The organism is Micromonospora sp. NPDC023814 (genome assembly GCF_040639595.1).
Taxonomy (GTDB): domain Bacteria; phylum Actinomycetota; class Actinomycetes; order Mycobacteriales; family Micromonosporaceae; genus Micromonospora.
On the sequence record NZ_JBFAAF010000057.1, the window covers coordinates 1 to 49,927 of the forward strand.

The 49,927-nt window shown below is 73.4% G+C and carries 46 protein-coding genes and 1 pseudogene; 17 read left to right on the forward strand and 30 right to left on the reverse strand.

The window, feature by feature from the left end; genetic code table 11:
- Window positions 1–114: 114 nt before the first annotated feature.
- Genes AB0G14_RS25560 through AB0G14_RS25580 form a run of 5 tightly spaced genes read right to left on the reverse strand, consistent with a single transcriptional unit; the run spans window position 115 to window position 4,762 of the window.
- A complete protein-coding gene (locus AB0G14_RS25560; RefSeq protein ID WP_357701463.1) occupies window positions 115–1,131 on the reverse strand; it encodes a branched-chain amino acid ABC transporter permease in 1,017 nt (338 codons plus the stop codon).
- Entirely contained in the window at window positions 1,128–2,009 is an 882-nt protein-coding gene (locus AB0G14_RS25565; protein WP_357701465.1) for a branched-chain amino acid ABC transporter permease, read from the reverse strand. The genes AB0G14_RS25560 and AB0G14_RS25565 overlap by 4 nt, the downstream gene beginning before the upstream one ends.
- Window positions 2,010–2,016: 7 nt before the next feature.
- Complete coding sequence (locus AB0G14_RS25570; protein WP_357701467.1) at window positions 2,017–3,276, reverse strand: ABC transporter substrate-binding protein; 1,260 nt, start codon at window positions 3,274–3,276, stop codon at window positions 2,017–2,019.
- Window positions 3,277–3,321: 45 nt separating this feature from the next.
- Window positions 3,322–4,014: an ABC transporter ATP-binding protein gene (locus AB0G14_RS25575; RefSeq protein ID WP_357701469.1), complete on the reverse strand. Its 693-nt coding sequence runs from the start codon at window positions 4,012–4,014 to the stop codon at window positions 3,322–3,324.
- The gene (locus tag AB0G14_RS25580; RefSeq protein WP_350685486.1) at window positions 4,001–4,762 is read right to left on the reverse strand and encodes an ABC transporter ATP-binding protein; all 762 of its coding nucleotides are present in this window, start codon (window positions 4,760–4,762) and stop codon (window positions 4,001–4,003) included. The genes AB0G14_RS25575 and AB0G14_RS25580 overlap by 14 nt, the downstream gene beginning before the upstream one ends.
- A 310-nt stretch (window positions 4,763–5,072) precedes the next feature.
- Between AB0G14_RS25580 and AB0G14_RS25585 the strand changes: the two genes are divergently transcribed.
- Window positions 5,073–5,933 (forward strand): SPFH domain-containing protein, encoded by an 861-nt coding sequence (locus AB0G14_RS25585; protein ID WP_357701471.1) that lies wholly within the window; start codon window positions 5,073–5,075, stop codon window positions 5,931–5,933.
- Between the two features lie 43 nt (window positions 5,934–5,976).
- Here AB0G14_RS25585 and AB0G14_RS25590 read toward each other — a convergent pair whose 3' ends face one another.
- Window positions 5,977–7,014 carry an aminotransferase class V-fold PLP-dependent enzyme gene (locus AB0G14_RS25590; protein WP_357701473.1) on the reverse strand — a complete coding sequence of 346 codons (1,038 nt, stop codon included), beginning with the start codon at window positions 7,012–7,014 and terminating at the stop codon, window positions 5,977–5,979.
- A gap of 80 nt (window positions 7,015–7,094) precedes the next feature.
- Window positions 7,095–10,625 (reverse strand): DNA polymerase III subunit alpha, encoded by a 3,531-nt coding sequence (dnaE, locus tag AB0G14_RS25595; RefSeq protein ID WP_357701475.1) that lies wholly within the window; start codon window positions 10,623–10,625, stop codon window positions 7,095–7,097.
- A gap of 237 nt (window positions 10,626–10,862) precedes the next feature.
- Between dnaE and AB0G14_RS25600 the strand changes: the two genes are divergently transcribed.
- The 3 genes from AB0G14_RS25600 to AB0G14_RS25610 all read left to right on the forward strand — a co-directional run bounded on the left by AB0G14_RS25600 (window position 10,863) and on the right by AB0G14_RS25610 (window position 13,046).
- Window positions 10,863–11,426 (forward strand): RNA polymerase sigma factor, encoded by a 564-nt coding sequence (locus tag AB0G14_RS25600; RefSeq protein ID WP_357701477.1) that lies wholly within the window; start codon window positions 10,863–10,865, stop codon window positions 11,424–11,426.
- Window positions 11,423–12,046, forward strand: coding sequence for a hypothetical protein (locus AB0G14_RS25605; protein WP_357701479.1), 624 nt, complete (start codon window positions 11,423–11,425; stop codon window positions 12,044–12,046). Before AB0G14_RS25600 ends, AB0G14_RS25605 begins: the two co-directional genes overlap by 4 nt.
- Window positions 12,047–12,149: 103 nt before the next feature.
- Window positions 12,150–13,046 carry an NmrA/HSCARG family protein gene (locus tag AB0G14_RS25610; RefSeq protein WP_357701481.1) on the forward strand — a complete coding sequence of 299 codons (897 nt, stop codon included), beginning with the start codon at window positions 12,150–12,152 and terminating at the stop codon, window positions 13,044–13,046.
- Here the strand turns inward: AB0G14_RS25610 and AB0G14_RS25615 are convergent.
- Window positions 13,043–14,479, reverse strand: coding sequence for a serine/threonine-protein kinase (locus AB0G14_RS25615; RefSeq protein ID WP_357701483.1), 1,437 nt, complete (start codon window positions 14,477–14,479; stop codon window positions 13,043–13,045). The two genes, AB0G14_RS25610 and AB0G14_RS25615, sit on opposite strands and share 4 nt — an antisense overlap.
- 206 nt (window positions 14,480–14,685) lie before the next feature.
- On the opposite strand from AB0G14_RS25615, the gene AB0G14_RS25620 reads away from it, so the two are divergent.
- The 3 genes from AB0G14_RS25620 to AB0G14_RS25630 all read left to right on the forward strand — a co-directional run bounded on the left by AB0G14_RS25620 (window position 14,686) and on the right by AB0G14_RS25630 (window position 16,750).
- Complete coding sequence (locus tag AB0G14_RS25620) at window positions 14,686–15,333, forward strand: hypothetical protein (RefSeq protein ID WP_357701485.1); 648 nt, start codon at window positions 14,686–14,688, stop codon at window positions 15,331–15,333.
- Between the two features lie 128 nt (window positions 15,334–15,461).
- Entirely contained in the window at window positions 15,462–15,803 is a 342-nt protein-coding gene (locus AB0G14_RS25625) for a PadR family transcriptional regulator (protein ID WP_357701487.1), read from the forward strand.
- Window positions 15,800–16,750 (forward strand): permease prefix domain 1-containing protein, encoded by a 951-nt coding sequence (locus tag AB0G14_RS25630; protein WP_357701489.1) that lies wholly within the window; start codon window positions 15,800–15,802, stop codon window positions 16,748–16,750. Before AB0G14_RS25625 ends, AB0G14_RS25630 begins: the two co-directional genes overlap by 4 nt.
- Window positions 16,751–16,795: 45 nt before the next feature.
- Here AB0G14_RS25630 and AB0G14_RS25635 read toward each other — a convergent pair whose 3' ends face one another.
- Together AB0G14_RS25635 and AB0G14_RS25640 are read right to left on the reverse strand one after the other, a co-directional pair.
- Window positions 16,796–17,008 (reverse strand): DUF397 domain-containing protein, encoded by a 213-nt coding sequence (locus tag AB0G14_RS25635; RefSeq protein WP_357701491.1) that lies wholly within the window; start codon window positions 17,006–17,008, stop codon window positions 16,796–16,798.
- An 87-nt stretch (window positions 17,009–17,095) separates the two neighbouring features.
- Window positions 17,096–17,805: pseudogene (locus AB0G14_RS25640) on the reverse strand (helix-turn-helix transcriptional regulator).
- Between the two features lie 256 nt (window positions 17,806–18,061).
- On the opposite strand from AB0G14_RS25640, the gene AB0G14_RS25645 reads away from it, so the two are divergent.
- From AB0G14_RS25645 to AB0G14_RS25660, 4 genes are all read left to right on the forward strand, one after another.
- Entirely contained in the window at window positions 18,062–19,339 is a 1,278-nt protein-coding gene (locus AB0G14_RS25645; protein ID WP_357701493.1) for a sensor histidine kinase, read from the forward strand.
- 41 nt (window positions 19,340–19,380) lie between these two features.
- Window positions 19,381–20,082: a response regulator transcription factor gene (locus AB0G14_RS25650; RefSeq protein WP_357701547.1), complete on the forward strand. Its 702-nt coding sequence runs from the start codon at window positions 19,381–19,383 to the stop codon at window positions 20,080–20,082.
- 81 nt (window positions 20,083–20,163) lie between these two features.
- A complete protein-coding gene (locus AB0G14_RS25655) occupies window positions 20,164–21,057 on the forward strand; it encodes an ATP-binding cassette domain-containing protein (RefSeq protein ID WP_357701495.1) in 894 nt (297 codons plus the stop codon).
- Window positions 21,054–22,115, forward strand: a complete 1,062-nt coding sequence (locus AB0G14_RS25660) for an ABC transporter permease (RefSeq protein ID WP_357701497.1) — start codon at window positions 21,054–21,056, stop codon at window positions 22,113–22,115. The genes AB0G14_RS25655 and AB0G14_RS25660 overlap by 4 nt, the downstream gene beginning before the upstream one ends.
- Before the next feature lie 214 nt (window positions 22,116–22,329).
- Here AB0G14_RS25660 and AB0G14_RS25665 read toward each other — a convergent pair whose 3' ends face one another.
- Window positions 22,330–23,133, reverse strand: a complete 804-nt coding sequence (locus tag AB0G14_RS25665) for an SGNH/GDSL hydrolase family protein (RefSeq protein WP_357701499.1) — start codon at window positions 23,131–23,133, stop codon at window positions 22,330–22,332.
- Window positions 23,134–23,472: 339 nt separating this feature from the next.
- Between AB0G14_RS25665 and AB0G14_RS25670 the strand changes: the two genes are divergently transcribed.
- A complete protein-coding gene (locus tag AB0G14_RS25670; protein WP_357701501.1) occupies window positions 23,473–24,264 on the forward strand; it encodes a shikimate dehydrogenase in 792 nt (263 codons plus the stop codon).
- Window positions 24,265–24,375: 111 nt separating this feature from the next.
- On the opposite strand, the gene AB0G14_RS25675 is transcribed toward AB0G14_RS25670, so the two are convergent.
- Window positions 24,376–25,362, reverse strand: coding sequence for an ornithine cyclodeaminase family protein (locus tag AB0G14_RS25675; protein ID WP_357701503.1), 987 nt, complete (start codon window positions 25,360–25,362; stop codon window positions 24,376–24,378).
- A 110-nt stretch (window positions 25,363–25,472) separates the two neighbouring features.
- Between AB0G14_RS25675 and AB0G14_RS25680 the strand changes: the two genes are divergently transcribed.
- The gene (locus AB0G14_RS25680; RefSeq protein WP_357701505.1) at window positions 25,473–26,918 is read left to right on the forward strand and encodes a nitroreductase family protein; all 1,446 of its coding nucleotides are present in this window, start codon (window positions 25,473–25,475) and stop codon (window positions 26,916–26,918) included.
- 54 nt (window positions 26,919–26,972) lie between these two features.
- Here AB0G14_RS25680 and AB0G14_RS25685 read toward each other — a convergent pair whose 3' ends face one another.
- From AB0G14_RS25685 to pgsA, 11 genes are all read right to left on the reverse strand, one after another.
- Window positions 26,973–27,635 (reverse strand): DUF402 domain-containing protein, encoded by a 663-nt coding sequence (locus AB0G14_RS25685; RefSeq protein WP_357701507.1) that lies wholly within the window; start codon window positions 27,633–27,635, stop codon window positions 26,973–26,975.
- A 107-nt stretch (window positions 27,636–27,742) separates the two neighbouring features.
- Window positions 27,743–28,993 (reverse strand): hypothetical protein, encoded by a 1,251-nt coding sequence (locus tag AB0G14_RS25690; protein WP_357701509.1) that lies wholly within the window; start codon window positions 28,991–28,993, stop codon window positions 27,743–27,745.
- Between the two features lie 216 nt (window positions 28,994–29,209).
- Window positions 29,210–29,605 (reverse strand): PIN domain-containing protein, encoded by a 396-nt coding sequence (locus tag AB0G14_RS25695; protein WP_357701511.1) that lies wholly within the window; start codon window positions 29,603–29,605, stop codon window positions 29,210–29,212.
- Complete coding sequence (locus AB0G14_RS25700) at window positions 29,602–29,814, reverse strand: type II toxin-antitoxin system VapB family antitoxin (RefSeq protein WP_357701513.1); 213 nt, start codon at window positions 29,812–29,814, stop codon at window positions 29,602–29,604. The genes AB0G14_RS25695 and AB0G14_RS25700 overlap by 4 nt, the downstream gene beginning before the upstream one ends.
- A 55-nt stretch (window positions 29,815–29,869) precedes the next feature.
- Complete coding sequence (locus tag AB0G14_RS25705; protein ID WP_357701515.1) at window positions 29,870–30,619, reverse strand: YebC/PmpR family DNA-binding transcriptional regulator; 750 nt, start codon at window positions 30,617–30,619, stop codon at window positions 29,870–29,872.
- Window positions 30,620–30,862: 243 nt separating this feature from the next.
- Window positions 30,863–31,471, reverse strand: coding sequence for a pyridoxal 5'-phosphate synthase glutaminase subunit PdxT (gene pdxT, locus AB0G14_RS25710; protein ID WP_357701517.1), 609 nt, complete (start codon window positions 31,469–31,471; stop codon window positions 30,863–30,865).
- Window positions 31,472–31,547: 76 nt separating this feature from the next.
- On the reverse strand, window positions 31,548–32,465 hold the full coding sequence (pdxS, locus tag AB0G14_RS25715; RefSeq protein ID WP_357701519.1) for a pyridoxal 5'-phosphate synthase lyase subunit PdxS: 918 nt from the start codon (window positions 32,463–32,465) through the stop codon (window positions 31,548–31,550).
- 190 nt (window positions 32,466–32,655) lie between these two features.
- Window positions 32,656–33,159: a hypothetical protein gene (locus tag AB0G14_RS25720; RefSeq protein WP_357701549.1), complete on the reverse strand. Its 504-nt coding sequence runs from the start codon at window positions 33,157–33,159 to the stop codon at window positions 32,656–32,658.
- A gap of 2 nt (window positions 33,160–33,161) precedes the next feature.
- Window positions 33,162–34,322, reverse strand: coding sequence for a glycosyltransferase family 4 protein (locus AB0G14_RS25725; RefSeq protein WP_357701521.1), 1,161 nt, complete (start codon window positions 34,320–34,322; stop codon window positions 33,162–33,164).
- Between the two features lie 15 nt (window positions 34,323–34,337).
- Complete coding sequence (locus AB0G14_RS25730) at window positions 34,338–35,270, reverse strand: phosphatidylinositol mannoside acyltransferase (protein WP_357701523.1); 933 nt, start codon at window positions 35,268–35,270, stop codon at window positions 34,338–34,340.
- A 43-nt stretch (window positions 35,271–35,313) separates the two neighbouring features.
- On the reverse strand, window positions 35,314–35,946 hold the full coding sequence (gene pgsA, locus AB0G14_RS25735) for a phosphatidylinositol phosphate synthase (RefSeq protein ID WP_357701525.1): 633 nt from the start codon (window positions 35,944–35,946) through the stop codon (window positions 35,314–35,316).
- Window positions 35,947–36,198: 252 nt separating this feature from the next.
- Here pgsA and AB0G14_RS25740 point away from each other — a divergent pair, with 252 nt between their 5' ends.
- The gene (locus AB0G14_RS25740) at window positions 36,199–38,361 is read left to right on the forward strand and encodes an elongation factor G-like protein EF-G2 (RefSeq protein ID WP_357701527.1); all 2,163 of its coding nucleotides are present in this window, start codon (window positions 36,199–36,201) and stop codon (window positions 38,359–38,361) included.
- A gap of 137 nt (window positions 38,362–38,498) precedes the next feature.
- On the opposite strand, the gene AB0G14_RS25745 is transcribed toward AB0G14_RS25740, so the two are convergent.
- The gene (locus AB0G14_RS25745; protein WP_357701529.1) at window positions 38,499–39,557 is read right to left on the reverse strand and encodes an aldo/keto reductase; all 1,059 of its coding nucleotides are present in this window, start codon (window positions 39,555–39,557) and stop codon (window positions 38,499–38,501) included.
- A gap of 113 nt (window positions 39,558–39,670) precedes the next feature.
- Window positions 39,671–40,180: an HIT domain-containing protein gene (locus tag AB0G14_RS25750; RefSeq protein WP_357701551.1), complete on the reverse strand. Its 510-nt coding sequence runs from the start codon at window positions 40,178–40,180 to the stop codon at window positions 39,671–39,673.
- A 159-nt stretch (window positions 40,181–40,339) separates the two neighbouring features.
- Here AB0G14_RS25750 and AB0G14_RS25755 point away from each other — a divergent pair, with 159 nt between their 5' ends.
- Window positions 40,340–41,086, forward strand: a complete 747-nt coding sequence (locus AB0G14_RS25755) for a D-Ala-D-Ala carboxypeptidase family metallohydrolase (protein ID WP_357701531.1) — start codon at window positions 40,340–40,342, stop codon at window positions 41,084–41,086.
- Window positions 41,087–41,163: 77 nt separating this feature from the next.
- Here the strand turns inward: AB0G14_RS25755 and thrS are convergent, their stop codons facing one another.
- Window positions 41,164–43,164, reverse strand: coding sequence for a threonine--tRNA ligase (thrS, locus tag AB0G14_RS25760; protein ID WP_357701533.1), 2,001 nt, complete (start codon window positions 43,162–43,164; stop codon window positions 41,164–41,166).
- A gap of 150 nt (window positions 43,165–43,314) precedes the next feature.
- A complete protein-coding gene (locus tag AB0G14_RS25765) occupies window positions 43,315–44,235 on the reverse strand; it encodes an ADP-ribosylglycohydrolase family protein (protein WP_357701535.1) in 921 nt (306 codons plus the stop codon).
- Between the two features lie 73 nt (window positions 44,236–44,308).
- On the opposite strand from AB0G14_RS25765, the gene AB0G14_RS25770 reads away from it, so the two are divergent.
- Window positions 44,309–44,998 (forward strand): response regulator transcription factor, encoded by a 690-nt coding sequence (locus AB0G14_RS25770; protein ID WP_357701537.1) that lies wholly within the window; start codon window positions 44,309–44,311, stop codon window positions 44,996–44,998.
- Between the two features lie 29 nt (window positions 44,999–45,027).
- Window positions 45,028–46,398: a HAMP domain-containing sensor histidine kinase gene (locus tag AB0G14_RS25775; RefSeq protein WP_357701539.1), complete on the forward strand. Its 1,371-nt coding sequence runs from the start codon at window positions 45,028–45,030 to the stop codon at window positions 46,396–46,398.
- A gap of 229 nt (window positions 46,399–46,627) precedes the next feature.
- Here AB0G14_RS25775 and AB0G14_RS25780 read toward each other — a convergent pair whose 3' ends face one another.
- From AB0G14_RS25780 to AB0G14_RS25790, 3 genes are all read right to left on the reverse strand, one after another.
- The gene (locus AB0G14_RS25780) at window positions 46,628–47,653 is read right to left on the reverse strand and encodes an adenosine deaminase (protein ID WP_357701541.1); all 1,026 of its coding nucleotides are present in this window, start codon (window positions 47,651–47,653) and stop codon (window positions 46,628–46,630) included.
- The gene (locus AB0G14_RS25785; protein ID WP_357701543.1) at window positions 47,650–48,444 is read right to left on the reverse strand and encodes a trans-aconitate 2-methyltransferase; all 795 of its coding nucleotides are present in this window, start codon (window positions 48,442–48,444) and stop codon (window positions 47,650–47,652) included. Before AB0G14_RS25785 ends, AB0G14_RS25780 begins: the two co-directional genes overlap by 4 nt.
- 29 nt (window positions 48,445–48,473) lie before the next feature.
- Window positions 48,474–49,927 (reverse strand): zinc ribbon domain-containing protein (locus AB0G14_RS25790; RefSeq protein ID WP_357701545.1); only part of this gene is annotated, 1,454 nt, incomplete at its 5' end.

Genomic DNA, 49,927 nt, shown 5'->3' on the forward strand with positions numbered 1-49,927 from the left:
CGCCGAACACTGGAACAGCTGACACACAGACATTCACCACAAGGGGGATCGCTGGCCGGCACCCGACACGGGCGCCGGCCAGCGGCACATCTCCATCTCCACCACCGCGCGGGACTACCGGCGGCGGGCTGCCAGCCAGCGCGTGGCCAGGGCGGCGGCGCTGCCCCAGATGCCGCGCCGGAACACCAGCACGACGAGGACGAAGATGCCGCCGGTGACCAGGCCAATCGCCTCGAACCCGGAGAACGACAGCCAGTCCTCCAGACGGACCAGGATGGCCGCGCCGAGCACCCCGCCCCAGAGCGTGCCGATCCCGCCGAGCACCACCACGATGACGGCCTTGCCGGAGGTGGTCCAGTGCAGCACGTCGAGGGAGACGAAGCGGTGGCCGACGGCGAACAGCCCGCCGCCGAGCCCGGCGATGAAGCCCGACAGCACGAACGCGGTCAGCTTGTAGCGGTGTACGGGGTAGCCGAGCGCGCGGGCGCGGGCGGGGTTGTCGCGGATGCCGACCAGCACCCGGCCGAAGGGCGAGTGCACGATCCGCCAGGCGCCGGCCAGCCCGAGCAGCACGATCGGCAGGATCGCGTAGTAGAAGTAGTAGTCGTCGGTGAGGTCCAACCCGAACAGTTCGCGGGGCACGCCCTGCAGGCCGTTCTCGCCCCGGGTGACCGAGCGCCACTCGTTGGCCACGTAGTAGACCATCTGCGCGAACGCCAGGGTGACCATGGCGAAGTAGATGCCGGTCCGCTTCACGGCCAGGTAGCCGATCGGCACCGCGAGCACGGCCGCGGCGAGCGCCCCGGCCAGCACCGCCACCGGGAACGGCAGGCCGGCGTGGATGGCCACCAACCCGGTGACGTACGCGGAGGCGCCCCAGAAGGCCGCGTGCCCGAAGGACATCAGCCCGGTGAAGCCGAGCAGCAGGTCCACGGCGACGGCGAACAGCGCCCAGCAGAGGATGTCCACCGCCACCGCCGGGTAGAGCCCGTTGGGCAGCCAGAACGCCACCAGCAGCCCGACGGCGAGCAGCGCGTACCGGACCCAGCCGGGCGCCCGGGTCACGGCGACCAGCCCCGATCTCGGCGCCGGGCGGCCGGCGTCGGTCGCGGTGTCGACGGTGCTCGTCATGCCGGTGCCTCCTCACGGCCGAACAGCCCGGCCGGACGCCAGAGCAGCACGGCGGCCATCACGATGAAGACGATCGTCTGCGACACGATCGGGAAGTCGGACAGGTACGCCTCGCCCCACGCCTGGACCAGGCCGATGCCGAAGCCGGCGGCCACGGACCCGAAGATCGAGCCGAGCCCGCCGATCACCACCACCGCGAAGACCACGATGATCAGGTCGACGCCCATCAGCGGGTTCACAGCCCGCATCGGCGCGGCCAGCACCCCGGCGAGCGCGGCCAGACCGATGCCGAAGCCGAAGACCGGGGTGACCCAGCGGCCGACGTTGATGCCGAACGCCTGGGTCAGCTCGGCCCGCTCGGTCGACGCCCGCACCACCATGCCGATCCGGGTGCGGGTCAGCACCCACCAGACGCCGACGCAGACGGCGACCGCGAAGCCCAGGATGAAGACCCGGTAGGTGGGGAAGTCGAAGAGCCCGAAGTCGACCGACCCGCTCAGCGCGGACGGGGTCTCGTACGGGCTGGACTGCACGCCGTAGCGAAGCTTCACCAGGTCCTGCAGGATCAGCGTGAGGCCGAAGGTGAGCAGGAAGTTGTAGAGCGGGTCGAGCCGGGTGAGCCGGTGGATGAAGGCCCGTTCCAGTGCCATGCCGAGCAGGCCCAACCCCACCGGCATGATCACCAACGCCGCCCAGAACGGCACGCCCGCCTCGCTGAGCAGGACGTACGCGCCGAACGCGCCGAGCATGTAGAACGCCCCGTGGGCGAAGTTGACCACCCGCAGCATCCCGAAGATGACCGCGAGCCCGAGGGCGAGCAGGGCGTAGAACGCCCCGCTCACCAACCCGTTGAACGTGTTCTGCAAGAAGCCGGTCATGCCCTGGTCACATCTTGCAGTCCGCCGACGGGGCGCGGAACGCCTCGGCGGCGGGGATGGTCTTGAGGACCTTGACGTAGTCCCACGGCTCACTCACCTCGGACTGCGGCTTCACCTGGGCGAGGTAGGCGTCGTGGATGACCCGGTGGTCCTCGGCGCGGATCTTGCCGTTGCGCAGGAAGACGTCCTCGACGGTCTTGCCCTCCAACTCCTTGACCACGGCGTCGGCGTCGTCCGTGCCGGCGGCCTGCGCGGCCTCCAGGTACTGGGTGGCGGCGGAGTAGTTGGCCGCGTGCGCGAAGGACGGCCGGGTGCCCGTCTCCTTCTGGAACCGGTCGGCGAACTCCCGGTTCTTGGCGTCGAAGTTCCAGTACCAGGCGTCGGTGTACGTGGTGCCGGCGAGCGCGGCCGGGGTCAGCGAGTGGATGTCGGTGATGAACATCAGGCCCACGGCGAGCCCGACGCCCTTCTCCCGGAGCTTGAACTCGTTGTACTGCTTGACCACGTTGACCAGCTCGGCGCCGGCCTGCATGGTGCCGAGCACCTGCGGCTTCGGGTTCAGCGTCGGTGCCTTGAGCAGGAACGTCGAGTAGTCGCCGCTGGTGTTCGGGAACGGCGCGCCGTCCTTGCCGACGACGGTCCCGCCGGCCGCCGTGATCGCGCTCGAGAAGCTCTTCTCCATGTCCTGACCGAAGGCGTAGTTCGGGTAGAGGATGTACCAGTTCTTGCCCACCTGCTCGGTGGTGGTCTTGCCGGTGCCGTTGGCCAGCATGTAGGTGTCGTACGCGTAGTGGAAGGTGTACTTGTTGCAGCTCTTGCCGGTCAGGTCGGTGGTCGCGGCGCCGATGTTGAAGTAGAGCTTCTTCTTCTCCTTCGCCACGTCGGCCACCTTCAGCGCCGCCGACGAGGTCGGCACGTCGAGGATGAGGTCGACGCCCTTGCGGTCGAACATCTCGGCGGCCTTGCTGTTGGCGATGTCGGGCTTGTTCTGGTGGTCGGCGGTCTCCACGGTGATGTCGCCGGTCACCGCCTTGTCGCCGTGCTTCGCCTTGAAGTCGGCGATGGCCATCTCGACGGCCTTGACCGAGTTCTTGCCGGACAGCTCGGAGTACGCACCCGACTGGTCGTTCAGCACGCCCAGCACGATCTTGCCCCCGGTCAGCTTCTGGTCCCCGCCCGACTGGGGACCACCGCCGCCGCATCCGGCGACCAGCACCATCGCCGCCGCCGACGCGGCGGCCACACCCACCGTCCTACGCATGCTCATCCCTCCACCCCCACGCGGCGCGCGGGTCGTCGAAATCGAAAAAAATCAGATGCCGAGGTACGACAGCAGCTCGCGTTCCCGCGACTGCACCTCGGAGTTCTCCATCGCCTCCGCGATGCGTCCCTCGGCCAGCAGGTAGTGCCGGTCGGCGACGCCGGTGGCGAAGTGCAGGTTCTGCTCGACCAGCAGCACGGTCACCCCGTGCCGCTTGGCCTCGCGCAGGAGGTCGCCGACCTGCTGCACGAGCAGTGGCGAGAGCCCCTCGGTCGGTTCGTCGCAGAGCAGCAGCCGGGCGCCCATCCGCAGCACGCGGGCGAGGGCGAGCATCTGCTGTTCGCCGCCGGAGAGCATGGTGGCGGCCGAGTCCCGTCGCTCGTAGAGGGCGGGGAACGCCTCGTACACCCGCTCCAGCGGCCACGGATCGGGGCCGACCGTCGGCGGCAGGGTGAGGTTCTCCGTGACGCTCAGCGTGGCGTAGCTGCCTCGGTCGTCGGGGACCCAGCCGAGCCCCAGCCGCGCCCGCCGGTACGCGGGCAGCTTCCCGACGTCCCGGCCGTCCAGCGCCACGGTGCCACGCTGGCCGGCGTGCAGGCCCATCACGCAGCGCAGCAGGGTGGACTTGCCGGCCCCGTTGCGCCCGACGAGGGTCACCACCTCGCCGGCGGAGACGTCGAGGCTGACCTCCCGCAGCACCTGCGCCTCGCCGTACCAGGCGGACAGGTTCTCAATGCGCAGCATCAGCGGCTCCCAGGTATGCGGTGATCACGCGCTCGTCGGCGCGGACCTGCTCGTACGGGCCCTCGACGAGGACCTTGCCGGCCTGCAGGACGGTGACGGTGTCGGCGAGCCGCCCGACCACGCTCATGTTGTGCTCGACCATCACCACGGTCCGGCCCTGCCGGACGCGCGCGATCAGGTCGACGGTGCGGTCGACGTCCTCCAGGCCCATGCCCGCGGTCGGCTCGTCGAGCAGCAGCACCTTCGGGTCCAGCGCGAGGGCGATGGCCAGCTCCAGCGCCCGCTTGCGCCCGTACGCCAGCGCCTCGGCGGGGGCCTCGGACAGCTCGGCCAGCCCGACCATGTCGAGCAGTTCGCCGGCCCGGTCGGTGTAGCGGCGCATCAGCTTCGCCGAGCGCCAGAACCGCCAGCCCAGCCCGCTCGGGCTCTGCAACGCCAGCTCGACGTGCTCCCGCGCGGACAGCTGCGGGAAGAGGCTGGTGATCTGGAACGACCGGGCCACGCCGAGCCGAGCGACCTGCTCGGGCGGCAGCCCGGTGACGTCGCGGCCGGCCAGCTCGATCCGGCCGCCGCTGGGCTGCAGGAACCCGGTCAGCAGGTTGAAGAGGGTGGTCTTCCCGGCGCCGTTCGGGCCGACGAGCGCGTGCACGCTGTCTGCCGCGATGTCGAGGTCGACGCCGTCGACCGCCCGGAAGCCCCGGAAGTCGCGGGTCAGCCCGCGAGCCGACAGGAGCGCTTGCCCGGCCATCGCCTACTCCTTCGTAGGTGTCGCGACGGTCGGGTCGGTGACCGCGGTCACATGGCCGTCGCGTCCTGGAAACCTACGGCCGCGCCGAATGTCGAACTATGTCGATGGACACCACATTCCGGGGCGCCCGGACGTGTGGGAACGCCACTCGCCGCCCGGCCACCCCGGCAGACGACATCGACGAATCTGACTGTCAGGACCGTTCCGTACCACGCCCATGTGGGCGCCCCACGGCCGCGCCCCCGGCTGCGCCCCGCCTTGACCCGTGTCCCTAGGGTGATGGACCCCTCCCGCGAAAGGTGCCGAGCGCATGCCCTTCGGCTTCACTGTTGCGATCATCTTCGCCGCCGGTCTGGCGATCTCCGGCGCGCTCGCGCTCGGCGCGCGCGCCAGTTCGACGAAGCGGACCGCCACCCTGGCGGTGCTCGGCTGCCTCGTCGGCGTGGTGGTGTTCGTCGTCGGCTCCAGTGCCCACTCCGTGCCGATCCGCTCGGTCGGGATCGTCACCAGCTTCGGCAAGCCGACGGGCAAGGTCACCGGCTCCGGCCTGAAGTGGGTCGCCCCGTGGCAGAAGGTCGGCGAGTGGGACGCCGGCCGGCAGAAGTACGACCACATCGGCGGCGAGAACTGCGTCCGGGTCCGCACCGGCACGCTCGCCGACGCCTGCGTCGAGGTGCTCGTCGAGTGGCAGGTCAGACCGGAAAACGCGCCGAAGCAGTTCATGGACTACAAGGGCGACTTCGACAGCTTCCGGGGTCAGCGGGTGGGCGTCCAGCTCGACAGCGCCGTCAACGACGCCTTCGCCACGTACAACCCGCTGGAGAAGATCGACGCGAACACCGGCAACCTGAACGTGGACCTGAAGCCCTTCGCCGAGAGCATCAAGACCAGCGCGGAGACGCGGCTCTCCAGCGACGTCGACATCCTGTCGGTCACGATCACCCGGGTCAACCACGACGACAAGACCGAGGGCAACATCAAGGCCTTCCAGGACAAGCTCGCCCAGACCCGGAACCTGGAGCAGGACCGGAAGAACGCCGCCATCCAGAAGCAGATCACCGAGACGAACGCGAAGGTCGACAAGGTGTCGCGGTGCCTGGAGATCGCCGAGCGCAACGGCAGCAACCCCGGGCTCTGCATCAACCCCGGAATCATCACCGGCGCCAAGTGACGGCTCACCGGCGCTGACGCTCGCCCTGGGCGCGCGCCCCGGCTCAGCCGGTGAGCGCGTCCAGGGCGAGGTCGACGTCGTCCACGGTGGAGTAGACGTGGAAGGACGCCCGGACCCGGCCGGCGCGGACCGCCGCCCGGACCCCGGCCCGCTCCAGCCGCTCCGCCGCGCCGGGCACCTCCACGGTGACGATCGCGCTGTCGCCCGTCGGCCGGCCCAGACCGGCGAGGAACCGGTTGGCCAACGCGACGTCGTGCGCGTGCACGGCGGGCACGCCGATCTCGGCGAGCAGTTCCAGTGCGGGGGCCGTGCCGACCCAGCTGAACCAGGCCGGCGAGATGTCGAATCGGCGGGCGTCGTCGGCCAGGCGCAGCGGCGGGCCGTAGTAGGAGGCGTGCGGGTCGCTGCCCGCGTACCAGCCGGCGGCGTCGGGGCGCAGCCGCTCGCGCAGCGCCGGGGCGAGGTAGGCGAAGGCGGAGCCGCGCGGCGCCATCAGCCACTTGTACGCGCCGACCGCGACCACGTCGGCTCGGCTCGCGTCGAACGGCAGCCAGCCGCACGCCTGGGTGGCGTCCACCGCGACGAGCGCGCCGTGCGCACGGGCCGCCGCGACGATCTCGTCGTACGCGGCGATCGTGCCGTCGGCGGACTGCACCAGGCTGAACGCGACCAGGTCGGTGCCGGCGTCGATCGCGTCGGCCAGCCCGGCCGGCGGCACGGTGCGCACCTGGACGCCCCGCTCGGCCTGCACCAGCCAGGGGAAGAGGTTGGAGGTGAACTCGACCTCCGGCACCACCACGGTCGCGCCGGCGGGCAGCGCGGCGGCGACCGGGGCCAGCAACTGGGAGACGGTGCTGCCGACCGTGACGTCGGCGGCCGGCACCCCGACCAGGCCGGCGAAGGCGGCCCGGGACCGTTCGGTCGCCTCGCCCCAGCCCTCCCAGGAGGTACGCCCGGTCCGCCAGTCGGCCAGCGCCCCCTGCACCGCGTCCCACACCGGGTCGGGTGGCAGCCCGTAGCTGGCGGTGTTCAGCCAACCCGGCTGCGGCTGCCACAGCTTCTGCGCCTGTGCGATCTCCACACCGCCGACGCTAGTCACCCGCGGCGCGTACCGGGACGGCCAATCCCGCACTCGCGGCCCCGGCGCCGGCCCTGGCGGCGTCAGCTCACGTTGGCGGGGCCGAGGACGCTCTTCAGGTCGCCCATCAGCGCGGTGGTGGCCGCCACCCGGAACGGGCCGAGCCGCAGCGTGGTGACCTTGCTGCCGTTGAGCAGCTTGACGTGCACCTCGGTGTCGCCGGGGTGCAGCACCAGGGTCTCCTTGAGCCGCTCGACCAGCGGGGGCGTGCACCGGGTCACCGGGATGGTCAGGGTGATCGGCTTGCTCGCCGGGTTGCTGCTGATGTCGGGCATGGACATGTCCATCGCCATGATGCGCGGGGTGTCGTCGCGCCGGTCCACCCGCCCCTTGACCACCACGATGGCGTCCTCGGCGATGTACTGCCCGATCACCTCGTAGGTGTTGGGGAAGAACAGCGCCTCCACGCCGCCGGCCAGGTCCTCCAGGGTGGCCGAGGCCCAGGCCCGGCCCTGCTTGGTGACCCGGCGCTGCACGCCGGAGAGGATGCCGGCGAGGGTGACCACCGCCCCGTCCGGGACGGTGCCCTCCTCCGACAGCGCGGCGATCGTGCAGTCGGCCGCCGCGCCGAGGACGTGCTCCAGGCCGAAGAGCGGGTGGTCGGAGACGTAGAGGCCGAGCATCTCGCGTTCGAAGGCGAGCTTGTCGCGCTTGTCCCACTCCCCCTCGCCGATCACCGGCATCACGGTGGTGCTGCTGGTGTCCGCGTCGCCGAAGCCGGCGCCGAAGAGGTCGTACTGGCCGACGGCCTCCTTGCGCTTGACGTCGGCGTACGCGTCGATGGCCTCCGCGTGCACCGCGAGCAGCGCCTTGCGGGAGTGCTTGAGCGAGTCGAACGCCCCGGCCTTGATCAGCGATTCGATGGTCTTCTTGTTGCAGACCACCGCGTCGACCTTCGACAGGAAGTCGTAGAAGTCGGCGTAGTCGCCCTTCTCCTCCCGGCAGCGCATGATCGCGGCGACCACGTTCGCCCCGACGTTGCGTACCGCGCCGAGACCGAACCGGATCTCCTTGCCGACCGGGGTGAACGGCCCGGCGGAGGTGTTCACGTCCGGGGGCAGCACCTGGATGCGCATCCGGCGGCACTCCGAGAGGTAGAGCGCCATCTTGTCCTTGTCGTCGCCGACGGAGGTGAGCAGCGCCGCCATGTACTCGGCCGGGTAGTGCGCCTTCAGGTACGCGGTCCAGTACGACACCAGGCCGTACGCCGCCGAGTGCGCCTTGTTGAAGGCATAGCCGGCGAACGGGACCAGCACGTCCCAGACCTTCTGGATCGCCTCGTCCGAGTAGCCCCGTTCCCGGCAGCCGTCCCGGAACGGGATGAACTCCTTGTCGAGGATCTCCTTCTTCTTCTTGCCCATCGCCCGCCGCAGCAGGTCGGCCTGGCCGAGGGTGTAGCCGGCGAGGATCTGCGCGGCGCGCTGCACCTGCTCCTGGTAGACGATCAGGCCGTAGGTGGGCGCGAGGATCTCCCGCAGCGGCTCCTCCAGCTCCGGGTGGATCGGGGTGATCTCCTGGAGGCCGTTCTTGCGCAGCGCGTAGTTGGTGTGCGAGTCCACGCCCATCGGGCCTGGTCGGTACAGGGCGAGGACGGCGGAGATGTCCTCGAAGTTGTCCGGCTTCATCATCCGCAACAGGGAGCGCATCGGCCCGCCGTCGAGCTGGAACACGCCCAGGGTGTCGCCCCGGGCCAGCAGCTCGTACGCGGCCCGGTCGTCCAGCGGCAACCCGAGCAGGTCCAGCTCCTTGCCGTGGTTGAGCTGGATGTTCTTCACCGCGTCGTCGATGATGGTCAGGTTGCGCAGGCCGAGGAAGTCCATCTTCAACAGCCCGAGCGACTCGCACGTCGGGTAGTCGAACTGGGTGATGATGACCCCGTCGGAGTCCCGGCGCATCAGCGGGATGTGGTCGATGATCGGCTCGGCGGACATGATGACGCCGGCGGCGTGCACGCCGGTCTGCCGGATCAGCCCCTCGATGCCCCGGGCGGTGTCGATGACCTTCTTGACGTCCGGCTCGGCCTCGTACATGCCCCGGATCTCGCCGGCCTCGGCGTACCGGGGGTGCTTGGGGTCGAAGATGCCCTCCAGGGGGATGTCCTTGCCCATCACCGCCGGGGGCATCGCCTTGGTGATCCGGTCGCCGACCGCGTACGGGTAGCCGAGCACCCGGGCCGAGTCCTTGATCGCGGCCTTCGCCTTGATGGTGCCGAAGGTGGCGATCTGGGCGACCTTGTCCTCACCCCACTTGTCGGTGACGTACTTGATGACCTCGCCGCGCCGGCGCTCGTCGAAGTCGATGTCGACGTCCGGCATCGAGACGCGCTCGGGGTTGAGGAAGCGCTCGAAGATCAGGCCGTGCGGGATCGGGTCGAGGTCGGTGATGCCCAGCGCGTACGCCACCAGCGAGCCGGCGGCCGAACCGCGGCCGGGGCCCACGGCGATGCCCTGGTTCTTGGCCCACTGGATGAAGTCGGCGACCACGAGGAAGTACGACGGGAAGCCCATCTGGATGATGACGCCCAGCTCGTACTCGGCCTGTTTGACGTGGCCCTCGGGTATGCCGCCGGGGTAGCGCCGGGCCAGCCCGGCGAAGGTCTCCTTGCGGAACCAGGACTCCTCGGTCTCCCCCTCCGGGACCGGGAAGCGCGGCATCAGGTTGTGGAACTCGAACATCCCGGCGGGGTCGACCTTCTCCGCCACCAGCAGGGTGTTGCGGCAGCCCTCCAGCCAGAGGTCGGAGCTGTCGACGGCGCGCATCTCGTCGGCGGACTTGATGTAGTAGCCGCTGCCGTCGAACCGGAACCGGTTGGGATCGGCGACGTTCGCCGCCGTCTGCACGCAGAGCAGCACGTCGTGCGCCTCGGCCTGGGCCTCGTGCGTGTAGTGCGAGTCGTTGGTCACCACCGGCGGGATGTCCAGCTTGCGGGAGATGTCGTGCAGCTCTTGGCGGACCCGGCGTTCGATGCTGATGCCGTGGTCCATGACTTCCAGGAAGTAGTTCTCCTTGCCGAAGATCTCCTGGTACCTCGCGGCGGCCTTGAGCGCCTCGTCGTACTGGCCCAGGCGCAGCCGGGTCTGCACCTCCCCCGAGGGGCAGCCGGTGGTCGCCATCAACCCGTCGGCGTTCTCGGCGAGCAGTTCCGCGTCCATCCGCGGCCACTTGACGAAGAACCCCTCCGTGTACGACCGGCTGGTCAGCTTGAAGAGGTTGTGCAGGCCGGTCTTGTTCCGCGCCCAGATGGTCATGTGGGTGTAGCCGCCACTGCCGGAGACGTCGTCGCTCTTCTGCTCCGGCCGGCCCCAGCGCACCCGCTGCTTGTGGAAGCGTGATTCCGGCGCCACGTACGCCTCGATGCCGAGGATCGGCTTGACCCCGGCGGCCATCGCCTGCTTGTAGAAGTCGTTCGCGCCGTGCATGTTGCCGTGGTCGGTCATCGCCACCGCCGGCATGCCCTGCCGCTTGACCTCGGCGAAGAGGTCCTTCAGCCGGGCCGCCCCGTCGAGCATCGAGTACTCCGTGTGCACGTGCAGATGCGCGAACGAATCGCCCATGCGTGGCGCCCCCCGGGTCGGATCATGGGATGGTCGAGGTCGGTCGGCCTACCCTATCGCCGCCGGAAGAGGCCGCTCCAGACGCCGCGCGGGGCGGAGCGGGCCGGGGTGGTGTGGATCTCCCCGGCCGCCGCCCGGGACGGCCCCGACAGTCGGTTGCCGGACTCGTCCGGGCACGCCGGACGGTGGTGGCCGTAGCCTGGTCGGACGGCATACCGGCGAGCATTGGACGACCTGATGCCCCTCGCGGACGGTATCGAGGACCTGGCCGTGTCGGCCCCGCACGGCGACCCGGCGGCGCTCGACGCGCTGCTGGCCGCGGTGCGTCCGGAGGTGCTGCGGCTGTGCGCCCGCCTGCTGCCCCACCGGGAGGACGCCGAGGAGGCGTGCCAGGACGCGCTGCTCGCGCTGGCCCGGGGCATCACCCGGTTCGAGGGCCGGTCGTCGTTCCACACCTGGCTCTACCGGCTGACGGCCAACCGGGCCCGCTCCACGTACCGGGCGCTGCGCCGGCGCTGGCTGGTGGAGGCCGGCGGCGCGCCGCTGCCCGAGTTGCCGGACCCCCGGCGGACCAGCGTGGTCGCCGGCACCCGGCTGGACCTGCTCGACGCGCTGGACGCGGTGCGCCCCGAACTGGCCGAGGCGGTGACCCTGCGGGACGTCCTCGGGCTGGGCTACCGGGAGATCGCCGACCTGCTCGACGTGCCGGAGGGGACCGTCAAGTCGCGGATCCACGAGGCCCGCCGGCAGCTCCGGCACCGGCTGTCCGGGGAGCCCGCCACCGGCGAGGGGCGGCGGTGACGACAATCCACCGCCGGGGTGGGGCGGTCGGGTCGCGCGGGTCCGGGGGCTTCCGGTTCGCCGCGCAGCGTCTCGCCACGGTCGCGGTGTTCGCCGTGGCCGTGGCCGTGCCCGTCGCGGGGTGCGGCCGCCAGGGCGCGCCGGTCTCACCGCTGCCCGTGCAGCCGCCGGCCGTGGCGACGAGCCAGTCCGTCGGCCCGGCGTCGGCCTCCCCGTCGTCCGCCTTCCCGCCCGCGCCGAGCGCGCCCGGCCCGTCCGCCGTCGTCCCGCCGACCCGACGGCCCCCGCCGGCCCCGCCCCCGACGACCGCCGCCGGGCGTACGCCGACCGCGACGTCGTCGCCGGGCGGACTGCCCGGCACCTGTCACGGGGCCGTGCGCTACGACCTGGTGCTGGCGGAGACCGAACTGGCGCTGCTCACCTCGCTCTGCTTCGCCACCGGTGGGGTGCTACGGATCATCGGCATCGGCCCCGGCGAGGTGACCGTGGACCGGGAGGACCTCGTCTCCCGCAGCTACGAGGCGGGGGTGGTGGACGTCCGGTTCGTCCGCCCCGGCACCGTGGCCGTGCGCATCCCGCAGGGCGGTACGACGCACACGGTCACGGTGGTGGTGCGGTGACTCCGACGCGAGGGAGGGTGGGGCGACCGCCCGGCGGGCAACCCCGTCGATGCCCGGCCCCTTGACGTCGGGCTGACCAGCCCTTTCCCTAGGCTGGACCGTCATGACGGAGCGGAAGACGATTCTCGTGACCGGCGCGACCGGCAACCAGGGCGGCGCCACCGCACGCCGGTTGCTCCAGGACGGCTGGCAGGTGCGGGCGCTCGTCCGCGATCGGGCCAAGCCGGCGGCGCGGCGCCTCGAGGAGCAGGGCGCCACCCTGGTCGAGGGGGACATGGACGACGCCGATTCGCTCCGCGAGGCGATGCGCGGTGTCCACGGTGTCTTCAGCGTCCAGGCCCTGGCGCACACTCCCGACACCCTCGCGGCCGAGGTCAGGCAGGGAAAGACCGTCGCCGACGTGGCCGAGGAAACCGGTGTCGCACACCTGGTCTACAGCTCGGTGGGCGGTGCGGAACGCCGGACCGGGATCGACCACTTCGAGATTAAGGCCGAGATCGAGCGACACATCCAGGCGTTGGACCTGCCCGCGACCATCCTGCGCCCGGCGTTCTTCATGAACAATCTTCTCCACTACGCCGACGTTCGGGGCGAACGCGTCCTGCGGCTGCAGGTCGTACCCGACCGACCGCTCCAGATGATCGCCTCGGACGACGTCGGCCGCATCGCCGCGCACGCCTTCGCGCACCCCTCCGACCACCTCGGCACGCAGATCGAGATCGCCGGTGACGAACTCACCTTCACCCGGGTCGCCGAGATCTACGAGGCGCTCACCGGCACCCCGACCCGCCTGGAACCGCAACCCATCGACCAGCGCATGTACGCGTGGTTCGCCGAGAGCGGATACCAGGCCGACATCGCCGGCCTGCGGAACCGGTTCCCCCGGCTGCTGACGTTCGAGGAGTTCCTGCGGGACCGCCTCGGCCAGGCGGCGGCGTCCGCACCGCACGGCGACCGGGCCGGAAGGCCGGCGGATCGGGGCGGGCCCCAGGGCGGCTAACCCACCGCCACCCCGGCCAGCAGCGTGTCGACGAAGTCGGCCCGGCTGCCGGCCGGGGGCGTGATCTGCACGTAGACCAGCCCGGCACGGCCGGGCGCGAGCCCGGCGGCTTCGACGACCTCGGGCCGGCCCTGGTCGCAGGTGAACCGGGCCACCACCCAGTCCACGCCCGCCTGCCGGGTACGGCGTACCGGCGCGGCCACGCACGCCGCGTGGGGACGCTCGGCGACGAATCCCGCCGGGCTCGTACGCGCGGCGATGCTGGGCGACAGGCCGACGAAGGCGCCCGGCACGGTCGGGTCGACCGCCCACCGGTGCGGGTCGGGCGACATCACCAGGGCCGGTTCGAGCCGGCCGTCGGGGCCGTACTGGCCGGCCCAGCCGGTGCCGGTGGCCCGCCATCCAGGCAGCAACCGGACCGTCACCGGCCCGCTCGTCCAGGTCCCGGCGGGCCGACCGACGGTCGCGGCGTCGCCCGCCGTGGCCCCGACCGCGACCACCGCCGCGACACCCAGACCCACGGCCCCGAGCCGCCGTCGGCCCGGCCGCCGGTTCCCCACGCGCGTCGGTCCGCCCGCGCAGGACGGCGGGGGCGGACCGGCGGCCCTGCCGGGCGGGACGGGATCCGGCCGGGCGGGCGCGGCGGCGGCGCGCCGCAGGGCGGCACGGAAGACGGTGGCGTCCGGGTACCGGTCCTCGGGCCGGGATGCGGTGGCCCGGCGGAGCACGGCCGTCACCTGCGGCGACACGCCCTCCCGCAGCCGGATCGCCCCACCCGCGGGCAGCTGGCCGCCCGACACGCGCTCCGCGTCCGCGCCGAGGAGCCGCACACCGAGCCGGCCCAGCCCGTACACGTCGGCGCGGGCGTCGACGACGGCGAAGGGGTCGTCCTGCTCCGGTGCCATGTAGCCGGGGGTGCCGGCCCGGACGGTGAGACCGGAGGCGGCGGCGAGCGCCTTGGCGAGCCCGAGATCGGCGATCAGCACCCGCTCGCCGTCCGGACCCGACCGGAACAGGACGTTGCCCGGGGCGAGGTCGCGGTGCACCACGCCGTGGCGGTGCAGGACGGCGACGCCGGCAGCGATCTCGGCCAGCAGGTCCAGGGCGGCCGGCGCGGGCACGGGACCGGCGGCCAGCCGGTCGCGCAGGCTGCCGCCGTCGGCCCAGGCCAGGACCGCGTACGGCCGACCGTCGGCCAGCTCGCCGACCGCGTGGACCCGGACCAGCCGCTCGTCGTCGAGCCGCCGCAGCAGGCGGGCCTCGTCGAGGAACCGCTCCCGCACCCGCAGGTCGTGGTGCCAGTTCTCGGCCAGCACCTTGATCGCGACCCGGGCGTCGAGCACCGGGTCGTGGCCCAACCAGACCGTGGCGAACGACCCCACGCCGAGCAGCCGCTCGATCCGGTAGGGCCCGATCCGCGCCGGACTGGTCACCGCACCACCCCCGCCACCGGCCCCGCCGGTCGCCGCTCCGACTCGACAGTAGACGGCGTGCCGGGCCGGCGGCAGCCCTCCGATCCGCGCGGTGGCGGAGCGCGGGCCGGACGAGGAGCCCGCCGGTCGCAAACCCGACGAACCGATCCGGCCGGCGGGATGACCAACAGGGCAAGGACATTCGGACTCCGGAGGAGGAGATCCCCGTGCACCGTCTCTCGTACACCGTCGTCACCGCCCTGCTGGTCACGGCCGGGCTCATGCCGATCACCGCGGTGGCCCCGGCCGCCGCCGCGCCCCGGCCGGACGCCGCCGCCGGGCCGCCGGCCGACCGCTCCGGCGGAGGCCCCGGCGCGGCGGCGGGCGGCGCCGCCCGGGCCGACGCCCGCCCGGCCGCCGCCGGCCGGGACGAGGTCCGGGTCATCAGCGTGCGGGGCGCGGGCCCGTTCCGGATCGGAACCAGCCTGGCGCGCCTGTCGGCGGCCGGCCTCATCGACTGGGTGGCGCCCGAGTGCGCCGGAGTGGTCCGCGCCGGCGTCACGGGGGCCTGGGCCGGGAAGATCCTGCTGGCCTTCCGGCACGGGCGGCTGGTGGAGGTCGGCACGGCCACCGCGCCGCCCCGCACGCCCGCCGGGGCGGCGGTGGGCATGTCCTTCGGGGAGCTGGAGGAGATCTACGGCCGGCGGGGCTCGTTGATCCGCAACGACGCGGGCGACGCGTCGGCGTACCTGGTGCGCGTCGGCAGCCGCGTGGAGCTGTTCACCAGTCACCCGATCCGGCCCGGTGTCGGCTACCTCCAGGTCGGGCCGGCGGCCTTCGTCGAGCGCGCGTTCCGAGAGGGCCGGTCCTGCTGAGCGACCGGCACCGGCGGCGGCGGACCCCTGGGTCCGCCGCCGTCCGCGTGGCCGGAACACACTGATGGAGGGTCGCACGATGATGTAGCACTGGACGATAGTGTGTGTCACACAGTATGGTGTGACGCATGGTTAGCGACGAGATCCTGCGGACGCACCTCCAGGAGTTACGTCGGGGCACCGTGGTGGTGGCGAGCCTCGTCGCCCTGCGGCGCCCCGACTACGGCTACGCGCTGCTGCAACGCCTTTCCGACCACGGCTTCCCGGTCGACGCCAACACGCTCTATCCGCTGCTGCGGCGGCTGGAGGAGCAGGGGCTGGTGACCAGCGAGTGGAACACCGAGGAGCGCCGGCCGCGCAAGTTCTACCAAACCAGCGAGGAGGGCGAGTCGGTGCTGGGCCGACTCCTCGCCGACCTTGCCGCAGTGCAGACCTCCCTGACCGGGCTGATCGAAGGAGCCGACCGATGACTTCCCTGACCGACCGCTACCTCGCCGCGACCCTGCGCTCGGTGCCGGTCGCGCGCCGCGAGGAGATCGCCACCGAGCTGCGCGCCTCGATCGAGGACATGGTCGAGGGCCGCACGACCGGCGGGCAGGACGGCACCGCCGCCGAACGGGAGGTGCTCACCGAGCTGGGCGACCCGGCGCGGCTCGCCGCCCGCTACTCCGACCGCCGGTTGCAGCTCATCGGGCCGACCTACTATCTGGCCTGGGAGCGGCTGCTGAAGCTGCTGCTCAGCTTCGTGCCGGCGACGGCCGGCGTGATCGTCGGCCTGCTGGCGGCCACCGACGGCGAGAACGCCGGCGGGGCCGTCGGCGAGGGCATCGCCACCGCCCTCACGGTGGCCCTCCAGATCGCCTTCTGGGTCACCCTGGTCTTCGCGGTACTGGAGCGCACCAGGACCCCCCTGCACCTGCCGGACTGGAGCGTCGACCAGCTCCCGGAGGGCCCGGGCGACCGACAGATCACCCTGACCGACACCGCCGCCTCGATCGGCTTCCTGGCGATCTTCATCGCCTACCTGCCGATGCAGCACTTCCGGTCGTTCGTCCCCGCCGACGGTGACGGCAACCTGCCGATCCTCGACCCGGCGCTGTGGAGCTTCTGGCTGCCGTTCCTGATCGCCGTGCTGGTCGCCACCGTGGGCCTGGAGATCGCCAAGTACCGGGCCGGGCGCTGGACCTGGCCGCTGGTCGGGGCGAACGCGGTGCTCGACCTGGCCTTCGCGGTGCCGGTGGTCTGGCTGATGTCGACCGACCGGCTGCTCAACCCCGACCTCGTGGCCCGCTTCGAGTGGCTCGGCGAGGGCGAGAACCTGAACACCGTCGCCACCATCGTGGTCGCCGGCTCGGCGCTGATCGTGCTCTGGGACGTCGTCGAGAGCGTGGTCAAGACGCTGCGCGACCGCCGCTGACCCGACCGCGCCACGCGGCCCGGCACGCCCCGACGTGCCGGGCCGTCAGCCGTGACGAGCGGGCCGGAGGGCGCCGGCGGTGGCCGCGGCGAGGAAGCCGGTCCAGGCCACGGGGCCGAAGGCCAGCACCGGCCCCCCACGATCCTTGCTGTCGCGTACGCCCACCACGTCGACAAGGTTCGTCGCCACCTCGACGCAGGTGGACCCGCCGTTGTCGCTGCGGGTGGACTTCCGCCAGATCGCGCCGGTCAGGTCCACGACTCCGCCACCTCCGCGAGAAGTTCCCGGGACGCCCGGCGGGGCAGCGCCTCGCCCCGCAGGTTCTCCCACCTGCGTTGCAGGCTATCAACGTCGTCCCGAGCGGTCGCTCACGTGCGCGCGCAGCGGGGTGTCCACGTGCGCCACCTCGCCGCCCTCGGGAGTGCGGGCCAGGATGAACGCGCCGGCCAGCCCGGCGTGCATGCCGACGTCGGCGGGCACCACGTGCAGGTCGACGTGCGGCGACCCGGTGACCGCGAGCAGGTGGCGAACTGCTCGGCCATCACCTGCCGGTCGCCGATCTGCCGGCGTAGCACCGCCTCGTCCACGACGAAGACGACCTCCGGCGGGGCCTCCCGGGTCAGCACCGCCTGGCGGGCCAGCCGGGAGGTCACCCGCTGCTCCACCTCGGCCTCGCGGAGCATCCCCCCGCCGGTGAGCACCGCGCGGGCGTACGCCTCGGTCTGGAGCAGGCCGGGGATCAGCGACGGCTCGAACCAGCGGATCAGGGTCGCCTCCGCCTCCACCGAGATCCATTCCCGCAGCCAGGGCGGCGCGGCGTCCGCGCGGACCAGGGTGAGCAGCCGCTCGAAGAAGCCCTCGGACTCCAGCGCCGCGTCGACCCGGCCGACGAAGTCCTGCGACGGGGTGCGGTGCCCGATCTCCACCATCCCGACCAGCGAGGAGGAGTAGTTGATCTGCTTGGCCAGCTCCTCCTGGCTCAGCCCCCGGTCGCGCCGCGCCCGGCGCAGCTCGCCGCCGAGGAATTCCAGCGTGGACAACTGCCCGACTCCCATCACACCTCCACCACAGCCCCGCCGATCACCGCCTGCGCCCGCACCGGCGCCGTGCCCGCCGGCACCACCGGCCGGCGGCCCCGTCGACGCCTTCCGACCGTAGTCGCCGGAGCAGCAGAGAGTGAACAGGCGGGACGGAGAAGGTCGACACGGACAGGGGCGCGGATCGCGTAGCCCCGGCTGCGCGGCGACCGCACGTGGCCGCCCGGCAGGGTGCCTGGCCGACGCCGACCAGCGGGATGGAATCCTGACCAGGGTGAACACCGTGACGGACGACGACTGGCGGCGGCCGGGGCCCTCCCCGGAGCAGCGGCGGCTCGACGTCTACGTCGGGCTGGCCACGGTCGTCCTGGCGCTGGTCAGCCTCACCCTCGCCCGCAGCACCGGGGCTTTCCTGCTGGGGCCGCCGCCCTCCGGGCCGGAGCAGGTCTTCTGGACCGTCGCGGTGACGCTGCCGGTGATCTGGCGACGCCGGTTCCCCGCCGCCACCCTCCTGGTCGTCTCGGTCGCGTTCGTCGCCGCGCAGGCGCGCTCCGCCCCGGAGTCGCAGCTCTCCTCGTGGGCGCTGTTCGCGGCCCTCTACTCGCTCGGCGCCTGGGGGCCGGACCGCCGGCTGGCCCGCCGGCTGCGGATCGGCGTCATCGCCACCATGTTCGCGTGGCTGGGGATCTACTACGCGGTCACCATCGACAGGATCCCCGCCGACGCGTTCGACCGCGCGGTCGGGCCGGTGCCCCCCGTGCTCGCCGCGATTGTGAACGGGGTGCTGGTCAACGGCCTCTTCTTCGGGTTCGCGTACTTCTTCGGGGAGACCGCGTGGCTGGCCGCCCGCCGGCAGCACGAGGTGCAGGCGCGGGCCGAGGAGCTGCGCCGCTCGCAGGCCGAGGTCCGTGAGCACGCGGTGGTGGGCGAGCGGGTCCGCATCGCCCGGGAGCTGCACGACGTGGTCGCCCACCACGTGTCGGTGATGGGCGTGCAGGCGTCCGCCGCCCGCCGGGTGCTCGACAAGGACCCGGCGAAGGCCCGCACGGCGCTGGGCGCGATCGAGGAGACGGCCCGCACGGCGGTGGACGAGCTGCGCCGGATGCTCGGCCTGCTCCGCGCCCGCGACGACCGCCCGGACGAGCCGGGGCCCGCCGCGATCGACCAGGTCACGGCCGTGGTCGACCGGGCCCGCGAGGCCGGCCTGCGGGCCACCCTGGGGGTGTACGGGGACCGGGTGCCGCTGCCGGAGTCGGTCTCCCAGGCCGTGTACCGGGTCGTCCAGGAGGCCGTGACGAACGCGCTCAAGCACGCCGCCGGGGCGACCGCACTCGACGTGCGGATCCGCTACCTGGCGCACGAGGTGGAGGTCGACGTGACCGACGACGGACGGGCCACCCGCCCCGCGAACGCCGACGGGCTGGGCCTCGTCGGGATGCGCGAGCGGGTCGCCACCCACGGCGGGGCGCTGGAGGTCGGCCCACGGGCCGGCGGTGGCTGGCGGGTACGGGCCCGGTTCCCGCTCCCGGTCGCGGCGGGGCGTCCGGCGTGACCGCCGACCCCGAGGTGCCCGGCGTGGGCGCCGACCGCGAGGTGCCCGACGCCGACCGGCCGGTGCGGGTGCTGCTCGCCGACGACCAGCACCTGGTCCGCACCGGCTTCCGGGTCATCCTCGAGGTGGAGGACGACATCGAGGTGGTCGGGGAGGCCGCCGACGGGGAACGCGCCGTCAGCATGACCCGGGCGCTGCGCCCGGACGTGGTGCTGATGGACGTGGAGATGCCCGGGGTCGACGGGCTGGAGGCCACCCGGCGGATCACGGCCGAGCAGGACGAGCCGGGCGGGCCGGCCGTGCTGATCCTCACCACCTTCGACCGGGACGACTACCTGTTCGCCGCGCTGCGCGCCGGGGCCAGCGGCTTCCTGCTCAAGAACGGCACCCCGGAGGAGCTGGTCGAGGCGATCCGGGTGCTCGCCCGGGGCGACGGCCTCCTCGCCCCGGAACTCACCCGGCGGGTGATCGCCACCTTCGCCCGCCCCGGCGCCCCCGCCGGGCGGGGCGGCGCGCGGATGCCTCCCGAGGCGGCGCTGCGCGACCTGACGCCCCGCGAACGGGAGGTCCTCGTCCTGGTCGCCGGGGGTGCCAGCAACGCCGAGATCGCCGCGGAGCTGCACCTGGGCGAGGCGACGGTGAAGACGCACGTCAGCCGGGTGCTGGCCAAGCTCGGCCTGCGCGACCGGGTGCAGGCGGTGGTCTTCGCGTACGAACACGGGGTGGTGCGGCCCGGCGGCTGACCGGCCTCCGCCGCGCGGGGGACCTGCCCGCTCAGCCTCCGGGCGGACGGCAGCGGGCAGTAGACGATCTAGCTTGACCGCGTGACCAGTGTGCTCCGTCTCGACGGTGTCGACCGCAGCTTCGGCGACCGTCGGGTGCTCCAGAACGTGTCCTTCGACGTGGCCGCCGGCCGGATGACCGGCTTCGTCGGCGGCAACGGCGCCGGCAAGACCACCTCCATGCGGATCATCCTGGGGGTGCTCGCCCCGGACGCCGGGGAGGTCAGCTGGCAGGGCGCTCCGCTGACCCGGGAGGCCCGCCGTCGCTTCGGCTACATGCCGGAGGAACGCGGCCTCTATCCGAAGATGAGCGTCCGGGAACAGGTGGCCTACCTGGGCCGGCTGCACGGCATGACGGCCGCCGCGGCGCGGCGCGGCACGGACGCGCTGCTGGAGCGGGTCGGGCTCGCCGAGCGCGGCGACGACCTGCTGGAGACGCTGTCGCTGGGCAACCAGCAGCGCGCGCAGATCGCCGCCGCGCTGGTGCACGACCCCGAGGTGCTGGTGCTCGACGAGCCGTTCTCCGGCCTCGACCCGCTGGCCGTGGACACGGTCGTGGCGGTCCTGCGGGAGCGGGCCGCCACGGGCGTGCCCGTGCTCTTCTCCAGCCACCAGTTGGACGTCGTGGAGCGGCTCTGCGACGACCTGGTGATCATCGCGGGCGGCGTGATCCGCGCCGCCGGCAGCCGGGAGCAGCTGCGCGCGACGTACACGGTGCCCCGGTTCGAGCTGGTGGTGGAGACCGACGCCGGCTGGTTGCGGGACCAGCCCGGGGTGACCCTGGTCGACCTGGACGGCGCCCGCGCCGTGTTCGACCTCGCGCCCGGCGCGGACGAGCAGGCGGTGCTGCACGCGGCGCTGGCCCGTGGCCCGGTGCGCGCGTTCCGCCCGGTCAGCCCGTCCCTCACCGAGATCTTCCGAGAGGTCGCCCGATGAACGCCTGGCAGGCCACCCGGCTGGTCGCCGCCCGGGAGATCCGGGTCAAGCTGCGCGACCGCACCTTCCTGATCAGCACCCTGTTCTTCCTGCTGATCGCCGCCGCCGCGACCATCCTGCCGCCGCTGCTCTCCGGCGGCCCGTCGAGCGTGGCGGTGACCGAGGCGGCGGCCGGCCCGCTGCGCGAGGCAGGGCTGGAGGTGCGGCTGGCGCCCGACGACCGCGCCGCCGAGCAGGCCGTCCGCGACGGCGACGTGGACGCCGCCGTGGTCTCCGGGCCGGCGGTGCTGGCCATGGACGAGGCCCCCGACGACGTGGTCGCGGCGCTGAGCACGCAGCCCCCGGTGCGGCTGCTGGACCCCGACGCGGTGGACCCGGTGGTGGCCTTCCTGGTGCCGTTCGCCTTCGCGTTCGTCTTCTTCGTCACCTCGCAGACCTTCGGCGTGCAGATCGCGCAGAGCATCATCGAGGAGAAGCAGACCCGGATCGTGGAGATCCTGGTGGCCGCGGTGCCGGTCCGGGCGTTGCTGGCCGGCAAGATGGTCGCCGGTACCCTGCTGGCCCTCGGGCAGATCGCCCTGGTCGCCCTGGTCGCGGTGGTGGGTGTGCAGTTCGGCGACAGCGGCGGGCTGCTCTCGCTGCTGGCCCCGGCGATCGGCTGGTTCGTGCCGTTCTTCCTGCTCGGCTTCGTGCTGGTCGCGGCCATGTGGGCGGCGGCCGGGGCGCTGGTCAACCGCCAGGAGGACATCGCCGGCGTGTCGATGCCGGTGCAGCTCGCGGTCATGCTGCCGTTCTTCGCGGTGATCTTCCTGAACGACAACGCGACCGCCATGCGGGTGCTGTCCTACCTGCCGTTCTCCGCGCCCACGGCGATGCCGTTGCGGCTGTTCACCGGGGACGCGGCCGGCTGGGAGCCGCTGCTGTCGCTGGCCCTGCTGCTGGTCGCGGCCGCCGCGCTCGTCGCGGCGGGGGCCCGGGTGTACGAGGGTTCGCTGCTGCGCACCAACGGCCGCACCTCGGTCCGGACGGCGTGGCGGTCGCGCGAGGCGGTGGGCTGAGCGGTGTCGCGGGGCGCCGGCCGGGCGTACCGCGTCCGGGGCTGACGCACGGCGCGGCCCGGCACGCCCACCACGTGCCGGGCCGCCGCGGCCGGTCGGCCCGGTACGTGGTGATCGGGCGAGGACCACCGGGAGCCGGGACGGACGCGCGCCACCGCCGTCGCGGGCGGCTGCCGGATCAGCCGGTACGCGACGGCGGTGGCGCGCGGTCGGGTCAGCCGGCGGCGTTGCGGAAGACCGGGTAGTAGCCGCCGGACTGGCCGGCCGCGGTCGGGTGGTAGGAGACGCCGAGGTTGAGGTAGTTGAGGGCGTGCAGCCACTTCTCGCCGTAGCTGCACAGCTGGTGCCCGACGAAGGCCGAGCGCACGTCGGCGAAGGTGAAGCCGGCCGCGTTGGCCGCGCTGCGGGTGATGTCGTCCACCAGGTTGATGGCCTCGTTGATCTTGGCACGCGAGGTGGCGCTCAGCCCGACGCAGACGGTGCCGAGCTGGTAGAAGACCGGGTACCCGACGACCACGACCCGGGCGTTCGGGGCCCGGGTCTTGATGCCGTTGTAGACGTTGCCCAGCAGGCCGGGGAGCTGGGCGCGGGCCTTGTCCTCGGCGGCCTGCACGGCGGCGACGCACTCGGTGGTGCCCTTGAGCACGCAGGTGGTCATGATGTTGGAGTAGCCGACGTCGTTGCCGCCGACCGTGATGCTGACCAGGCTGGTGGTGGAGCTGAGCGCGGAGAGCTGGGTGTTGATCACGCTGGTCGTGGTGGCGCCGGAGCAGGCGACCGAGCGGTACGACGCGGGCTTGATGTTGGCGGCGTACAGCGCGGGGTAGGCGTTGGTGCTGCGCTGGCAGGAGCCGCTCTCGCTGGTGTAGCTGCCGGCGCCCACGCCCGAGGCGTAGGAGTCGCCGAGGGCGACGTAGCGGTCGGTGGCGGCGGCCTGGGCGGGGGCCGACAGGGACAGGCTGGCGCCGAGAGCCGTGGCGAGGCTCAGGGCGAGAGTCAGGAAGCGGGTTCTCCGCACGTCGCACTCCGGGGGTGAGAGGGATCGGGTGCGAGATTGATATCACTAAATATTCTCCGGCGAAAGATCCTTGCGGCGATCTTAGGGGTGCCGGCAACGGGTTCCGGGTCCGGCACCCCGTACCGCCGCGTCCGCCCGCCCCGCGCCTCCGGGGGTCGGACGCCCCACCGTCCCCTACGGAGCGGCGGCGGCCGGCCGGGCGGAAGGGGACCGGCTCGGCGGACGGGCGCGAACCCGGCGGGGCCCCGCGTCCGGGCCCGCGATAGCGTCGGCGCGGCGCGGCACCCGGCCGGCGGGACGGGCAGCCCTGGGCGTCGGCCATCGACACGGAGGCGCGGCATGACGGAGATCGGCGGCACCACCCGGCTGTACGCGCTGCTCGGCGACCCGATCGCGCAGGTGCGCGCCCCCGGCCTGCTCAATCCGGTGCTGACCCGCCGCGGCACCGACGCGGTGCTCGTCCCGGTCCACGTCGCACCGGCCGACCTCACCCCGGTCGTACGCGGCCTGCAAAGGGTGGGCAACCTGCACGGGATGCTGGTCACCGTGCCGCACAAGGCCGCCGCCCTGGCCCTCGCGGACCGGGCCAGCGACCGCGCCCGCCTGGCCGGCAGCGCCAACGCCCTGCGGCGCGAGCCCGACGGGACCTGGACCGCGGACACCTTCGACGGCGACGGGTTCGTCCGCGGGCTGGCCGCAGCGGGACACCATCCCCGGGGCCGCCGGGTGTGCGTGGTGGGCGCGGGCGGGGCGGGCAGCGCCATCGCCGTCGCCCTGCTCGACGCCGGCGTGGCGGAGCTGCGGCTGGCCGACGCCGACCCGGGTCGGCTGGAGACGCTGCGGCGACGGCTGTCCGCCGCGTACCCGGACCGGGTCACCGGGGCGGCGCGACCGCGACTGGCCGACGCCGACCTCGCGGTCAACGCGACCCCCCTCGGGCTGCGCCCCGACGACCCGCTGCCGTTCCCGGTGGCCGAACTGCCGGCGGACGCCGTGGTCGCCGACATCATCATGACCCCGGCGGAGACGGCCCTGCTGGCCGAGGCCCGCGCGCGCGGGCTGCGGGCGCACCCCGGCGAGCCGATGCTCGCCCACCAGCTCGACTCCTACCTCGCGTTCTTCGGGTTGTGACCGGGGCCCGGCCGCCGCACGGTGACGTGACCGCCGACGTCCGACCGGGGCCGGTCGGACGTCGGCCCACCGATCAGGCGCCGCGCGGACGTCTGCCCGATGGAGCGCCGGCTACCCGGGCCGCCGGGTGAGGTCGTCGCGGTAGACCTCGACGCCGACGACGAGGTCCTGCCACGGCATTCCGGTCCCCTTGAACAACCGTGGTCGACCGGCCGGCACCTGCGTGCGACCGGTCACCACGTCACGGAGCGGACGCAGGTCCTCCTCCCGCAGCACGCCGGCCGCCAGCGGAGCGACGATGTCGCCCGCCTCCCGCAGGGTGCCGGCCAGCGACTCGACGACGACGTGGGAGCGGGCGACGAGGCGGTCGTCGACCTCGCGGGCGTCCGGCGAGTGCGACCCGATCGCGACGACGACGGCGTCGGGCCGGACCAGGGCACCGTCGAACAGCGGCGTCGACGCGCTGGTGCAGCAGCAGATGACGTCCGCCGCCGTCACCGCGTCGGTGACCGAGCCGGGCTCGTACAGCCGCACCGGGACGCCCGCCCGGTCGCACCGCGCGGCGAGCCGGTCGCGCCGTGGGCCGTCCCGTCCCACCAGGAAGACCTCGGCGATCGCGTGCAGCGCCAGCATCGCCTCGACGTGGGCGCGGGCCTGGGGGCCGGTGCCGAACACGGTGAGCCGCAGCGCGTCGTCCGCCGCGCGGGGCAGCAGGTGCCGCACCGCGAGCGCGGACACGGCGGGTGTACGCAGGTTCGTCAGGGCGGTGCCGTCGACGAGCGCCGCCGGGCGTTGCTCCGGGCCCTCGAAGAGGACGAAGGCCCCCTGGATGAGCGGCAGACCGCGACCGGCGTTGTCGGGGGTGCTGGTCAGCAGCTTGCAGCCCGAGTACGCGCCCCGCGTCGCGGGCATGACGAGCAGCTCGCCGCCCCGCGTGGTCACCTTCGAGCGGGGCGTCTCCCGCTCCGGGTCGAGGCCCGCCCGCAGGGCGGCCTCCAGGGCGTCCACCGCGACCCGGACCGGGGTCGCCGCGACGGCCTCCGCGCAGATCAGCCGCATGCCGGCGAACGACGCGGCCGGCGGGATCGGATCGGTCATGGTGGCCTCCGGCGGTGGACGGACGAGGAACGCCCCGAGGCTAGGCCCCGCGCGGGGCGGGGTGGTCGGTGCGGTCGTCACCGCGGTGCGGGGCCGCGCGCCCTGGCAGGATGGCCGCTGTGGACCTCGACTCCGGCGCCGGGCTGCTGCACCGGCTGACGTCGTACGTGCCGGACCGCGACTGGGACGTGCCCGGGGACGACCCGCGGATCCGCCACGACCTCGTGCCGAACGACCCCGAGACCCTGCCGCCGCAGCTCAAGGGCTATCCGGACGGCCTGCCCGTCGTCGCCCTGCCGCGCGACCTGCCCGACCCGGGGATCCCCGCGACGGCGGTGCTCGCGGGCGCCGCTGGCCGGGCGCAGCTCCTCGACGCCGCGCAGCTCGGCCGCGTGCTCTTCCTCGGCGCCGGCGTCGTCCGCACCGCCGAGCGCCACGGGCGGCCGTTCCTCTACCGGGCCGCCGGTTCGGCCGGCGCACGCTTCCCGCTGGAGGTCTACGCGAGCACCCGCGACGTCGCGGGCGTCCCGGACGGCGTGCACTGGTACGACCCGGCGCGGCACGCGCTCGTCCAGGTCGCCCCCGCCGCCACCGGAGCGGCCACCACGCTCGTGGTCACGGGCGTGCCGTGGCGGACGGGGTGGCGGTACGCCGAGCGCGGCTGGCGGCACCTCTACTGGGACGCCGGGACGCTGCTGTCCCAACTGTCGGCGGCGGCCGCGAGCGCCGGACTCGCGCCACGGCTGCGGACGCTGTTCCCGGACGCCACGCTACGCCGCCTCGTCGGCGCGGACGGGGTGCACGAGTATCCGCTCGCCCTGCTGTCCCTCGGCGACGGCGAGCCGGCCATCGGCCCCACCGCGACGGCGGTGCCGGGTGAGCTGCCGCCGGTCGAGCTGCCGCTGTGCACCGCCGCGCAGCGCGCGGGCGAGCGGGACACACTCGGGGTGCCCTGGCCGGAGGCGGCGCCGCTGCCGGAGTTCCCGCCGTCCGACCCGCTCGACGAGGTGGTACGCCGGCGCGGGTCGCAGCGCCGCATGGACCGGTCCCGGACGCTGCCGCGCGCCCTGCTGGAGTGGCCGCTGGCCGCCGCCCTGCGCGGCGTGCCGGTGCCGCACTGGGTGGCCGTGCACGGCGTCGACGGTGTGGCGCCCGGTCTCTACCGCTGGCCCGACCTGACGACGCCGCTGCGGGCCGCGGAGCTGCGCGACGAGCTGCTGCGGGTCTGCCTGGACCAGGCGCTCGCCGGCGACGCGGCGTACGTCGTCGTCGGGGCCACCCCGCTGTCGGCGCTCGACGACCGCGGCTACCGCGACGCCCAGCTCGCCGCCGGGCTCGTCGAGGGCCGGCTGCACCTCGCGGCGTACGCCCTGGGCGCCGGCGCCTCCGGGATGACCTTCCTCGACTCGGAGGTCCCGGGCCTGCTCGGCGAGCCGGACGACCTCGCGGCGCTGCTGTTCACGTGCGTGGGCGTCCCCGAGTACGCGTCGCGCGCCGGTGGCGGGCCCGGGCGCCCGGTCGAGGTCCGTCCGGTCATGCCCCGCCCCGGGTCCTGACGAGCAGGGCCGAGGCACGCTCGGCCCCGGAGCCGGCGGGTCGGAGGGCGGCGGTCAGCGGGTCGGAGGGACGGTGTCCCAGCCGGCCGGCAGGGCCGGCACCGGCCACGCCGGGTCCGGCCGCCACGACGCCCACGCCTCGTCCCACCACCGCTCTCCGGCGTCGAGCAGGGCGGCGATCCGGTCGCCCTCGGCGCGGATCGCGTCGGCCATCCCGGGATAGCGCCCCTCTTCGAGGCGCTGGGCGAACATCTCCACGTCCTTCCAGACGTAGCGGGCGGCGTCGGCCGGCCACCAGAGGTCCAGCTCGTGGTCGAGGGTGTCCACCCCGATCGGGGTACGCCGGACCGGGTCCTGGAGGTTGAAGTACCACCCGGCGAAGGCGCGCTCCGGGCCGGTCCAGAAGACGTCGACGGAGTGCGCCTCGCCCGGGCGGTGCAGCATCAGCTTGCCGTGGCCGCTCCACGCCCGGTGCCCGGCGACCTGCCACGGGTGCCGCCCGCACGGGAACCGCCCGGTCTCGGGGAAGCCGAACTCCGCGCCCGGGGGCAGGTAGAGCACGAGCAGGTCGGGCGAGTCCTCGACGCAGACGGTCGGGCAGCCGAACCACACCTCGCCGTGCAGGACCTCGCGCCGGACGACCAGGTCGCCCGGGGCGAAGCGGTGCACCTTCCCGCCCCGCCCGCCGTCTCGCTCCACCCGACCCGGACGATCCACTCCCCCAACCTACCGAGCGCCGGCGTCACCGTTCGCGTAGCCGCTCTGCGCGTCGTCGCGGTTCGCCAAGACGTCGAAGACCTTGCGCGCGCCGTCCTCGTCGAGGGTCAGCGGGGCCGCGAGACCACCGCGCGGGCGGCGGGTCGGCGCCCCGCGACGGTGGATCCGGCCGTGGTGAAGGGGTTCGGCGTCGCTCCCGTCCAGTGCTGGAGGACGGCGGTGCCGGTCTGCCGCCGCTCACCGTCCACCGTGGTCGTCCCGCTGCTGACCACGTAGAACCGCCCGTCGCCGAGCGCCTCCAGGCCGAAGCTGCCCGGCCCCTCCCAGCCGCGGATCCCGGTGGCCGGATCGGTCAGCCCGGCCGGGGCCAGCGGGACGATCCACCCGGTCGCGCCGTCCGGCTGGCCGGTGATGACACCGGCCTGTGGGGCGACGGTGGCGTCGATCGCGTAGAGCGTCCAGTTCGGAAACTCCGGCTTGCTGCCCCGGTAGACCGCCATCAGCCACCGGCGGGTGTGCCGGTCGTACTCCAGGTTCTGCACGCCGAAGGTGGTGTTCCCGGTCCGGACGAAGACCTTGGAGTACGGCTGCCCTGGCCCGCTCCGGTGCGGTGTGGTCTGGCTGAGCGGACGGGCGAGGAGGCTCCACCGCCGCACGTCGTACGCGAGCAGCACCTGGTGGTCGTTGTCGGTACGCGTCGTGTTCGGGTAGATGCCGTACGCGACCATCAGCACGTTCCGCCCGCCGGCGGTGCCCAGCGCCGGGCCGAACGAGACCCCGTCGATGCCGCTGGCGCCGTACCGGTGGTCGGCGGTCTGCCCGGTGTCGCCGTCGAAGACGCCGTCGCCGTCCAGGTCCGCCGTGAAGTCGTCGACGACCTCCTTCAGGTAGACGGTGGTCATCACGCCGTCCGTCTCGGCGTCCATTCCGATCCGGGTGATCCGGGCGACGTCGAAGATGGCGATGTAGAAGGCCCGCTGCGCCTTGTACTCCAGCGAGCCGTAGACGCGGCCGTCCTCCGGGTTGACGTCCAGGTCGCCGAGGTGGCCGGTCAAGCCGGTCACCGTGCCGACGACCCGACCGTCGAGGTCCGTCTTGACCAGGAGGTTCGTGAAGGACCAGTAGACGTGACCGCGGCTCCAGTCGACCGCCACTCCCTGCACGTGGCCCGAGGGCCACGCGCCCCCGTACACCGTCGCCGGCATGTTCGGGGGCGCCACCGGCGGGCGCGACGTCCCGACGGCCACGCCCCGGCCCGGAGTCGGCAACGGGCCGGCCGTCGCATCCGGCGGGGCGACGGCGCCGGCCAGGACGGGAATCGCCAGGACGGCAGCCGCGGCGGTGAGGGTCCTTCGCATGTCTCTCCGTTGCTCAAAAAGATCAAACAGCGGGAGATCCTATGCGAGCTTTCCGAACGGCGGGTGTCCGGATGATCATCCGGAAATTTCGCCCGTCCGGGCGGCGGCCGCCCCGGAGGCGCGGCGGCTCAGCCGACGCCCTGGGTCAGCCGACGGCGGCCATATCTCGTCGGAGACGTCGGAAGCGGACCGCAACCAGCGCTCCTGCCGCGGCCGTCAGCCGATCCGCTCTTCGCTCAGTTGCGGCACGAGCCTCGCCACCGTCTCGAAGTCGGCGTCCTGATGAAGCACCACGAGCTTCAGGCGGATGGCGGTGGCGATAACCAGGTAGTCGGCCACGGACAACCCCTGATGCGCGCTCTGGCTGGCGAGTTCCGCCCGCACCGCCTGCACGACCTGCCAGGCGTCGTCGGGAACCGGCACCCAGGGGTACAGATCCCGCAGGCCGCGCTCGACCCGGTCATACGCCTTGGCATCGGCGATGGTCAAGGTCTCCACGAGCACGGGGTCGCAGAGGGCGATCAGGCCGCGGGTCGCCAGCTCGGACCACTGCGGATCAACCTGACGGCGCACGATGCGGACCAGCGCGCTCGTATCAACCAGATATCTCACCGGTCGAGCTCGTCGAGTCGGTCGAACTGGAAGCCCCCCTCGTCGGCGACCTCCTGAAGGTCCGCCAGCGCGCGCTGCCGACGCTTCCGACTGGATTCCACCGCCTGCCTAAGGGCCTCCGTCACGGTTTCCTTCTTGGTGGCGGTACCGAGGGCGGCGGTCGCCTCGGCAAGAAGATCCTCGTCGAGATCCAACAGAGTCTTCGCCATGAAACACCTCCCGGACAAATATATATCCGGGAGGTGCGTATATCAGCGCCGCAGGTCAGCCGACGGCGGCCATGATCTCGTCGGAGACGTCGAAGTTCGCGTAGACGTTCTGCACGTCGTCGCAGTCCTCCAGGACGTCGATCAGCTTGAAGATCTTGCGCGCGCCGTCCTCGTCGAGGGGGACGTTGACGCTCGGGATCAGCGCCGACTCGGCCGACTCGTACTCGATGCCGGCGTCCTGGAGCGCGGTGCGCACCGCGACCAGGTCGGTCGGCTCGGAGACCACCTCGAACGCCTCACCCAGGTCGTTGACCTCCTCGGCGCCGGCGTCGAGGACCGCCATCATCACGTCGTCCTCGGTCGTCCCGGCCTTGGGGACGATCACCACGCCCTTGCGGGAGAACATGTACGACACCGAGCCCGCGTCGGCGAACGAGCCGCCGTTGCGGGTCAGCGCGGTGCGCACCTCGGTGGCCGCGCGGTTGCGGTTGTCGGTCAGGCACTCGATGAGCAGCGCCACGCCGTTCGGGCCGTAGCCCTCGTACATGATGGTCTGGTAGTCGGCGCCGCCGGCCTCCAGGCCGGAGCCGCGCTTGACGGCGCGGTCGATGTTGTCGTTCGGGACCGAGTTCTTCTTGGCCTTCTGGATGGCGTCGTAGAGCGTGGGGTTACCGGCGGGATCGCCACCGCCGGTCCGCGCGGCGACCTCGACGTTCTTGATGAGCTTGGCGAACATCTTGCCGCGCTTGGCGTCGATGACCGCCTTCTTGTGCTTGGTCGTCGCCCACTTTGAGTGGCCGGACATCTGTTACCTCCGTTGCTACCCGCCGTCTGCATCGACCGCACCGCGCACGCCCCGCTCCCACCGGCGCACGCGGTGGTGCCGGTCAGCCCTGGTGGAAGCCGTGACGGGCAGATGGCCCTGCCGAATCTCGGCAATCCTACCGACGCCCGGCGGCCCGCTGTCACCGCGCCGCGCCTCGCCGCCACGCCCCGCCCGCCCGGACCAGGACAGACGGGGCGAAAGCAAGGCACGGCTCGCCACCGCTCAGCGCGACGCCCGGACCAGCTCCACGAAGTACACGTGCACGCGCGCGTCGCCGGTCAGTTCGGGATGGAACGAGGTGGCCAGCAGGTTGCCCTGCCGGACCGCCACGATCCGCCCGGCGGCCGGACCCTCGGTCACCGTGCCGAGCACCTCGACGCCGTCGCCGACCCGCTCGACCCACGGCGCCCGGATGAACACCGCGTGGAACGGCCCGCCCTCGACGCCGGTGATCGCCACCGGCGCCTCGAACGAGTCGACCTGCCGCCCGAACGCGTTGCGCCGCACGGTCATCTCGATGCCGGCGAAGCCGCGCTGGTCGGGCCGGCCGTCGAGGACCTCGGTGGCCAGCATGATCATGCCGGCGCACGACCCGTACACCGGCATCCCGCCGGCGATCCGCTTGTCGATCGGCTCGCGCATCTCGAAGATGTCGGCGAGCTTGCTGATCGTGGTGGACTCGCCCCCGGGGATCACCAGCCCGTCCACCGCGTCCAACTCCTGCGCCCGGCGCACCGGGCGGGCGTCCGCGCCCGCCGCGGCGAGGGCGGCGACGTGCTCGCGTACGTCGCCCTGGAGCGCGAGCACACCGATCACGGGTGCGTCGCCCATCTGCCGCTCCTCTCCTCGTTAGGAAGGGCCCCTTCCTCTACCTCAGGCGTTAGGAAGGTGCCCTTCCTAACAACCTTCACCAGCCGCGCTCGGCCAGGCGGTGCGGCTGCGGGATGTCGTCGACGTTGATGCCGACCATCGCCTCGCCCAGGCCCCGGGAGACCTTGGCCAGCACGTCCGGGTCGTCGTGGAACGTGGTGGCCTTGACGATCGCGGCGGCCCGCTGCGCCGGGTTGCCGGACTTGAAGATGCCGGAGCCGACGAACACGCCCTCGGCGCCGAGCTGCATCATCATCGCGGCGTCGGCCGGGGTGGCGATGCCACCGGCGGTGAACAGCACCACGGGCAGCTTGCCGCTCTCGGCGACCTCCTTGACCAGCTCGTACGGCGCCTGGAGCTCCTTGGCGGCCACGTACAGCTCGTCGGTCGGCAGCGAGCCCAGCCGGCGGATCTCCTGGCGGATCCTGCGCATGTGGGTGGTGGCGTTGGAGACGTCACCGGTGCCGGCCTCGCCCTTGGAGCGGATCATGGCCGCGCCCTCGGTGATCCGGCGCAGGGCCTCGCCCAGGTTGGTCGCGCCGCAGACGAAGGGAACGGTGAAGGCCCACTTGTCGATGTGGTTGGCGTAGTCGGCCGGGGTCAGCACCTCGGACTCGTCGACGTAGTCGACGCCGAGCGACTGGAGGATCTGGGCCTCCACGAAGTGGCCGATCCGGGCCTTCGCCATCACGGGGATGGAGACGGCGTCGATGATGCCGTCGATCATGTCGGGGTCGCTCATCCGGGACACCCCGCCCTGGGCGCGGATGTCGGCGGGCACCCGCTCCAGCGCCATCACGGCGACGGCGCCGGCGTCCTCGGCGATCTTGGCCTGCTCGGCGTTGACCACATCCATGATCACGCCGCCCTTGAGCATCTCGGCCATGCCGCGCTTGACGCGGGCGGTGCCGGTGACCGGGCTGGCGCTGGCGTTCTGGGCACTCGTTTCGGGCACGGGTCATCGCTCCTCGACGTGCTCGGGGTGGGGTGGCTGCGAAAATGCTACGGCCGTCCCAACGCCCGTCCGACAGCCAATCAGACCCACGGTGGCCTGCCCTGTGGCAGTCGTCACCGCCCCGCCGCCGCCCGGTCGCCGGATGCGCCCGGCGTCCCGTCCGGGCGTTTCCGTCGGGTCCGTGCCCGCCTCAGCCGGCGGGGACGTCCGCCGGGACGGTGAGGGTGGGGTCGTCGATGTCGAAGTAGCGCGGCCAGGGCCGGCGGCGCCCCATGCGCAACAGCCGCACCACCGGACGGCCGCGCGCCGCGCGGGCGTCGCGAACCAGGTCGGTGTGCACCTGACGGGCCAGGGCGAGCCGTCGGCTGGCGCCGATCACCGCCTCGCAGTCCGGATCGGCCGGGTCCAGCTCCACGGCACGCAACTGGCGGGTGAGGTCGTTCTCGGCGGCCTCCCGCTCGTCCGGCTGCGCGTCCAGCGCGATCCGCGCCGCCGCGTACAGCTCGACGCCGTAGCGCCGCTCGGCCAGGACCGCGGCAGCCGCCGCGCGGCGCAGCAGGTGGGCGTCCAGGGCGCGGGCGGCCAGCTCGGCCCGGCCGTGCAGCCGGTCGACCCGGCCGGCGGTCCAGACCAGGTACGCCGCGACCAGCCCGACGGCCAGGGCCGCGACCACCCCCCACCACATGCCCGACATCGTCAGTCCAGCCCCACCCATTCGGTGTCCATGACCCGCCCGTCGGTCGCCTCGATCGCCGCCGCGTACACCTCGAGGACCCGGCGGGCGACCACCGGCCAGTCGAAGGTGGCCACCACCTGGTCGCCGCAGGCGGTCAGCGCGGCCCGGCCCTCGGGATCGTCGAGCAGGTCGGCCAGGGCGGTACGCAACGCGGCCCCGTCCCCCGTCGGGAAGAGCCGGCCGGCCCGGCCACCGTCCAACACGCGGCGGAACGCGTCGAGGTCGCTGGCCACGACGGTGGTGCCCGCCGCGAGCGCCTCGGTGAGGATCATGCCGAAGGACTCCCCGCCGGTGTTCGGCGCCACGTAGAGGTGCACGCTGCGCAGCATCCGCGCCTTGTCCTCCTCGGAGACCAGCCCGAGGAAGGTCACCTGGTCACGCAGCTCGACCGGGAAGCGCCCGAACAAATCGTCCGGGTCGCCGGGGCCGGCCACCAGCAGCCGCAGCCCGGGACGCTGCCGGGCCAGCTCGACGAAGGCGTCGCGCAGGATCGGGAAGCCCTTGCGGGCCTCGGTGAACCGGCCGAGGAAGCCGATCGCGCCGCCCCGCCCGGGCGCGCACTCCCCCGGCCAGCCGGGCAGCGGCTGCGCGTGGTCGAACTTCGCGACGGCCACCCCGTTGGGGATCTCCACCGCGCCGCCGTCCATGTGCTCGACCTGCACCTTGCGCGCCAGCGCGCTGACCGCGATCCGGGCGGTGATCCGCTCCAGCACGATCTGGAGCACCCCCTGCGCGGCGGCGAGCGCCCGCGACCGGGTCATCGCCGTGTGGAAGGTGGCCACCACCGGCCCGCGGGCGGAGAGCACGGCCAGCAGCGACAGGCTCAGGGTCAGCGGCTCGTGCACGTGCAGCACGTCGAACTCGCCCCGGGTGATCCAGCGCCGCACCCGCGCCGTGGAGACCGGGCCGAACGCGATCCGCGCCACCGAGCCGTTGTACGGCAGCGGCACCGCCCGCCCCGCCGGCACCACGTACGGCGGCAGCGGGGAGTCCTCGTCGGCCGGGGCGAGCACGCTCACCTCGTGCCCGAGGCCGATCAGCGCCTCGGCGAGGTCCATGACGTGGTTCTGCACCCCGCCGGGCACGTCGAAGGAGTACGGGCACACGATGCCGATGCGCACGCCTCAACGCCTCCCTTACGCCTGTCCGGCAGCCGGGGAGGGCAGGGTCGCGCCGCCACCCGTGCCGTGCTGGTCCAGCCACATCCGCTGCAACATGTGCCAGTCTTCCGGATGCCGGGCGATGCCCGCCGCCAGACCGTCGGCGATCCGCTGGGTCAGCGACCGGACCCGCCGGTCGAGCGGGCCCTCCTCGGGGTCGGGCAGCGGCAGCGGACCCTCGATCGACGCGCGGGCCACGTCCGCCTCGTACCACATCGAGGCGACGTAGAGGGGCGCCCCGGTGCGCAGGGCGAGCAGGGCCGGGCCCGGCGGCATCCGGGTGCGGGCCCCGAAGAAGTCGACCTCCACCCCCCGGGCGGAGAGGTCCCGGTCGGCCAGCAGGGGCACCACCGTGCCGGCCCGGACCCGGTCGACCAGCACGTCGAACGCCGGCCGGTCGCCGCCGTGGGTGGGCAGGATCTCCATGCCCAGGCTCCGCCGGAAGGCGAGGAACCGCTGGTAGACGCCCTCGGGCTTGAGCCGCTCGGCGACCGTGGTGATCGGCCAGCCGGTCGCCGCGACCCAGGCGCCGGCGGCGTCCCAGTTGCCGGCGTGCGGCAGCGCCACCACCGCGCCCCGGCCGGCCGCCACGTCGGCCGCGAGCAGTTCCTCGCCGTCGAGCCGGAAGCCGGCCAGGATCTCCGTCCGGCTGAGCGAGGGCAGCCGGAACGCCTCCATCCAGTAGCGGGCGTACGAGCGCAGGCCGCGGCGGACCAGCTCGTCGAGGTCGGCCTCGGGCAGGTCGGGGCCGACCACCCGGCGCAGGTTCGCGCGCAGTCGGGCCGTACCCCCGCCGCCGCGGCGGTGGGCGCGGTCGGCGCCCGCCCGGAACGCCGCGGCCACGACGGGCCGGGGCAGCGCGCGGATCACGCGCCACCCGGCGACGTAGCCGAGCTCGGTGAGATTCACCGGCGCCGGCCCCCCGACAGCGGCCGACCGGCGCTCGTCGCGCTCACCCCTGCCCGCCCGGGGTGTGCACCCGCTGGGCCTGGCGGTAGACGTGGGCCATCCGCTGGCCGACGGTGAAGATCGACACGGCGGCCAGCAGCCAGAGCGCGATCTCCAACGCGGGCCGGACGCCGAGGCCGGTGAGCAGCCCGCCGACGCCGACGATGAGCAGCCGCTCGGTGCGCTCGGCGATGCCCACGTTGCACGTCATGCCGAGCCCCTCGGCCCGGGCCTTGACGTAGGAGACCAGGCCGCCGGCGGCCAGGCAGAGCAGCGCGGCGGCGACGCCCGAATGGTCGTGCTCGGTGGCCAGCCAGTACGCCACCGCGCCGAAGACCGCGCTGTCGGCGATCCGGTCCATGCTCGAATCGAGGAACGCCCCGAATTTCGTGGAGCCGCCGCTGATCCGGGCCATCGTCCCGTCGAGCAGGTCGGTGAGCGCGAACACGGTCACGATCAGGGCCCCGGCGACCAGATGACCGCGGGCACCGAAGCCGAGCGCACCGACGAGCACCCCGAGGGTGCCCGCCACGGTGACCGCGTTGGGGGTTACGCCCGCTCGGAGCAGGCCGCGTGCGACCGGCTCGACGACGCGGGTCATCCCCGCGCGGGCCGTCACTTGGAAGATCTTCGCCATGGCGGTCCCACGATAACGGTCCCGCCGGCACCGGCGGTACGGCCGGTCAACGACCCGCGCAGGACGGAGGCTTGTGCCGGCCCCGCAACAGGTGTGAGATCGAGCCAGGAAGGTGAGTCAGCTCACCCACCCGCCCGTTGATTACCCGCAACCCTGCAGAGCACCGGAGGATATCGCCGCGGAACCCGCTCGGGCCGCTTCCCCGTCGCGCGCGGCGGTCGCCACCAACCACGGCTGAGGGAGGTGCGCCCCATGGCGCAGAAAAGTCAGGAGAAGGGGGCCGCCGGCGGCGCGCCGGTGGTGACCGAGCCGGGCCGGATCCGCAACGTGGTGCTCGTCGGGCACTCCGGAGCGGGCAAGACGACCCTGGTCGAGGCACTGCTCGCGGCGACCGGCACGATCGGCCGGGCCGGCACCGTCGCCGACGGCAGCACCGTCTGCGACCACGACCCGGCGGCCGTACGCCAGCAGCGCTCGGTGAGCCTGGCCTGCGCGCCGCTGCTGCACGACGGGATCAAGGTCAACCTGCTCGACACCCCCGGCTACGCCGACTTCGTGGGCGAGTTGCGCGCGGGGCTGCGGGCCGCCGACGCGGCGCTGTTCGTGGTCTCCGCCGTCGACGGGATGGACGCCGCCACCGCCGCCCTGTGGGAGGAGTGCGCGGCGGTCGACATGCCCCGGGCCGTCGCCGTCGCCCGGCTCGACCACCCGCGCGCCGACTTCGACGAGGCGGTGGCGCTCTGCCAGCGGGTCTTCGGCGACAACGTGCTCCCGCTCTACCTGCCGATGCTCGGCGACGACGGCGTCTCCACCGTCGGCCTGCTCGGCCTGATCACCCGCCGGGTCTTCGACTACACCGCCGGCCTGCCAGCCGACGTGCGCGAGCCGGACCCGGAGCACCTGCCGGCCATCGTCGAGTCCCGCAACGAGCTGATCGAGGGGATCATCGCCGAGAGCGAGGACGAGTCCCTGATGGACCGCTACCTCTCGGGCGAGGAGATCGGCACCGAGGTGCTGATCGAGGACCTGGAGAAGGCGGTCGCGCGAGGCCACTTCTACCCTGTGGTGCCGGTCTGCGCGGAGACCGGGGTCGGGCTGGACGCGCTGCTGGAGGTGCTCACCGCCGGTTTCCCGTCGCCGCTGGAGCACGAGTTGCCGGCGGTCGCCGGGGTGGACGACTCGCCCCGCCCGCCGCTGGCCTGCGACCCGGACGGCCCGCTGGTCGCCGAGGTGGTCAAGACGACCGTCGACCGGCACGTCGGCCGGGTCTCCCTGGTCCGGGTCTTCTCCGGCACGCTGCGCCCGGAGCAGACCGTGCACGTCTCCGGGCACGGGATGGCCGAGCGCGGCCACCCCGACCATGACGCCGACGAGCGGGTCGGGCACATCTACACCCCGCTGGGCGCGAGCCTGCGCGAAGTGGGTGCCTGCGTGGCCGGCGACATCTGCGCGATCACCAAGTCGGGCAGCGCGGAGACCGGCGACACGATCTCCGCGAAGGACGACCCGCTGCTGATCGCCCCCTGGGAGATGCCCGAGCCGCTGCTGCCGGTCGCCGTCGTGGCCCACAGCCGCGCCGACGAGGACGCCCTCGCGCGCAACCTGGCCCGCCTGGTCGCCGGCGACCCGACCATGCGGTTGGAGCGCAACCCGGAGACCCACCAGCTGGTGCTCTGGTGCATGGGCGAGGCGCACGCCGACGTGGTGCTGGAGCGGCTGCGCGCGGGCGGCGTGGAGCTGGACACCGAGCCGGTCCGGGTCGCGCTGCGCGAGACGCTGACCGTCCCGGCCAAGGGGCACGGCCGGCACGTCAAGCAGTCCGGCGGCCACGGCCAGTACGCCGTCTGCGACATCGAGGTCGAGCCGCTGCCGCGCGGCGCCGGCTTCGAGTTCGTCGACCGGGTGGTCGGCGGCGCGGTGCCGCACAACTACATCCCCTCGGTCGAGAAGGGCGTACGCGCCCAGATGGAGCGGGGCCTGGTCGCCGGCCATCCGGTGGTGGACCTGCGGGTGACCCTCTTCGACGGCAAGGCGCACAGCGTGGACTCCTCCGACGCGGCCTTCCAGACCGCCGGCGCGCTGGCGCTGCGGGACGCCGCCGAGAAGGGCCAGCCGGCGCTGCTGGAGCCGGTCGACGAGGTGGTGATCCGGGTGTCCGACTCGTCCGTCGGCGCGGTGATGGGCGACCTGTCCGGGCGGCGCGGCCGGGTGCTCGGCACCGAGCCGGACGCGGACGCCGAGGGGCGCACCCTGGTCCGCGCCGAGGTGCCGGCCACGGAGCTGCTCCGTTACGCGGTCGAGCTGCGCTCGATGACGTCGGGCACCGGCACCTTCCGCCGCCACTTCGTCCGCTACGACCCCATGCCCGCCCACCTGGCCGACCAGGTCCGCAAGGAGCACGGCAGCCACCCCTGACCGGGCTCCCCGCGGGGCCGATCACCGTGCCAAGGGGCCGCTCGGCGCGGTGGAGATGCCCGACGAAACGGGCGATCCGGGGCGCACGACGCCCACCACAACCGCGTGATCGACGGTGACCCGGCGGGTGGGGCGCGTCAGGGGCGGGCGGTGGGGAGCATGGGGCTCGGGTGGTGGGGGCGGTCGGCCTCGCGGAGCGCGGCCGAGCGGAGCGCCGCCAACTGGCGTTCCACCTCGGCGAACTGGTCGGCCGGCAGCGGCCCCCGGTGCAGGGCGGCGGCGTTCTCCTCGACCTGCGCGGCGGTGCGGCAGCCGGGGATCGGGACGGTGCGCCCGCTGCGCGCCCAGATCCAGCCCAGCGCGCCCTGGGCCGGGGTGCGGCCGTCGGCGGTCAGCGCCGCCCGCACGGCGGCGGCCCGCCGCAGCCACTCCGGGGCCGGCCGGCCGCCCCGGAACCACTCCAGCCAGCCCGGTGCGACCCCCCGCACGTCGTCGCGGGGCAGCGTGGAGCCGGTCGTGTACTTGCCGGAGAGCAGGCCCATCCCCAGCGGCCCCCGGTTGACGCTGGCCAGGTCGTACTTGTCGCAGACGGCGAGCAGCTCGGGAGCGTCCCGGAGCACCGAGAGGGTGTGCTGCACGGCGGTGGCGTGCCGGGCGCCCTGGCCGAAGGCGGCCGCCCGGTCGGGGCGATCCGTGCTCCAGCCGTACGCGCGGACCAGCCCGTCGGCGACCAGGTCCTCCAGGGTGCCGACGAGCGCCTCGGCCCGGGGCACCGGCAGGTCGGCGAGGTGCAACTGGTAGAGGTCGATCCGGTCGGTGCCGAGCCGGCGCAGCGACTCCTCCACCGCCCGCCGCAGGTACGCCGGGGAACTGTCCGCGCCGGTGGCCTGGCGGGTCGCCTCGTCGAAGGTGTGGCCCCACTTGGTGGCGATCACGGCCTCGTCGCGCCGGCCGGCGAGCGCCCGGCCCAGGACCCGCTCCGAGTGCCCCGCCCCGTAGGTGTCGGCGGTGTCGAAGAGGGTCACGCCGAGGTCGAGCGCGCGGCGTACCGCCCGGACGGACTCCTCGTCGTCGACGGCGCCCCAGCCCAGCGGCTGCGTGCCCTCGGCCCAGGGGCCGCCGATCGCCCAGCACCCCATGCCCAGCGCGCTGACCTCGATGCCGCTGCGGCCCAACGTCCGTGTCGTGACTGCCATCGACGCATCGTGCCACCTCCGGCGCCCGACCCGGGGCGAAGTCCCCGCCGCCGCGGGATCCCGGCCCCGGCCCGCCCTACCGGGCCGGGCGCGGGCGAACAGGGCGGGCCGGGTCAGGAGGACCAGGCGCGGGCGAGCAGTTCCCGGGTGTCCCCGAGCAGTTGCGGCAGCACCTTGGTGCGCCCGATCACCGGCATGAAGTTGGCGTCCCCGCCCCAGCGGGGCACGACGTGCTGGTGCAGGTGCGCGGCGATCCCGGCGCCGGCCACCCCGCCCTGGTTCATCCCGAGGTTGAACCCGTGGGCGTTGCTGACCTTGCGGATCACCCGCATCGCGGTCTGGGTGAACGACGCCAGCTCGGCGGTCTCCGGCCCGTCGAGGTCGGTGTAGTCGGCGACGTGCCGGTAGGGGCAGACCAGCAGGTGACCCGGGTTGTACGGGTAGAGGTTGAGCACCACGAAGACGTGCGCGCCACGTGCGACGACGAGGCTCTCCTCCGCCGGCAGGCCGGGGGCGAGGCAGAAGGGGCACCCCTTCGGCTTCTCGTAGCCCTCGGGACGGTCCTCACCCGAGATGTAGGTCATCCGGTGCGGCGTCCAGAGCCGCTCCAGGCCGTCGGCCATGCCGCTGTCCGTGTGCCGTTCCACCCCTGTCACAGGCCGATCCTACGGAGCGGCCCGACGACCGGCGAGGCCCGCCGTGGGGAACCCGGCGATGGAAGTTGTTGACGAATCGAAGAGCACCGTTGAAACTTCCATCCATCGACTTTCTTCCATAGACCGATGGAGGTCTCCGTGATCCGACGGTTCGGCAGATTCCTCGCGGCGCTCGCGCTGACCGCCGCCACCACCGTGGTCGGCGTCACCTTCACCGCCGGCGCGGCCCACGCCGACGGCTGCTACACGTGGGGACGCACCCTGTCCGAGGGGATGTCCGGCGAGGACGTCCGACAACTCCAGATCCGGGTCTCGGGCTACCCCGGCTACGGCGCCGTGCTCGCCCTCGACGGCGTGTACGGCCCGGGCACCCGGTCCGCCGTGATCCGCTTCCAGCAGGCGTACGGGCTGGGCGCCGACGGCGTCGCCGGGCCGCAGACCTTCAACCAGATCTACGCGCTCCAGGACGACGACTGCACCCCGGTCAGCTTCAGCTACGCGGAGTGGAACAGGTGCAACAGCGACTGGTCCGGTGGCGCGGTGTCGGCCAGCACCGCCCGCTTCAACGCCCGCGTGTCGATGTGGAAGCTCCAGGCCATGCGGCGCGCACTCGGCAGCGTGCCGATCTACATCAGCAGCGGGTTCCGCAGCTACGCCTGCAACAGCGCGGTCGGCGGCGCCGCCGGCAGCCGGCACCTCTACGGCGACGGGGTCGACCTGGTCGGGTCACCCTCGCTGTGCCGGCTCGCCCAGCAGGCCCGTTACCACGGCTTCAGCAACATCCTCGGCCCCGGCTACCCGGGGCACAACGACCACACCCACCTGGGCAACACGCCGAGCCGGTCCTGGTCCGCCCCGACCTGCGGGATCTGACGCCCGCCGGCCCGTCGAGGAAGGCCCCCCGCCGGCGGGGGGCCTTCCGTGCGTCGAGGACTCCGGTGCGTGGTGGATCAGGCGGCCGACGGGCCGACGTTGGTGCGCGAGCCGACCACGTCGAGCACGTGGGCCACCGCGTCGGCGATCGGCACCCCGTTGCGCTGCGAGCCGTCCCGGTAGCGGAACGAGACCGTGCCGGCCGCCACGTCGTCGTCACCGGCGATCACCATGAACGGGATCTTCTGCTGCTGGGCGGTGCGGATCTTCTTCTGCATCCGGTCGTCGCCCGCGTCCACCTGGGCGCGGATGCCCTCGGCGCGCAGCGCCGCGACGAAGCCGTGCAGGTAGTCGGTGTGGTCCTCGCGGATCGGAATGCCCACCACCTGCACCGGGGCCAGCCAGGCCGGGAACGCGCCCGCGTAGTGCTCGGTGAGCACGCCGAAGAACCGCTCGATCGAGCCGAACAGCGCCCGGTGGATCATCACAGGCCGCTGCCGGGTGCCGTCGGCGGCCTGGAACTCCAGCCCGAACCGCTCCGGCAGGTTGAAGTCGACCTGGATGGTGGACATCTGCCAGGTCCGGCCGATCGCGTCCTTGGCCTGCACCGAGATCTTCGGCCCGTAGAAGGCCGCGCCGCCCGGGTCGGGAACCAGGTCCAGGCCGGACTCCTCGGCGGCCGAGCGCAGCGCCTCGGTGGCCCGCTCCCAGTTCTCGTCGGTGCCGACGGACTTCTCCGGGTTGCGGGTGGACAGCTCCAGGTAGAAGTCGTCCAGGCCGTAGTCGCGCAGCAGGTCGAGCACGAACGACAGCAGCGACTTCAGCTCGCCGGCCATCTGCTCCTGGGTGCAGTAGATGTGCGCGTCGTCCTGCGTCATGCCGCGCACCCGGGTCAGGCCGTGCACCACACCGGACTTCTCGAACCGGTAGACCGAGCCGAACTCGAACAGCCGCAGCGGCAGCTCGCGGTAGGACCGCCCCCGGGACCGGAAGATCAGGTTGTGGAACGGGCAGTTCATCGGCTTGAGGTAGTAGTTCGCGCCCTCCATCTCCATGGGCGGGTACATGCCGTCGGCGTACCACTGCAGGTGCCCGGAGGTCTCGAAGAGCTGCGCCTTGGTGATGTGCGGGGTGTTGACGAACTCGTACCCGGCCTCCTCGTGCCGGCGGCGCGAGTAGTTCTCCAGCTCGCGGCGGATGATGCCGCCCTTGGGGTGGAAGACCGCCAGGCCGGAGCCGATCTCGTCGGGGAAGCTGAACAGGTCGAGGTCCGCGCCGAGCTTGCGGTGGTCGCGCCGGGCGGCCTCCTCCAGCAGCTTCAGGTACGCCTTCAGCTCGTCCCGGGTCGGCCAGGCGGTGCCGTAGACCCGCTGGAGCTGCGGGTTCTTCTCCGACCCGCGCCAGTATGCGGCGGCCGAGCGCATCAGCTTGAACGCGCCGATCAGCCGCGTGTTCGGCAGGTGCGGGCCGCGGCACAGGTCCGACCAGCAGACCTTGTCCTCGGTCGCGGCGAGGTTGTCGTAGATGGTCAGCTCGCCGCCGCCCACCTCCATCACCTCGGAGGTGTCCAGCCCCTCGCCCTTGACGTCGATCAGCTCCAGCTTGAACGGCTCGGCGGCCAGCTCGGCCTTCGCCTCGTCCAGGCTGCCGAAGCGGCGACGGCGGAACCGCTGGCCGGACTTGACGATCTCCTGCATCCGCTTCTCGAGCTTGCCGAGGTCGTCCGGCTGGAACGGCTTGTCGACCGCGAAGTCGTAGTAGAAGCCGTTCTCGATGGGCGGGCCGATGCCGAGCTTGGCCTCGGGGAAGACGTCCTGCACGGCCTGGGCGAGCACGTGCGCGGTGGAGTGCCGCAGCACGTTGAGCCCGTCCGGGGAGTCGAGGCTGACCGGCTCGACCTCGGTGTCGACCTGCGGCGACCAGTCCAGGTCACGCAGCTGGCCCTGCGGGTCGCGGACCACGACGACCGCCTTCGGGCCGGCCGCGGGCAGCCCGGCCGCGGCCACCGCGTCGGCCGCCGTGGTCCCGGCGGCGACGACGACGGGGTCGGCCACGGCGGGGGTACGGGGTGCGGACACGGTCACTCCTCCAGCAGACGGTACGGATGACGCCGAACGTTCGGCTCCTGCGATGCTATCGGTCGCCCCCGCCGGCACGGTCGGCGACGCCACCGCCCCCGCGACCCGTGGGACGCCGGCCCCCGGCGCCCGCCCGACCGGCGGGGAGGGTCAGGCGGACCAGTCCGGCAGCGGCTCGCGGGCGGCCAGCCAGTCGGCGGGCACCCCGCCGGGGGTGCCCACCCCGGTGTGCGCGGCCACCACCGACCCGACGATGGCGGCGGTGGTGTCCACGTCCCCGCCCGCCTCGACGCAGGCGCGGATCGCCGCCGGGTAGTCGTCCAGGTGCACGGCCGCCACCCAGCAGGTGAAAGCGACGGTGTCCTGGGCGGTGACCCGGGAGCCGTTGCCGAGCACGTCGACGGCCTCGCGCAGCGGCCGGTCGAGCAGGTCGGCCGCCCGGCGTACGCCCCGGTGCACCTCGGTGGCCGGGTCCAGCGCGGCGGCCACCCCGGCGAGCAGCCGGCGCGGGGGCGGCCGGTGGCCGTCCAGCCGGGCCCGGGCGGCCAGCGAGGCGGCCACCGCCGCCGCGACCGCCCCGGCGATGCCCTCCGGGTGCGCGTGGGTCACCTCGGCCGACGCCCGGGCCTGCGCCGCCGCCCGGGCGGTCGAGTCGGCGAACCAGGCGCCCAGCGGGCCGACGCGCATCGCCGCGCCGTTGCCGCACGAGCCCTGCCCGTCGAAGGCGGCGGCGGCCGCCACCGGCCACGGCGTGCCCGTACGGATCAGCCGCAGGATCGTCACGGCGCCCGGCCCGTACCCCCGGTAGGGCTCGCAGCGCTCGGCGAAGGCCATGGCGAGGGCGTCCCGGTCGATGGTGCCCGACGCGGCGAGGGCGGCGACCACCGAGCAGGCCATCTCGGTGTCGTCGGTCCACTCCCACGGCGGCGGGGGGAGCTTGCCGGCGGCCAGGTCGGCCGGGTGCCGGCCGGGGACGAAGAACTGCGAGCCGAGCGCGTCGCCGACCGACAGGCCGGCGAGGGAGTCCCGGGCGAGCGCGAGGCGGGTGTCGGCAAAGAGCGTGAAGGACATCGTTGTACCAGCTTGCCCGGTTCGCAGGTGCGCCGCAACGCGATCAACTTGCCACCCCGAGTACCGTCTTGGCGTGGCCACCGTGCTCCTGGTCGAAGACGATCACGTCGTACGCGGCGCGATGCTGCGGTCCCTCGCCGACCGGGGGCACGCCGTGCACGCCGTGGGCACCGCGCTGGACGCGCTGCGCCGCGTGGCCGCCGAGACCCCCGACCTGGTGGTGCTCGACCTCGGCCTGCCCGACCTCGACGGCTCGGACGCGCTGCGGATGCTGCGCGGCATCACCGACGTGCCGATCATCATCGCCACCGCGCGCGACGACGAGCAGTCCGTGGTCCGGCTGCTGCGCGCCGGGGCCGACGACTACATGGTCAAACCGTTCACCGGCGCGCACCTCGACGCCCGGATCACCACGGTGCTGCGCCGGGCCGGGCGGGCCAGCCGGGCGGTGCAGCCGGCCGTGCACAGCGTCGGCGGGCTGCGGGTGGACGTCGGGCAGCGCAGCGCCCACCTCGACGGCGAGCCGTTGGCGCTGACCCGCAAGGAATTCGACCTGTTGGCGTATCTCGCCGCACGTCCGGGCCGGGTAGTGTCCCGCCGGGAGCTTCTGGAGGAGGTATGGCGGCAGCCGTCGGTCGGCGAGGACCAGACCATCGACGTTCACCTTTACTGGCTGCGTCGCAAAATGGGCGAGTCCGCGGCGAAGCCGCGCTACCTGCGCACCGTGCGGGGGGTCGGCTTCCGGTTGGTGGCGCCGGACTGAGGGCGTCGCTGGCCCGTCTCACGGCCGGCATGTGCGCCCTGGTCGCGCTCGCCTTCCTCGTCCCGCTCGCCACCGGCCTCGGTGACCGGGCCCGCGAGGAGTCGATCGCGGATGCCGCCCGCCGCAGCGCGCTGGTCACCGGGGCGCTCGCGGTCAGCACCGATCCCGCCGTGGTGCAGCGCGCCGTGGCCGCCAGCGGCGACGACCCGGCCACCCGGCCCGTCGTACACGGCCTGGGGGCGGACGAGTCCGCGGGCCGGGCCGGCGGCGCGGACCTGGAGCGGGCGCGGGCCGAGCGGCGCTCCGTGGTCGTCGACGTCGACGGCGGCGTGCTCCGGCTCGACCCGGTGGTGCTCGGCGACCGCACCGCCGTGGTGGAGGTCTTCGTGCCCGAGTCGGCGCTGGACGAGGGCGCCGGTGGCCGGTGGCTGCTGCTGCTCGGGGTGGCCGCCGCGCTGGTGGGCGCGGCGGTGCTGGTGGTCGACCGGGTCGCCGCCCGGGCCGTCGACTCGGCCCGGGGGCTGGTCAGGGCGGCGCTCGCGATCGGCGACGGCGACCTGGCCGTACGCGTCGAGCCCAGCGGCCCGCGCGAGCTGGCCGAGGCCGGGTACGCCTTCAACCGGATGGCCGACCGGATGGTCGCGGCACGCACCGACGAGCGGGAACTGGTCGCCGACCTGTCGCACCGGCTGCGCACCCCGCTGACCGTGCTACGGCTGGACGCCGAGGCGCTGGAGTCCGACGACACCAGCGTGGGCTCGTTCAGCGCGGCGGAGCTGGACCGGCGGCGCGGCATCCGACGCATCCGGCAGGCGATCGTCACCCTCGAGGGCGAGATCGACGTGCTGATCAAGACCACCCGCAAGGCGGTGGCGCACGAGGCGGGGCCGGCGATGTGCGACGTCAGCGAGGTGGTCCGGGACCGGATGGTGTTCTGGGCCGCGCTGGCCGGCGACCAGAACCGCCCGCACCGGGTGACCGGCGCCCAGCTGCGCATCCCGGCGCCGGTGCCGCGGGCCGAGCTGGCCGCCGCGCTGGACGCGGTGATCGGCAACGTCTTCCGCTACACCCCGCAGGGCACCGCGTTCGAGGTGGCGGTCTCCCGCCGCGACGGCTACGTGGCCATCCGGATCGACGACGCCGGGCCGGGGATCGCCAACCCCGACCGGGCGCTGCGCCGGGGTGCCAGCGACCAGGGCTCCACCGGGCTGGGGTTGGACATCGCCAAGCGGGTGGCGTTGCAGGCCAACGGCTCGGTGAGCATCGACCGGGCCCGGCTCGGCGGGGCGAGCGTGGTCATGCTGCTCGCCGACCCCGAGGCGACGCCCCGGCAGGTCAGCCGGTTCGGGCTGGTTGGCCGAGCTGTGGGCCGGCGCAAGTCTTCCTTAGATCCGGATTAACCGCGGCGGCCGACCCGTCGCGGCCTGGCATGATCTTCCACGAACCCATCAGTTCCACCGGTCACTGCCCCGAGCACCCACCCACCGGCCGGTGGAGCCGTGCGCGCGGCGGGAGCAACGGTCCCCCCACAACCTGCTCCCGCCGCGCGCCACACTTCCTCCCGCCACACCTTCCCGCGCGACGCGCGACGCTCTCCTGCCACGCCGCGCGCCGGCTCCCCCGTCCTGCTCAGCGGGTGGCGGCCGCCATGTAGGCGTCGATCTCGGCGCCGATCCGCTGCTTGCCCGCCGGGTCCAGGAAGGAGGCGGTCACCGCGTTGCGGGCCAGCGCGGCCAGCCCCTCCGGCCCCGCGTCGAGCAGCCGGGCCGCGACGGCGTACTCGTCGTTGAGGGTGGTGCCGAACATCGGCGGGTCGTCGGAGTTGATGGTGACCAGCAGGCCGGCGTCGACCAACTGCCGCAACGGGTGCTCGTCGATGGTGGCGACCGCCCGGGTCCGCACGTTGGAGGTCGGGCAGACCTCCATGCCGATCCGGTGCTCGGCGAGGTGGGCCAGCAGCTCCGGGTCCTGCGCGGCGGAGATGCCGTGCCCGATCCGCTCCGCGCCCAGGTCGCGCAGCGCGTCCCAGACCGTCTGCGGGCCGGTGGTCTCGCCGGCGTGCGGCACCGAGCGCAGGCCGGCCGCCCGGGCCCGGTCGAAGTACGGCTTGAACTGCGGCCGGGGCACGCCGATCTCCGGGCCGCCCAGGCCGAAGCTGATCAGCCCGTCCGGGCGCTCCTCCAGCGAGATCCGCAGGGTCTCCTCGGCCGCCGGCAGGCCCGCCTCGCCGGGGATGTCGAAGCACCAGCGCAGCTCGATGCCGAAGTCCGCCTCGGCTCGCTTGCGGGCGTCCTCGATCGCCTCGCAGAACGCCGGGGCGGGGATGCCCCGGTGCACGTGCGAGTAGGGCGTCACGGTCAGCTCGGCGTAGCGGACCTGCTGGCGGGCCAGCTCGCGGGCCACCTCGTGGGTGAGGATCCAGACGTCCTCCTGGTCGCGGATGAGGTCCACGACGCTCAGGTAGACCTCGACGAAGTGCGCGAAGTCGCGGAAGGCGAAGTAGTCGGCGAGCGCGGCCGGGTCCGCGGGCACGGGGCTGCGGCCCTCGTGGCGGGCGGCCAACTCGGCGACGATCCGGGGCGAGGCGGAGCCGACGTGGTGCACGTGCAGCTCCACCTTGGGCAGTCCGGCGATGAAGGTTTGCAGGTCGGTCACATGTTCTCCTCTGCACGGGCGCCGGTACGGGCGACGAAGAAGACGCGTCGGAACGGGAAGTACACCTGACCGTGCCGCACCGGGTACGCCTGCGCGAGGCGTACGCCGAGTTCGGCCCGGAAGTCGGCCCAACCGGCGGCGTCCAGGGCCGCGCGGACCGGCCGGAGCGCGGTGCCCTCCATCCAGGTCAGCACGGGGTGGTCCGCGTCGGCGCGGGCCGGCAGCAGGTGCACGTAGGTAGTCTCCCAGGCGTCCACGGCGCAGCCGGCACCGGTCAGCAACCCGGCGTAGCCGGTGGCGTCGTCGACCGGGGCCTCGCGCAGCAGCGGAACGAGGTCGGCGCGCCAGGCCGGGCGGCCGGCGACCTCGCGCAGCGCCCGGTGCGAGGGCGCGTCGAAGTTGCCCGGCACCTGCACCGCCAGCCAGGCCCCGCCGGGCAGCTCACGCGCCCAGCGGGCGAGCAGCTCACGATGGCCGGGGACCCACTGCAGCACCGCGTTGCTGACCACCACGTCCATGTCGGACTCCGGCCGCCAGTCCCGGACGTCGCCCACCGCGAAGGAGACCGGGGAGGCGGTGGCGTGTGCCCGCGCGATCATCTCCGCGGAGGAGTCGAGGCCGACGACGCGGCTGTCCGGCCAGCGTCCGGCGAGGGTCTCCGTCAGGTTGCCGGGCCCGCAGCCGAGGTCGACCACGGCGCGCGGCCGCGCGGCCGGGACCCGCGCGAGCAGGTCGTGGAAGGGCCGGGAGCGCTCGTCGCCGTAGCGCAGGTATGTCGTCGGATCCCACATCACAGCGTCTCTGGTTTCCTATGTGATCCTCAGGGAGGCGGATGTTTGCCGATGCGACGGTCCCGGTCGGTGACCGGGGTGGCGTGCACGTGGCGGTGGAAGCCGCGGCCGAGGAGTGCCCCGCGAACCCGGTGTGGGTGTCGCTGGGCAGTGGTGGAAGCCGTGTGCGGCACCTGGCAAACCGGCCCTGACGGGTTGGTTTCCTGGGGTGTCCGTCCCGCCGGACGCTTGCCGGCAGTTCCCGGTGAGGGTTCTGCCGGGGCGGGAACCTGCCGTCGCAAGGGCAGCAGGCGTGAAGTCTTGGCACCAGTAGGTCGGGTCTGCTTCGGGGTGGGTTCGGTTTTGCGTCGTTCCCGCACGAGCTTGGTCGTCGCGGTTGGGGTTGGTCGACGCGCCCGGCGCCGCACTGGTGTGTCGGTGGCTGCGCGGATTGCGGTGTTGCCGTTACGGTCGCGGCGGGTTTTGGTCTGGTTGGCCAGGCCCCGGGCCGCGATCCGTTCTGCGGCGGCGTGGTCGCGATCCAGTGACAGGCCGCACGAGCAGGTGGCCCACCGGTACCCGGCCGCGCGCCCCTGTGGCGTTTTGACGTGCGTGACCGCGCCGCCGCAGCGGGGACAGCCGGATGAGGTTCCACGTGCCGGAACAGTGACGACTGCGGTACCTACTTTCGCGGCGAGGTGGGCGGTGGCGGTGAACACGATGCCGCGCACCGCACCAGACAGTCGCCGATTAAGGCCTCGTGACCGGCCACCCGCCTCGAGTGTCGCGAGGTTCTCGACGTAGATCACGGTGGCGCCGACCGCGGTCGCGTGGTCGACGAGCCACCGCGCCGACGACCAGGCAAGAGCCTTGTTGAGATGCCGGATCCGGGCGCACACCGCCGAATGCTCGGCCTGCAGGCGGACAAGCTTGCCAGCCAGGGCCGGGTCGGCGGGGGCATCGGCGGGCCGGCCGCCACGCAGCCGGGTCAGATGGTCGAGTTTTATGTGCAGGTGTTCGCGGTGGCGCCGTAGTCGCACCAGTTTCGCCGACACGCCGGCCGCGTCGAACCGCAACGGGCGCCCCTGCACCAGAACCGAGCCAGCTTGGTCGAGGTCAGCCACGGCCGCGGTCAGCAGCGTGTTCACACCCCAATCGACACCAAGCCCACGAGTGTGCCCGTCCACCGGCGCCGGGCAGTGGGGGGTCTGCCAGGGCAGGTCGACACGAACCTTGCCATCGCGGGGCCGCAACGTCGGGCTACACACCTTCGCCCAGGTGGGCACGATCGCCGGCAGCACCAGGTCGAAGGCATGCCACACCCAGTCGCGGTACGAGGCCGGCGCCGCGCACACCGGTAGCTGCGACCACACCCGCACCGCACGGCCGTCGACCCGGCCGACGACGACCCCCTGTCTGCCAGGCTGAGATGAGGCAGCCTCCCCGGTGAAGCTAGGCTTGCTGGGAGACAGGAAGAGGATCATCGTGACACTGCCCAACACGC

Coding starts and splice junctions, on each gene's coding strand:
- AB0G14_RS25560 (WP_357701463.1), bottom strand. CDS start 1,131: ATGACGAGCACCGTCGACACCGCGACCGACGCCGGCCGCCCGGCGCCG.
- AB0G14_RS25565 (WP_357701465.1), bottom strand. CDS start 2,009: ATGACCGGCTTCTTGCAGAACACGTTCAACGGGTTGGTGAGCGGGGCG.
- AB0G14_RS25570 (WP_357701467.1), bottom strand. CDS start 3,276: ATGAGCATGCGTAGGACGGTGGGTGTGGCCGCCGCGTCGGCGGCGGCG.
- AB0G14_RS25575 (WP_357701469.1), bottom strand. CDS start 4,014: ATGCTGCGCATTGAGAACCTGTCCGCCTGGTACGGCGAGGCGCAGGTG.
- AB0G14_RS25580 (WP_350685486.1), bottom strand. CDS start 4,762: ATGGCCGGGCAAGCGCTCCTGTCGGCTCGCGGGCTGACCCGCGACTTC.
- AB0G14_RS25585 (WP_357701471.1), top strand. CDS start 5,073: ATGCCCTTCGGCTTCACTGTTGCGATCATCTTCGCCGCCGGTCTGGCG.
- dnaE (WP_357701475.1), bottom strand. CDS start 10,625: ATGGGCGATTCGTTCGCGCATCTGCACGTGCACACGGAGTACTCGATG.
- AB0G14_RS25600 (WP_357701477.1), top strand. CDS start 10,863: ATGCCCCTCGCGGACGGTATCGAGGACCTGGCCGTGTCGGCCCCGCAC.
- AB0G14_RS25610 (WP_357701481.1), top strand. CDS start 12,150: ATGACGGAGCGGAAGACGATTCTCGTGACCGGCGCGACCGGCAACCAG.
- AB0G14_RS25625 (WP_357701487.1), top strand. CDS start 15,462: ATGGTTAGCGACGAGATCCTGCGGACGCACCTCCAGGAGTTACGTCGG.
- AB0G14_RS25630 (WP_357701489.1), top strand. CDS start 15,800: ATGACTTCCCTGACCGACCGCTACCTCGCCGCGACCCTGCGCTCGGTG.
- AB0G14_RS25660 (WP_357701497.1), top strand. CDS start 21,054: ATGAACGCCTGGCAGGCCACCCGGCTGGTCGCCGCCCGGGAGATCCGG.
- AB0G14_RS25670 (WP_357701501.1), top strand. CDS start 23,473: ATGACGGAGATCGGCGGCACCACCCGGCTGTACGCGCTGCTCGGCGAC.
- AB0G14_RS25675 (WP_357701503.1), bottom strand. CDS start 25,362: ATGACCGATCCGATCCCGCCGGCCGCGTCGTTCGCCGGCATGCGGCTG.
- AB0G14_RS25680 (WP_357701505.1), top strand. CDS start 25,473: ATGGCCGCTGTGGACCTCGACTCCGGCGCCGGGCTGCTGCACCGGCTG.
- AB0G14_RS25690 (WP_357701509.1), bottom strand. CDS start 28,993: ATGCGAAGGACCCTCACCGCCGCGGCTGCCGTCCTGGCGATTCCCGTC.
- AB0G14_RS25700 (WP_357701513.1), bottom strand. CDS start 29,814: ATGGCGAAGACTCTGTTGGATCTCGACGAGGATCTTCTTGCCGAGGCG.
- AB0G14_RS25705 (WP_357701515.1), bottom strand. CDS start 30,619: ATGTCCGGCCACTCAAAGTGGGCGACGACCAAGCACAAGAAGGCGGTC.
- pdxT (WP_357701517.1), bottom strand. CDS start 31,471: ATGGGCGACGCACCCGTGATCGGTGTGCTCGCGCTCCAGGGCGACGTA.
- AB0G14_RS25720 (WP_357701549.1), bottom strand. CDS start 33,159: ATGTCGGGCATGTGGTGGGGGGTGGTCGCGGCCCTGGCCGTCGGGCTG.
- pgsA (WP_357701525.1), bottom strand. CDS start 35,946: ATGGCGAAGATCTTCCAAGTGACGGCCCGCGCGGGGATGACCCGCGTC.
- AB0G14_RS25740 (WP_357701527.1), top strand. CDS start 36,199: ATGGCGCAGAAAAGTCAGGAGAAGGGGGCCGCCGGCGGCGCGCCGGTG.
- AB0G14_RS25745 (WP_357701529.1), bottom strand. CDS start 39,557: ATGGCAGTCACGACACGGACGTTGGGCCGCAGCGGCATCGAGGTCAGC.
- AB0G14_RS25750 (WP_357701551.1), bottom strand. CDS start 40,180: ATGGCCGACGGCCTGGAGCGGCTCTGGACGCCGCACCGGATGACCTAC.
- AB0G14_RS25755 (WP_357701531.1), top strand. CDS start 40,340: ATGGAGGTCTCCGTGATCCGACGGTTCGGCAGATTCCTCGCGGCGCTC.
- AB0G14_RS25765 (WP_357701535.1), bottom strand. CDS start 44,235: ATGTCCTTCACGCTCTTTGCCGACACCCGCCTCGCGCTCGCCCGGGAC.
- AB0G14_RS25775 (WP_357701539.1), top strand. CDS start 45,028: ATGTGCGCCCTGGTCGCGCTCGCCTTCCTCGTCCCGCTCGCCACCGGC.
- AB0G14_RS25785 (WP_357701543.1), bottom strand. CDS start 48,444: ATGTGGGATCCGACGACATACCTGCGCTACGGCGACGAGCGCTCCCGG.